The sequence below is a fragment of the Enterobacter sp. fkY84-1 genome, from assembly GCF_052974705.1.
Map to the genome: position 1 here is coordinate 3,368,819 of NZ_CP169393.1, position 56,922 is coordinate 3,425,740.

At 55.8% G+C, this 56,922-nt stretch carries 49 protein-coding genes, 6 tRNA genes and 1 pseudogene (1 of these 56 running past the window's edge); 27 read left to right on the forward strand and 29 right to left on the reverse strand.

The genetic code is table 11. The annotated features are described in order from the left end of the window. Window positions 1-396, reverse strand: partial view of a type VI secretion system contractile sheath small subunit gene (gene tssB, locus ACEPLT_RS16060; RefSeq protein ID WP_008501580.1) — the 5' portion only. The gene continues 102 nt to the left of window position 1, outside the view; the window shows 396 of its 498 coding nt (coding positions 1-396); its start codon is at window positions 394-396; its stop codon lies off the left edge, out of view. Window positions 397-1,035: 639 nt separating this feature from the next. Beyond that, window positions 1,036-1,173, reverse strand: coding sequence for a hypothetical protein (locus tag ACEPLT_RS16065; RefSeq protein ID WP_159427010.1), 138 nt, complete (start codon window positions 1,171-1,173; stop codon window positions 1,036-1,038). A gap of 12 nt (window positions 1,174-1,185) precedes the next feature. On the opposite strand from ACEPLT_RS16065, the gene lpxP reads away from it, so the two are divergent. Both lpxP and ypdK read left to right on the forward strand, forming a co-directional pair. Continuing rightward, window positions 1,186-2,106, forward strand: coding sequence for a kdo(2)-lipid IV(A) palmitoleoyltransferase (gene lpxP, locus ACEPLT_RS16070; RefSeq protein ID WP_232929105.1), 921 nt, complete (start codon window positions 1,186-1,188; stop codon window positions 2,104-2,106). 357 nt (window positions 2,107-2,463) lie between these two features. After that, the gene (gene ypdK, locus ACEPLT_RS16075; protein WP_099458937.1) at window positions 2,464-2,535 is read left to right on the forward strand and encodes a membrane protein YpdK; all 72 of its coding nucleotides are present in this window, start codon (window positions 2,464-2,466) and stop codon (window positions 2,533-2,535) included. A gap of 52 nt (window positions 2,536-2,587) precedes the next feature. Here the strand turns inward: ypdK and alaC are convergent, their stop codons facing one another. Beyond that, entirely contained in the window at window positions 2,588-3,826 is a 1,239-nt protein-coding gene (gene alaC / locus ACEPLT_RS16080; protein WP_126289195.1) for an alanine transaminase, read from the reverse strand. A gap of 386 nt (window positions 3,827-4,212) precedes the next feature. Here alaC and ACEPLT_RS16085 point away from each other — a divergent pair, with 386 nt between their 5' ends. After that, window positions 4,213-5,919 (forward strand): sensor histidine kinase, encoded by a 1,707-nt coding sequence (locus tag ACEPLT_RS16085; RefSeq protein WP_023325822.1) that lies wholly within the window; start codon window positions 4,213-4,215, stop codon window positions 5,917-5,919. A 3-nt stretch (window positions 5,920-5,922) separates the two neighbouring features. After that, window positions 5,923-6,654 (forward strand): LytR/AlgR family response regulator transcription factor, encoded by a 732-nt coding sequence (locus ACEPLT_RS16090; RefSeq protein WP_032652898.1) that lies wholly within the window; start codon window positions 5,923-5,925, stop codon window positions 6,652-6,654. 35 nt (window positions 6,655-6,689) lie between these two features. Here ACEPLT_RS16090 and glk read toward each other — a convergent pair whose 3' ends face one another. Then, window positions 6,690-7,655, reverse strand: coding sequence for a glucokinase (gene glk / locus ACEPLT_RS16095; protein WP_032652899.1), 966 nt, complete (start codon window positions 7,653-7,655; stop codon window positions 6,690-6,692). Between the two features lie 205 nt (window positions 7,656-7,860). Here glk and ACEPLT_RS16100 point away from each other — a divergent pair, with 205 nt between their 5' ends. Next, on the forward strand, window positions 7,861-9,096 hold the full coding sequence (locus ACEPLT_RS16100) for an ion channel protein (RefSeq protein ID WP_047721329.1): 1,236 nt from the start codon (window positions 7,861-7,863) through the stop codon (window positions 9,094-9,096). Here the strand turns inward: ACEPLT_RS16100 and ipdC are convergent, their stop codons facing one another. Then, window positions 9,097-10,755, reverse strand: a complete 1,659-nt coding sequence (ipdC, locus tag ACEPLT_RS16105; protein ID WP_232929051.1) for an indolepyruvate decarboxylase — start codon at window positions 10,753-10,755, stop codon at window positions 9,097-9,099. Window positions 10,756-10,940: 185 nt separating this feature from the next. Between ipdC and mgrA the strand changes: the two genes are divergently transcribed. Both mgrA and ACEPLT_RS16115 read left to right on the forward strand, forming a co-directional pair. Next, a complete protein-coding gene (gene mgrA / locus ACEPLT_RS16110; protein ID WP_227879005.1) occupies window positions 10,941-11,939 on the forward strand; it encodes an L-glyceraldehyde 3-phosphate reductase in 999 nt (332 codons plus the stop codon). 127 nt (window positions 11,940-12,066) lie between these two features. Further along, window positions 12,067-12,408 (forward strand): DUF2502 domain-containing protein, encoded by a 342-nt coding sequence (locus ACEPLT_RS16115; protein WP_008501589.1) that lies wholly within the window; start codon window positions 12,067-12,069, stop codon window positions 12,406-12,408. 32 nt (window positions 12,409-12,440) lie between these two features. On the opposite strand, the gene ACEPLT_RS16120 is transcribed toward ACEPLT_RS16115, so the two are convergent. Beyond that, window positions 12,441-13,679, reverse strand: coding sequence for an Nramp family divalent metal transporter (locus ACEPLT_RS16120; protein WP_008501590.1), 1,239 nt, complete (start codon window positions 13,677-13,679; stop codon window positions 12,441-12,443). A gap of 348 nt (window positions 13,680-14,027) precedes the next feature. Between ACEPLT_RS16120 and ACEPLT_RS16125 the strand changes: the two genes are divergently transcribed. After that, window positions 14,028-15,215, forward strand: coding sequence for a NupC/NupG family nucleoside CNT transporter (locus tag ACEPLT_RS16125; protein ID WP_008501591.1), 1,188 nt, complete (start codon window positions 14,028-14,030; stop codon window positions 15,213-15,215). Window positions 15,216-15,259: 44 nt separating this feature from the next. Here ACEPLT_RS16125 and ACEPLT_RS16130 read toward each other — a convergent pair whose 3' ends face one another. From ACEPLT_RS16130 to ACEPLT_RS16140, 3 genes are all read right to left on the reverse strand, one after another. Continuing rightward, the gene (locus tag ACEPLT_RS16130; RefSeq protein ID WP_032652906.1) at window positions 15,260-17,449 is read right to left on the reverse strand and encodes a sensor domain-containing phosphodiesterase; all 2,190 of its coding nucleotides are present in this window, start codon (window positions 17,447-17,449) and stop codon (window positions 15,260-15,262) included. Between the two features lie 215 nt (window positions 17,450-17,664). Further along, window positions 17,665-17,740: transfer RNA gene (locus ACEPLT_RS16135), tRNA-Ala, on the reverse strand. A 41-nt stretch (window positions 17,741-17,781) separates the two neighbouring features. Beyond that, window positions 17,782-17,857, reverse strand: a tRNA-Ala gene (locus ACEPLT_RS16140). Between the two features lie 217 nt (window positions 17,858-18,074). On the opposite strand from ACEPLT_RS16140, the gene ACEPLT_RS16145 reads away from it, so the two are divergent. Together ACEPLT_RS16145 and ACEPLT_RS16150 are read left to right on the forward strand one after the other, a co-directional pair. Next, window positions 18,075-18,437, forward strand: a complete 363-nt coding sequence (locus ACEPLT_RS16145) for a YfeC-like transcriptional regulator (protein WP_008501593.1) — start codon at window positions 18,075-18,077, stop codon at window positions 18,435-18,437. A 1-nt stretch (window position 18,438) separates the two neighbouring features. Next, window positions 18,439-18,831: a YfeC-like transcriptional regulator gene (locus ACEPLT_RS16150; protein WP_063616499.1), complete on the forward strand. Its 393-nt coding sequence runs from the start codon at window positions 18,439-18,441 to the stop codon at window positions 18,829-18,831. Window positions 18,832-18,875: 44 nt separating this feature from the next. Here the strand turns inward: ACEPLT_RS16150 and gltX are convergent, their stop codons facing one another. After that, window positions 18,876-20,291 (reverse strand): glutamate--tRNA ligase, encoded by a 1,416-nt coding sequence (gene gltX, locus ACEPLT_RS16155; protein ID WP_023294239.1) that lies wholly within the window; start codon window positions 20,289-20,291, stop codon window positions 18,876-18,878. 258 nt (window positions 20,292-20,549) lie between these two features. On the opposite strand from gltX, the gene ACEPLT_RS16160 reads away from it, so the two are divergent. The 5 genes from ACEPLT_RS16160 to ACEPLT_RS16180 all read left to right on the forward strand — a co-directional run bounded on the left by ACEPLT_RS16160 (window position 20,550) and on the right by ACEPLT_RS16180 (window position 21,395). Beyond that, a tRNA-Val gene (locus ACEPLT_RS16160) sits at window positions 20,550-20,625 on the forward strand. Window positions 20,626-20,666: 41 nt separating this feature from the next. Beyond that, window positions 20,667-20,742 (forward strand) — tRNA-Val (locus ACEPLT_RS16165). 29 nt (window positions 20,743-20,771) lie between these two features. Beyond that, window positions 20,772-20,847: transfer RNA gene (locus ACEPLT_RS16170), tRNA-Val, on the forward strand. A gap of 4 nt (window positions 20,848-20,851) precedes the next feature. Then, window positions 20,852-20,927, forward strand: a tRNA-Lys gene (locus ACEPLT_RS16175). Between the two features lie 126 nt (window positions 20,928-21,053). Further along, a complete protein-coding gene (locus ACEPLT_RS16180) occupies window positions 21,054-21,395 on the forward strand; it encodes a FlxA-like family protein (RefSeq protein WP_039024777.1) in 342 nt (113 codons plus the stop codon). On the opposite strand, the gene ACEPLT_RS16185 is transcribed toward ACEPLT_RS16180, so the two are convergent. Next, complete coding sequence (locus ACEPLT_RS16185) at window positions 21,392-22,327, reverse strand: LysR family transcriptional regulator (RefSeq protein ID WP_039024776.1); 936 nt, start codon at window positions 22,325-22,327, stop codon at window positions 21,392-21,394. The two genes, ACEPLT_RS16180 and ACEPLT_RS16185, sit on opposite strands and share 4 nt — an antisense overlap. Window positions 22,328-22,416: 89 nt before the next feature. Here ACEPLT_RS16185 and ACEPLT_RS16190 point away from each other — a divergent pair, with 89 nt between their 5' ends. Next, a complete protein-coding gene (locus ACEPLT_RS16190) occupies window positions 22,417-23,412 on the forward strand; it encodes a bile acid:sodium symporter family protein (protein WP_232929049.1) in 996 nt (331 codons plus the stop codon). Here the strand turns inward: ACEPLT_RS16190 and ACEPLT_RS16195 are convergent. The 3 genes from ACEPLT_RS16195 to zipA form a co-directional block, all read right to left on the reverse strand. Continuing rightward, a complete protein-coding gene (locus tag ACEPLT_RS16195; RefSeq protein WP_003861328.1) occupies window positions 23,409-23,624 on the reverse strand; it encodes a DUF3820 family protein in 216 nt (71 codons plus the stop codon). The two genes, ACEPLT_RS16190 and ACEPLT_RS16195, sit on opposite strands and share 4 nt — an antisense overlap. A 1-nt stretch (window position 23,625) precedes the next feature. Further along, window positions 23,626-25,641, reverse strand: coding sequence for an NAD-dependent DNA ligase LigA (gene ligA / locus ACEPLT_RS16200; RefSeq protein WP_063616501.1), 2,016 nt, complete (start codon window positions 25,639-25,641; stop codon window positions 23,626-23,628). 68 nt (window positions 25,642-25,709) lie between these two features. Then, a complete protein-coding gene (zipA, locus tag ACEPLT_RS16205; protein WP_021241791.1) occupies window positions 25,710-26,693 on the reverse strand; it encodes a cell division protein ZipA in 984 nt (327 codons plus the stop codon). A gap of 230 nt (window positions 26,694-26,923) precedes the next feature. On the opposite strand from zipA, the gene cysZ reads away from it, so the two are divergent. The 5 genes from cysZ to crr all read left to right on the forward strand — a co-directional run bounded on the left by cysZ (window position 26,924) and on the right by crr (window position 31,717). Then, the gene (cysZ, locus tag ACEPLT_RS16210; protein WP_063616503.1) at window positions 26,924-27,685 is read left to right on the forward strand and encodes a sulfate transporter CysZ; all 762 of its coding nucleotides are present in this window, start codon (window positions 26,924-26,926) and stop codon (window positions 27,683-27,685) included. Between the two features lie 163 nt (window positions 27,686-27,848). After that, window positions 27,849-28,820 (forward strand): cysteine synthase A, encoded by a 972-nt coding sequence (cysK, locus tag ACEPLT_RS16215; protein ID WP_008501603.1) that lies wholly within the window; start codon window positions 27,849-27,851, stop codon window positions 28,818-28,820. A gap of 317 nt (window positions 28,821-29,137) precedes the next feature. Then, the gene (ptsH, locus tag ACEPLT_RS16220) at window positions 29,138-29,395 is read left to right on the forward strand and encodes a phosphocarrier protein Hpr (protein ID WP_000487600.1); all 258 of its coding nucleotides are present in this window, start codon (window positions 29,138-29,140) and stop codon (window positions 29,393-29,395) included. Window positions 29,396-29,439: 44 nt separating this feature from the next. Next, window positions 29,440-31,167 (forward strand): phosphoenolpyruvate-protein phosphotransferase PtsI, encoded by a 1,728-nt coding sequence (ptsI, locus tag ACEPLT_RS16225; RefSeq protein ID WP_008501604.1) that lies wholly within the window; start codon window positions 29,440-29,442, stop codon window positions 31,165-31,167. A 40-nt stretch (window positions 31,168-31,207) separates the two neighbouring features. Next, the gene (gene crr / locus ACEPLT_RS16230; RefSeq protein WP_003861316.1) at window positions 31,208-31,717 is read left to right on the forward strand and encodes a PTS glucose transporter subunit IIA; all 510 of its coding nucleotides are present in this window, start codon (window positions 31,208-31,210) and stop codon (window positions 31,715-31,717) included. 44 nt (window positions 31,718-31,761) lie between these two features. On the opposite strand, the gene pdxK is transcribed toward crr, so the two are convergent. The 10 genes from pdxK to ACEPLT_RS16280 form a co-directional block, all read right to left on the reverse strand. Beyond that, window positions 31,762-32,598, reverse strand: a complete 837-nt coding sequence (gene pdxK, locus ACEPLT_RS16235; RefSeq protein ID WP_008501605.1) for a pyridoxine/pyridoxal/pyridoxamine kinase — start codon at window positions 32,596-32,598, stop codon at window positions 31,762-31,764. Between the two features lie 5 nt (window positions 32,599-32,603). Then, the gene (cysM, locus tag ACEPLT_RS16240; RefSeq protein ID WP_063616505.1) at window positions 32,604-33,515 is read right to left on the reverse strand and encodes a cysteine synthase CysM; all 912 of its coding nucleotides are present in this window, start codon (window positions 33,513-33,515) and stop codon (window positions 32,604-32,606) included. A 118-nt stretch (window positions 33,516-33,633) separates the two neighbouring features. Continuing rightward, complete coding sequence (cysA, locus tag ACEPLT_RS16245) at window positions 33,634-34,728, reverse strand: sulfate/thiosulfate ABC transporter ATP-binding protein CysA (protein ID WP_008501607.1); 1,095 nt, start codon at window positions 34,726-34,728, stop codon at window positions 33,634-33,636. Beyond that, window positions 34,718-35,593 carry a sulfate/thiosulfate ABC transporter permease CysW gene (gene cysW, locus ACEPLT_RS16250; protein ID WP_008501608.1) on the reverse strand — a complete coding sequence of 292 codons (876 nt, stop codon included), beginning with the start codon at window positions 35,591-35,593 and terminating at the stop codon, window positions 34,718-34,720. Before cysW ends, cysA begins: the two co-directional genes overlap by 11 nt. Further along, the gene (gene cysT / locus ACEPLT_RS16255) at window positions 35,593-36,426 is read right to left on the reverse strand and encodes a sulfate/thiosulfate ABC transporter permease CysT (RefSeq protein WP_008501609.1); all 834 of its coding nucleotides are present in this window, start codon (window positions 36,424-36,426) and stop codon (window positions 35,593-35,595) included. Before cysT ends, cysW begins: the two co-directional genes overlap by 1 nt. Then, window positions 36,426-37,439 (reverse strand): sulfate ABC transporter substrate-binding protein, encoded by a 1,014-nt coding sequence (locus ACEPLT_RS16260; protein ID WP_008501610.1) that lies wholly within the window; start codon window positions 37,437-37,439, stop codon window positions 36,426-36,428. Before ACEPLT_RS16260 ends, cysT begins: the two co-directional genes overlap by 1 nt. 176 nt (window positions 37,440-37,615) lie before the next feature. After that, window positions 37,616-38,515, reverse strand: coding sequence for a Dyp-type peroxidase (locus ACEPLT_RS16265; protein WP_232929047.1), 900 nt, complete (start codon window positions 38,513-38,515; stop codon window positions 37,616-37,618). A gap of 92 nt (window positions 38,516-38,607) precedes the next feature. Further along, a complete protein-coding gene (locus ACEPLT_RS16270) occupies window positions 38,608-39,183 on the reverse strand; it encodes an RpoE-regulated lipoprotein (RefSeq protein ID WP_232929045.1) in 576 nt (191 codons plus the stop codon). Window positions 39,184-39,246: 63 nt separating this feature from the next. Continuing rightward, window positions 39,247-39,696, reverse strand: coding sequence for a DUF2919 domain-containing protein (locus tag ACEPLT_RS16275; protein ID WP_032675294.1), 450 nt, complete (start codon window positions 39,694-39,696; stop codon window positions 39,247-39,249). Then, window positions 39,683-40,108 carry a GNAT family acetyltransferase gene (locus tag ACEPLT_RS16280; RefSeq protein WP_008501614.1) on the reverse strand — a complete coding sequence of 142 codons (426 nt, stop codon included), beginning with the start codon at window positions 40,106-40,108 and terminating at the stop codon, window positions 39,683-39,685. The genes ACEPLT_RS16275 and ACEPLT_RS16280 overlap by 14 nt, the downstream gene beginning before the upstream one ends. A 212-nt stretch (window positions 40,109-40,320) precedes the next feature. Here ACEPLT_RS16280 and amiA point away from each other — a divergent pair, with 212 nt between their 5' ends. Together amiA and hemF are read left to right on the forward strand one after the other, a co-directional pair. Further along, window positions 40,321-41,196: an N-acetylmuramoyl-L-alanine amidase AmiA gene (gene amiA / locus ACEPLT_RS16285; RefSeq protein ID WP_008501615.1), complete on the forward strand. Its 876-nt coding sequence runs from the start codon at window positions 40,321-40,323 to the stop codon at window positions 41,194-41,196. Beyond that, complete coding sequence (hemF, locus tag ACEPLT_RS16290; protein ID WP_023344644.1) at window positions 41,196-42,095, forward strand: oxygen-dependent coproporphyrinogen oxidase; 900 nt, start codon at window positions 41,196-41,198, stop codon at window positions 42,093-42,095. Before amiA ends, hemF begins: the two co-directional genes overlap by 1 nt. A gap of 79 nt (window positions 42,096-42,174) precedes the next feature. Here the strand turns inward: hemF and maeB are convergent, their stop codons facing one another. Continuing rightward, window positions 42,175-44,454, reverse strand: coding sequence for an NADP-dependent oxaloacetate-decarboxylating malate dehydrogenase (gene maeB, locus ACEPLT_RS16295; protein ID WP_008501617.1), 2,280 nt, complete (start codon window positions 44,452-44,454; stop codon window positions 42,175-42,177). A gap of 289 nt (window positions 44,455-44,743) precedes the next feature. On the opposite strand from maeB, the gene tal reads away from it, so the two are divergent. Both tal and tkt read left to right on the forward strand, forming a co-directional pair. After that, the gene (gene tal, locus ACEPLT_RS16300; RefSeq protein WP_025912780.1) at window positions 44,744-45,694 is read left to right on the forward strand and encodes a transaldolase; all 951 of its coding nucleotides are present in this window, start codon (window positions 44,744-44,746) and stop codon (window positions 45,692-45,694) included. 19 nt (window positions 45,695-45,713) lie between these two features. After that, window positions 45,714-47,702, forward strand: coding sequence for a transketolase (gene tkt, locus ACEPLT_RS16305; RefSeq protein ID WP_008501619.1), 1,989 nt, complete (start codon window positions 45,714-45,716; stop codon window positions 47,700-47,702). Between the two features lie 95 nt (window positions 47,703-47,797). Here tkt and ACEPLT_RS16310 read toward each other — a convergent pair whose 3' ends face one another. The 3 genes from ACEPLT_RS16310 to aegA all read right to left on the reverse strand — a co-directional run bounded on the left by ACEPLT_RS16310 (window position 47,798) and on the right by aegA (window position 51,582). Beyond that, entirely contained in the window at window positions 47,798-48,841 is a 1,044-nt protein-coding gene (locus ACEPLT_RS16310; protein WP_008501620.1) for a DUF1176 domain-containing protein, read from the reverse strand. A gap of 101 nt (window positions 48,842-48,942) precedes the next feature. Then, window positions 48,943-49,536, reverse strand: coding sequence for a GDP-mannose pyrophosphatase NudK (nudK, locus tag ACEPLT_RS16315; protein WP_025912781.1), 594 nt, complete (start codon window positions 49,534-49,536; stop codon window positions 48,943-48,945). Window positions 49,537-49,602: 66 nt separating this feature from the next. After that, on the reverse strand, window positions 49,603-51,582 hold the full coding sequence (aegA, locus tag ACEPLT_RS16320) for a formate-dependent uric acid utilization protein AegA (protein ID WP_032675296.1): 1,980 nt from the start codon (window positions 51,580-51,582) through the stop codon (window positions 49,603-49,605). Window positions 51,583-51,734: 152 nt separating this feature from the next. On the opposite strand from aegA, the pseudogene narQ reads away from it, so the two are divergent. Then, window positions 51,735-53,429, forward strand: a pseudogene (narQ, locus tag ACEPLT_RS16325) (nitrate/nitrite two-component system sensor histidine kinase NarQ). A 142-nt stretch (window positions 53,430-53,571) separates the two neighbouring features. Continuing rightward, window positions 53,572-56,685 carry a multidrug efflux RND transporter permease AcrD gene (gene acrD, locus ACEPLT_RS16330; RefSeq protein ID WP_032675297.1) on the forward strand — a complete coding sequence of 1,038 codons (3,114 nt, stop codon included), beginning with the start codon at window positions 53,572-53,574 and terminating at the stop codon, window positions 56,683-56,685. A gap of 109 nt (window positions 56,686-56,794) precedes the next feature. Here the strand turns inward: acrD and ypfM are convergent, their stop codons facing one another. Next, on the reverse strand, window positions 56,795-56,854 hold the full coding sequence (ypfM, locus tag ACEPLT_RS16335; protein ID WP_015572204.1) for a protein YpfM: 60 nt from the start codon (window positions 56,852-56,854) through the stop codon (window positions 56,795-56,797). Window positions 56,855-56,922 lie beyond the last annotated feature (68 nt).

Sequence of the window (56,922 nt, forward strand, 5' to 3'; positions counted from 1 at the left end):
ATCCAACAGGTTAGCTTTGAGATCGCGAAGCAAGTTGCGCATCGCCAGCATCGCCTTCAGCTGCGGAATTTGGGCAGCCACCTGCTCTGGCGTGAAATCTTTCATGCTCTGGAAAGTCAGCTGAATGTTGTCTTCACCACCATCGTCAGACAGTGTATTTTTTACGGCCAGGTTAACTTTTGGGGAATATTCGGAAAGAACGCTATCAAAATTATTTTTGGTGATGTTAATCTTTTCACGCTCAGATATTGTCGCAGATTCCTGCCCGTTGCTGAAATCACCCGTAACAAGCAATTTCAAGGGTAATTCCATTTTCTTGCTTGCTCCGCCAGTATGCAGGTCAAGCTTCAGGTTAATACGTGCCTTAGGCACCTCGTTCTGAAAACTGTCAGCCATCTAATCATCCCACTTTGTTTTGCTATGCCAACTTCACGGTATCGTTCTTGATGCGCAATAATAGAATAATGATCGGAACAAAATCAAATACACAGATCATTTATCCGATACAAGAATTTTCTTAAGAATTTTCCACTAATACATTATCGCAAATTGCTCAATCAACTCAGAAAAAGAAACTACTCTTTTCTCACAAATCGAATATTTGTATCGCCGAAGGGATTGCAGCCAGAGAGATATTAATAAAAACATCTTATTTTGATTTGCATCACGGCACTATGTCAAAAAACAAGAAAGAACTGCAATATTTTATTGCGGTACGATTAAAAGAAGAGAAAAGTGGGTGATAAAAGACGACTATTCCATTGAGGATATGAATAATAAATAAGATTTTTCACAAAGAAAATTCTTATTTATTAGGTAAGGAAGAAATAAACGAGAAATAATTAATTTGCCGTAACTCAACAATGCCATTCTTTTTCGTTACGTCTTCCATCCGATCGCCAGGGCTTCTGCTCTCCGCTCAGTCAGGAAAAACGCTTTCAATGCGACTTTCTATAAAATCTGTAAAATCAAGCACCTCCTTAACTGCCGCTTTTTTAATCAAAAACGAGTAATAGCACATATCGTATAACGGTGCTACATTACGCCGCCCGCCCAAATCAGCAGTGGCCAGGCAACGCCGTAAAGTTCGGTAAAGCCTGCAACCATCACCTTGAAGAACGGTCTTATCGGCACGTCGTATCGCAAACTCTGCGCTACCTTTACAGGCTTCACATAGGTTTTACTATTTTGTCTCAATCCAAATTTCAACGCGCGTTTTTACACCCGCGTTACTGGTTTACATGGTTTGGTCTTGGCGTTCTCTGGCTGCTGGTTCAACTTCCGTACCCTGTCCTGCGTTTGCTGGGGTCGAAACTGGGCAGCGCTTCCCGCTTCTTCCTGAAACGCCGCGAATCCATCGCGCGTAAAAATATTGAGCTTTGCTTTCCGCATTACAATGCCGAAGAGCGCGAGAAACTCATCGCTGAAAACTTCAAGTCTATCGGCATGGCGCTGCTTGAAACCGGCATGGCCTGGTTCTGGCCGGATGAGCGCGTCCGCAAGTGGTTTGACGTGGAAGGGCTGGATAACCTTAAACGCGCACAGATGCAAAAACGCGGCGTGGTGGTCGTCGGCGTTCACTTTATGTCGCTGGAACTGGGTGGCCGCGTGATGGGCCTATGCCAGCCAATGATGGCGACCTATCGACCACACAACAGTCCGCTGATGGAGTGGGTACAAACGCGTGGCCGCATGCGTTCGAATAAGGCGATGATCAGCCGTAATAACCTGCGCGGTATGGTCGGGGCTCTGAAGAAAGGTGAAGCCGTCTGGTTTGCCCCCGATCAGGATTATGGACGTAAAGGCAGCAGCTTTGCGCCTTTCTTTGCGGTTAAAGATGTTGCGACGACCAACGGCACCTTTGTCATTTCTCGTTTGTCGGGCGCTTCCATGCTGACCGTGACGATGGTGAGAAAAGCAGATAAATCAGGTTATCGTCTGCACATCTCTCCTGAGATGGCTAACTATCCTGAAAACGAGTGCGAAGCCGCGGCGTTTATCAATAAAGTCATCGAAACTGAAATCATGCGTGCGCCAGAGCAGTATCTGTGGATGCATCGTCGTTTCAAAACCCGCCCTATTGGCGAAGCCTCGCTCTATCTTTAAGCTCTTCAGAAAGGTTAGTTTCGCTAAGAAACTAACCTTTTCAATCACCTGTCATCCGTTAAGAAACCGTTTTTCATTGCGTCGCCCAAAGTGAATTTATTGCGATGCGAAATCAAACTGTCGCCGTTCCACGACACTCGTAAGTGACGGAAATTATTTAAAAAAATCCCTCTTGTCACCCCTCATTTTTAGGCGTACATTAGCGCCGTCTGGCAACAGGAAAGCACAGAATTCTGAGCTGGAGTCAGCGGCGAAACGGGAAAATTCTCATTTCCGCTTTGACCGGATTTCAGTTCTCTATAATCAGGTGGACTCTGTTTTTAAATGCGTACCACAAGATACGCGGAGCGATGAAACGTGAAATATTTCTTTATGGGCATTTCGGTGATTGTTTTAGTCTGGGCCGGAACCTTTGCCCTGATGATCTAGTGAAGAACATGCAGTCAAAAAAACAGGAGCCATTGGCTCCTGTTTTTTTATGTCATGATGACGCGGGATTTTCAGCCACGCTCTTCGAGGAGAGAAGCCCGTCGGCCCGGAACATACTCTTGATGCCCCTCACCGCCTGACGAATGCGGTCGCTGTTTTCAATCAGGGCAAATCGCACATGGGTGTCGCCATAATCACCAAAGCCAATGCCCGGTGATACGCACACCTTCGCATCCTGCAGCAGCTTTTTGGCAAACTCCAGCGATCCCATCGCCGCGTATGGTTCCGGAATTTTCGCCCAGACGTACATGGATGCCTTCGGCATTTCCACCATCCAGCCCGCTTCATGCAAGCCTTTTACCAGCACGTCGCGACGGCGCTTATACTGAGCGGCAATCTCGTGGACGCACTGCTGGTCGCCCTCAAGAGCAGCGATAGCCGCAACCTGCAGCGGCGTGAAGGTGCCGTAGTCGTGGTAACTCTTAATACGCGCCAGTGCGCTCACCAGCGTTTTGTTACCCACCATAAAGCCAATACGCCAGCCCGCCATGTTGTAGCTTTTCGACAGGGTGAAGAACTCTACCGCCACGTCACGCGCGCCCGGGACCTGCATAATAGATGGCGCTTTCCAGCCATCATACACGATGTCGGCATAGGCTAAATCGTGAACCACCAGCACGTCATAACGCTTCGCCAGCGCGACCACTTTCTCGAAGAATTCGAGCTCCACGCACTGGGCCGTTGGGTTCGACGGGAAACCGAGGATCATCATCTTCGGTTTCGGATAGCTTTCGCGAATCGCACGTTCCAGTTCGTTAAAGAAATCGACCCCTTCCACCAGCGGAACCGAACGGACCTGCGCTCCGGCAATTACCGCACCGTAGATGTGGATTGGGTAGCTGGGATTCGGTACCAGCACCGTATCGCCATGATCCAGCGTAGCCAGCATTAGGTGTGCCAGCCCCTCTTTCGAGCCGATGGTGACAATCGCTTCACTTTCCGGATCGATATCAACCTGATAGCGATCCTGATACCAGCGCGAGATCGCGCGACGTAATCTGGGAATACCGCGGGAGGTCGAGTAGCCGTGCGTATCCGGACGCTGGGCAACCGTGCAGAGTTTTTCAACGATATGCGGTGGCGTTGGGCCGTCAGGGTTACCCATGCTGAAATCAATAATATCTTCGCCGCGCCGACGCGCAGCCATCTTCAGTTCAGCGGTGATATTGAAAACATAAGGGGGGAGACGATCGATACGCGTAAAACGGCGTTCAGGACTGAATTCAGCCATAGATTCCTCAGATTAACGTTAGCGCCCGGACCGTCCGAGCGACGCTGCCACCGATGTGGCGTGCTTAGAAAATAACCTGAAAAAAATCACGCTGTCGAGAGGGAAGTGAAAAAAAAGCGATCGCCTGAAAACCGGAACCCGGCTGTGCCGAAAAGCGGAAGCCCCTGTTTCAGGGTTGGCTTTCTGATAGCTGTTATTTAACAGGATGATATCAAAACGGTTACCTGACGATACGCAGGCTATAAAAAATCAGGACGTGTCCGTTACCGACAGACAATCCCCTTTATAAATTATGGTTTTTCCTCTTTTGATAAACCTGACGGATAGCTGGTCAACACGCGTCAGGTTTTTTATCATGGTTCTTTCCCGTTTTCCCAGGTCTACTCGTGCACGAAATATTCACTATGCTGCTGGCGGTTTTTGACCGTGCGGCATTAATGCTGATTTGCCTGTTTTTCCTCATTCGCATTCGCCTGTTTCGCGAGCTATTGCACAAATCCGCACACTCGCCAAAAGAGCTGCTGGCCGTTACCGCCATCTTTTCGCTGTTCGCCCTGTTCAGCACCTGGTCTGGCGTGCCGGTAGAGGGTTCGCTGGTTAACGTGCGCATTATCGCCGTGATGTCCGGCGGAATTTTGTTTGGCCCGTGGGTGGGTGTCATCACCGGCGTGATTGCCGGAACCCATCGCTACCTGATTGACATCGGCGGCGTCACGGCGGTGCCCTGCTTTATCACCAGCATTATTGCCGGGGTGCTATCCGGCTGGATCAGCCGCAAAATCCCGAAAAAACAGCGCTGGCGCGCCGGGATCGTGGCGGGCATGGTGTGCGAAACGCTGACCATGATCCTGGTCGTCGTCTGGGCCCCGACCACCGAACTTGGGCTGGATATCGTCTCGAAAATCGGTATTCCGATGATCCTGGGCAGCGTGTGCATCGGCTTTATCGTGCTGCTGGTGCAAAGCGTTGAAGGGGAAAAAGAGGCCAGCGCCGCCCGTCAGGCCAAGCTGGCGCTTGATATCGCCAACAAAACGCTGCCGCTCTTCCGCCACGTTAACGCGGAGTCGTTGCGTCAGGTCTGCGAAATCATTCGCCATGACATCCACGCTGACGCTGTCGCCATCACCAATATTGACCACGTGCTGGCCTACGTTGGCGTCGGGGAGCACAACTATCGCGATAATGATGACACCATCAGCCCAACCACCCGACAGGCGATTAACTACGGTAAAATCATTATTAAAAACAATGATGAAGCCCACCGAACGCCGGAAATCCACTCCATGCTGGTGATTCCGCTGTGGGAGAAAGGCGTCGTGACGGGCACGCTGAAAATTTATTACTGCCACGCGCATCAGATCACCTCCACGCTGCAGGAGATGGCCATCGGCCTGTCGCAGATTATCTCCACCCAGCTTGAGGTTTCGCGGGCGGAACAGCTGCGTGAGATGGCAAATAAGGCAGAGCTGCGCGCGCTGCAGAGCAAAATCAATCCCCATTTCCTGTTTAACGCGCTGAACGCGATCTCCTCGTCCATTCGTCTTAATCCGGACACCGCGCGCCAGCTGATTTTTAACCTGTCGCGCTATCTGCGCTACAACATCGAGCTGAAAGATGACGAGCAGATCGACATCAAAAAAGAGCTGTATCAGATTAAAGACTACATCGCGATTGAGCAGGCGCGCTTTGGTGACAAGCTCACGGTCATTTACGATATTGATGAAGAGGTCAACTGCGTGATCCCAAGCCTGCTTATCCAGCCGCTGGTCGAAAACGCGATTGTTCACGGCATTCAGCCGTGTAAAGGCAAAGGCGTCGTCACCATCAGCGTCACCGAAAGCGGCAACCGCGTACGTATTGCCGTGCGCGATACCGGCCACGGAATTGATCCAAAAGTCATTGAGCGGGTGGAGTCTAACGAGATGCCTGGAAATAAAATCGGCCTGCTGAACGTGCACCACCGGGTCAAGCTGCTTTACGGCGACGGGCTGCATATTCAGCGTCTTGAACCGGGCACCGAAATTGCGTTTTACGTCCCGAACGAGCGCTCTCCCGTTCATTCGGCAACATCACTGTTGCCCCAGGTGGAGTAACCCATGAAAGTCATCATCGTAGAAGATGAAATTCTGGCTCAACAGGAGCTAACCTGGCTTATCAACACCCACAGCCAGATGGAAATTGTGGGTACCTTTGATGACGGTCTGGACGTGCTGAAGTTTCTGCAGCATAACCGGGTCGATGCCATCTTCCTGGACATCAATATTCCGTCGCTGGATGGCGTATTGCTGGCGCAAAACATCAATCAGTTTGCCCATAAGCCGTTTATTGTGTTCGTGACCGCATGGAAAGAGCACGCCGTAGAAGCCTTCGAGCTGGAGGCGTTTGACTATATCCTTAAGCCTTACCAGGAGTCGCGGATTGTCAGCATGCTGCAAAAGCTGGAGGCCGCATGGCAGCAGCAGACCGCCCCTGCAAGCACCAGCCCAACGGTACGAGAAAACGACACCATTAATTTGGTCAAAGATGAGCGCATCATCGTGACGCCGGTCAATGATATCTACTATGCCGAAGCCCATGAAAAGATGACGTTTGTCTATACGCGGCGGGAATCTTACGTGATGGCGATGAACATCACCGAGTTTTGCAGCAAGCTGCCTGCGTCGCACTTTTTCCGCTGCCACCGCTCGTTCTGCGTCAATTTAAACAAGATCCGCGAGATCGAACCCTGGTTTAACAACACCTACATTTTGCGTCTGAAGGATCTGGATTTTCAGGTGCCGGTGAGCCGCAGCAAGGTAAAAGAGTTCCGCCAGCTCATGCACCTGTAACAAAAAAGCCCTCTCCTGCGGGAGAGGGCTATGCGTCAGAGGATTTGACCGAGAACCTGACGCAGGTGGGCACCCGACCCCAGCAGGCCTGGGTTATCATGCACGATCAGATAAACCGGAATGTCCTGCACGTAGCTTCTGAAGCGCCCTTTATCCTCAAACCCGCCGCGGAAGCCGGAGGCTTTAAAGAACTCCAGGAAGCGCGGCACAATGCCGCCCGCGATATAAACGCCCCCGAAGGTACCCAGCGTCAGCGCCAGGTTGCCGCCGAAGCGCCCCATGATCACGCAGAACAGCGACAGGGCACGACGGCAGTCAATGCAGCTGTCCGCCAGCGCGCGTTCGGTGACGTCTTTCGGCTGCAGATTTTCCGGCAGACGACCGTCCGATTTCACAATCGCCCGGTACAGGTTCACCAGCCCCGGTCCTGACAGCACGCGCTCGGCGGAGACGTGGCCGATCTCCGCGCGTAATTCTTCGAGGATAATGCCCTCTTCTTCGCTGTTTGGCGCAAAATCCACGTGACCACCTTCACCCGGCAGGCTCACCCAGCGCTGAGCGACATGCACCAGATGTGAAACGCCCAGCCCGGTACCGGCCCCGTAAACCGCAATCGGCTTACCTTCGACCGGTTCAGCGCCGCCAAACTGGATCAGATGCTCAGGCTTCAGCATCGGGATCGCCATGGACACCGCGGTAAAGTCATTGATGATTTCAAGATGCGTAAAGCCGAGGTTTTTTTTCATCTCGGCGATGGAGAATGCCCAAGTATGGTTGGTCATGGCGACCCAGTCGCCGGTTATCGGGCAGGCAATGGCGATGCAGCCATCTTCGACGCTTATCTGATGCTCCTCCAGATAGACGCGGACAACGGCCTCAAGGCTTGGATAATCGAGACCGGAATAGGTTTTCGCCCGGGAAATTTCACCGCTATTTACATCGCATAATGCAAGGCGCGCATTCGTGCCGCCCACATCGCCTACCAAAGCATACTTTGTCATTCTTCTACTGCTCCGCTAAAGTCAGAATAAATCTTTGGGACACTGTAAATTCAAGGCGTGATAACAACAACGACCGGAAGGTGAATGCCCATGGATTATCGATCTTCGTCACAGAATAACTTTACCGTTTCAGCACCTTTTGCACTATTGCCATAAGGCTTAATGTGCAAAGTAACGTAATACCGTTTTGTACAAGGAAATCATCATGCTTCACCCGCGAGCCAGAACCATGCTGTTGCTGGCAATTCCGGCGCTCATCATTGGCGTGGTTTCAAGTCTGGTCCTTATTGTCGTGATGAAAGTCGCGTCGGTGCTGCAAACACTATTATGGAACGCGCTTCCTGCAGGGCTGGGCGTCACCGCTGACTCTCCTGCGTGGATCGTTGGGATGCTGACGTTAACCGGTATTGCGGTGGGCCTGGTGATCCGTTTTAGTCCCGGCCATGCTGGCCCCGATCCGGCACTGGAACCGTTAATTGGTGCCCCGGTGGCCCCCTCGGCGTTGCCAGGGCTAATCATTGCGCTGATTATCGGTCTGGCTGGAGGCGTTAGTCTGGGACCTGAGCATCCGATTATGGCCGTGAACATTGGCCTGGCGGTTTTTCTTGGTTCACGCATTTTGCCCCGCGTTGGCGCGCTGGACTGGACTATTCTCGCCTCCGCAGGCACCATCGGGGCGCTCTTCGGCACGCCCGTTGCGGCGGCACTGATCTTTTCTCAGACGCTCAGCAGTAACAACGATGTCCCACTCTGGGACAAGCTCTTTGCCCCACTGATGGCCGCAGCCGCCGGAGCGTTGACGACCAGCCTGTTTTTCCATCCCCATTTTTCACTCTCTCTCCCCCACTACGGCCAGATGCAAATCGTCGATATTTTCAGCGGTGCCATCGTCGCCGCCATCGCCATTGCGCTGGGCATGGTGGCAGTATGGTGTCTTCCACGCCTGCACCGGCTGATGCACAGACTCAAACACCCGGTGCTGATTCTGGGGGCTGGCGGTTTGATTCTGGGTATTTTAGGTACGATCGGCGGGCCGGTGACGCTGTTTAAAGGACTGGACGAGATGCAGCAGCTGGCCTTCAGCCAGGTGTTTAGCGTCTCCGACTATCTGCTGTTTGCCGTGATCAAGCTGGCAGCGCTGGTGGTGGCGGCCGCCTGCGGTTTCCGTGGTGGACGCATCTTCCCGGCGGTCTTTGTCGGCGTCGCGCTGGGGCTGATGCTGCACGAGCATGTCGATGCCGTTCCGGCTGCGATTACCGTTTCCTGCTCGATTCTGGGGCTGGTGCTGGTGGTCACGCGCGATGCCTGGCTGAGCCTCTTCATGGCCGCCGTGGTGGTACCGGATACCACCCTCATCCCGTTACTTTGCATCGTGATGTTGCCCGCCTGGCTCCTGCTGGCGGGCAAACCGATGATGATGGCCTGGCGAAACGACAAATAATCAGGCGCTGTTGCGCGCTTCCAGCGCTTTGGTGATCGCCCCCAGCAGCGGAGGGATATCGGCTTTCGGCAGCATCACCTCAATCAGCGAGAGCCGCTCGTGGTGTGCCACTTTCTCAAGGACGTCCGCCAGCTGCTCCGCTTCACTGACCCGCCAGCACTGGGCCTGAGGATCAAGGCTCAGGGCCTGCGGGATTTGCGTCCAGTTCCACAGCGCAATGTCGTTGTAACGCTGCTCAGGCCCGTGGATCGCTCTTTCCACCGTGTACCCTTCGTTGTTCAGGACCAGAATGATGGGGTGTTGTTTATCCCGCAGCATCGAGCCAAGCTCCTGGATAGTAAGTTGCGCCGCGCCATCCCCCGTCAGGACAATCACGCGCCGGTTCGGGCAGGCCGTTTGCGCGCCAAATGCTGCCGCCAGCGTATAGCCAATCGATCCCCACAGCGGCTGGACGATAAAATTCACGTCAGCCGGCAGACGAAGGTCGATCGCGCCGAAGGCCGAGGTGCCCTGATCCGCAAGAATGATGTCTCCCGGACGAATAAATGTCTGCAACGTTTGCCAGAAATTCGCCTGCGTCAGCGAGCCATCCGGCTGCGGGTAGGCCATCGCGCTTTGAGAAGACTGCGCGGGCGTCTCGTGCACGTGCTGTTTGCACAGTTCCACCAGCGTTTCGATTGCCTGAAGCATAGGGATGCCGGTAAACCAGAGATCACCAACGCGTGAGGCATGAGGCTGAACTTCTATCGTTTGTGCCGGGGTAAGCTGATGCGTGAAGCCGGCGGTCAGGGTATCGGTAAATCGCGTGCCGATGCACAGTACGGTATCCGCCCCTTCAATCGCCTCTTTTACCGCACCGGCGCTCGCCGAACCGCTGTAGGTGCCATAAAATCCGGCGTGACGTTCGTCAAAGATACCTTTGCCCATCAGCATGGTGGCGTGTGCCATCGGCACGTCTTTGACCCATTTTTGTAGCGCATGCTTCAGGCCGTGGCGCAGGACAAGGAAATCGGCCAGCAGCGCAGTACGCTTGCTCCTGGCAAGCTTGTTTTCTGCGGCGTCCCGGAATGCTTTCAGGCCGGCACTATCGGCATGTGGATGCCTGAGCGTGAGAGCGTTTACAGGGGGAGTGGCGGCCTTTTTTGCCACGTCGGCAGGCAACATCAGATAGCCGGGGCGACGCTCCCGGAGCATTGTCGTTAACACCCGGTCGATTTCATAACAGGCGTTTTGTTCGGTCAGGATCGCCTGTGCAGCAGTGATCGGCTCGCTCATATGATAAAAATGACGAAACTCACCGTCGCCAAGCGTGTGGTGCAGCAGCTCCCCTCTTTGCTGTGATGCCGTACCCGGTGCCCCTACAATATGCAGGACCGGAACGTGCTCGGCGAAGCTGCCCGCAATGCCGTTCATGGCGCTTAACTCTCCTACGCCAAATGTCGTCAGCAGCGCGGCAAAGTCCTTACATCGGGCGTATCCGTCAGCGGCATAAGAAGCGTTTAACTCGTTGGCACAGCCCACCCAGCAGATATCCGGGCTGTCTATCACATGGTCGAGAAACTGCAGGTTATAGTCGCCCGGCACGCCAAACAGATGATCGGCTCCACAATCAGTAAGACGGTCCAGCAGGTAATCGGCGACGCAGTATGGGGTACGCATGAACAGGTATCCTTCTAATGTTGACCTCACCTTGAGTATTAAATAAGCGTGATGGCTGTCCAGAATTGGTGATAAGAAGGGCATGGAAAGAATGCTTTACAAAAAAGGCTGCGCTATGCTGCTTTTTTTCACGAAAATGTAAACGCATACACTGATTTTTCACTTCAGCGCCAGAGGTCACGAAAATGGGTTATCAGCCGGACAAAAATCGTTACAGGACAATGGAGTATCGCCGCTGCGGGCGAAGCGGACTCAGGTTGCCTGCCATCTCGCTTGGGCTGTGGCATAACTTTGGTGACACCACCCTTATCGAAAACAGCCGTCAACTTTTACAGCGTGCGTTCGATCTGGGCATTACGCATTTCGACCTTGCCAACAACTATGGCCCGCCCCCCGGATCGGCCGAACGTAATTTCGGACGTATTTTGCAGGAGGATTTCCTTCCCTGGCGCGACGAGCTAATCATCTCCACCAAAGCGGGTTATACAATGTGGGAGGGGCCTTACGGCGACTGGGGGTCACGTAAATATCTGCTGGCAAGCCTCGATCAAAGCCTGAAGCGCACGGGGCTGGAGTATGTGGATATCTTCTATCATCACCGGCCAGATCCGGAAACGCCGCTGCAGGAAACCATGAAAGCGCTTGACCATGTGGTGCGTCAGGGGAAGGCTTTGTATGTCGGATTATCCAACTACCCGGCTGTTCTGGCTCGCCAGGCGATTGATATCCTTAATGACCTCGGGACGCCCTGCCTGATCCACCAGCCGAAATACTCCCTCTTTGAACGTGCGCCGGAAGCGGGACTGCTGGACGTGTTGCAGGAAAAGGGAGTCGGCTGTATTCCCTTCTCGCCGCTGGCCGGCGGGCAACTGACCAATCGCTATCTGAACGGCATCCCCGCAGACTCACGCGCGGCAAGCGGCAGTCAGTTTCTTAAACCCGATCAGCTCACCGAAGAGAAGCTGGAGAAAATCAGGAAGCTGAATGCCCTGGCAGAAAGCCGCGGCCAGAAGCTGTCCCAGATGGCGCTGGCCTGGGTATTACGCCATGAGGAAGTGACGTCGGTGCTGATTGGGGCAAGTAAAGCGGCTCAGATTGATGACGCCGTGGGGATGCTGGCAAACCGCCATTTCTCTGCGGAAGAGTTGGCCCGTATAGACGCGATCCTGAGCAGCTCTATATAACATCACTTTTAGCAAAAAGTGCTCTCACCCAGGAATTCGGAGTTGAGGCGATGATACGACGCTTTACCAACTCGTAAAATTGCGTTAACAGGCCCAACAAAGGCCCCGATCGTGAAGGAGAAAGAGTATGTTCAGGTCACTGATTCTTGCAGCGGTATTACTGGCTTCGGCGCCGCTGATCGCCACTGCGGGCGAAATCACCCTGTTGCCATCAGTAAAATTACAAATTGGCGATCGTGACGACTACGGCAGATACTGGGACGGCGGCTACTGGCGCGACCGTGATTACTGGCATCGTCACTATGAGTGGCGCGGCGATCGCTGGTGGAAACATGATAACGGCAGACACCGCGGCTGGTATAAAGACAGCGCCTATGAGCGCGGTTACCGTGAAGGCTGGAACGATCGTGACGACCGTCGCGGCGGCTGGGGTCGCGGCAAAGGTCATGGACACGGCCACCATCACTAATCAAAAAGGAGCCTCCACGGCTCCTTTTTTTGTTAAAGACCCAGCGCAGTTCCCACTAACAACCACAGGTTCAGCGCCACGACCACCACCACGATGGCCCACCCGGTTCGTTTCACCAGCGTTGAGTTGACCAGCTCGCCCATCAGAGTTTTGTTGCTGGTAAAGATCAGCAGCGGCACCAGCGCCAGCGCAATACCAAAACTCAGCAGCACCTGGCTCATGACCAGAATTCGCGTTGGGTCGAGTCCCATCAGAATCACCACAAATGACGGCAGCATGGTGACGGAACGACGAACCCACAGCGGAATATGGAACCGGACAAACCCCTGCATCACCACCTGGCCTGCCAGCGTGCCCACCACCGTAGAAGAGAGACCAGCAGCCACCAGGCTAAGGCCAAATATCGTGGCGGCAGCATGGCTCAGCAACGGCTCCAGCGTGAGATACGCCTGGTCGAGATCGGCAATACCGGTATGACCGTTAAAGTGGAAAGCTGCGGCTGCAGTAGCCATCATCGCCAGATTGACAAACCCCGCGATGGTCATGGCGATCGCCACGTCCCACTTGGTGGCGGAGTAACGTTCTTTACGCGTCCCACCGTGGAGATGCTGAGTCAGCGAGGAGTGGAGATAGATCACATGCGGCATGATGGTCGCCCCCAGCACCCCGGCGGCCAGGAACACCGCTTCCGAGGTCGGCAGGCTTGGGATCGCCATTCCTTTACCGAGCTGCGCCAGATTCGGCTGTGAGAAGATTAGCTCAACGATATAGGCCGCCGCGACAAACAGCAGCAGACCGCCAATGACCTTCTCCAGCGGCTTTTGACCCCGACGCTGCAGCATCAGGATCAGGAACGTGGCAATCCCGGTGAGGACCGCCCCCTGCAACAGCGACACACCCAGAATCAGCTTAAAGCCGATCGCTGCGCCGATAAATTCAGCAAGGTCAGTGGCCATGGCGATGATTTCAGCCTGAACCCAGTAGAGCCAGACCGCGGGACGCGGATAATGGTCGCGAATTTGCTCCGCCAGGTTTTTGCCCGTCGCAATCCCCAGCTTTGCGGAGAGCATCTGAATCAGCATTGCCATCAGGTTTGCCCAGACGACCACCCAGAGCAGCTTATAACCGAAGCTGGCCCCGGCCTGAATATTGGTCGCAAAGTTACCTGGATCGATATAACCAATGGCAGCGATGAACGCAGGTCCCATTAATGCGAACCGCAACTTGCGCGCTGCTCTGCCACTGCTACCCTCTACGCGACTGTTTGTCATTTCTGCCTCTGAAATATAGCCTTTGCTATGTTTAATGCTATCAAAATGAGAATGATTATCAAGATCATTTATGAAGTTTGCAGTGATTTCTCTGATAGCTTTGAACGATAGACGGGCGGGTAAGTGGGGCGATCTAACTGAAACTGAAATCGCGCATGCTTTTGTGAAGACTAGCACACAAACTTAACTTTTCACTCATTTACCTAACATAACAAAAATGTATTGTGGATCACTATTTTTGAGACTCGTCACAGGATGTAACTATAGTGTGCCCTCGATCTCGTTTTCTTTTCGCTTGTTACATAGAATGTGCACGAAAATTAAACCTGCCTCATATTTGGAGCAAATATGGACCGCGTCCTTCATTTTGTCCTGGCACTTGTTGTCGTTACTGCACTCGCATTGCTGGTCAGCACAGACCGCAAAAAAATTCGTATTCGTTATGTTGTCCAACTGCTGGTCATTGAAGTTTTACTTGCGTGGTTCTTCCTGAACTCCAACGTAGGCCTCGGCTTCGTGAAAGGCTTCTCCGAAATGTTCGAAAAACTGCTCGGATTCGCCAATGAAGGGACCAACTTTGTCTTCGGTAAAATGAACGACGAAGGTCTGGCGTTCTTCTTCCTGAAGGTTCTCTGCCCTATCGTCTTCATCTCCGCGCTGATCGGTATTCTGCAGCACATCCGCGTTCTGCCGTTCGTGATTCGTGGAATTGGTTTCCTGTTATCCAAAGTGAACGGCATGGGTAAGCTGGAATCCTTTAACGCCGTCAGTTCCCTGATCCTCGGTCAGTCTGAGAACTTCATCGCGTATAAAGATATCCTCGGCAAGATGTCCCGCAACCGCATGTACACCATGGCGGCAACCGCAATGTCTACCGTTTCCATGTCTATCGTGGGCGCGTATATGACCATGCTTGAACCAAAATACGTGGTGGCTGCGCTGGTACTGAACATGTTCAGCACCTTTATCGTTCTGTCGCTGATCAACCCGTACCGCGTTGACGCCAGCGAAGAGAACATCCAGATGTCTAACCTGCACGAAGGCCAGAGCTTCTTCGAAATGCTGGGTGAATACATCCTGGCCGGTTTCAAAGTCGCGATTATCGTTGCCGCCATGCTGATCGGCTTCATTGCGCTGATTTCTGCACTGAATGCCCTGTTCGCCGCGGTGCTGGGTATCTCCTTCCAGGGCATTCTGGGCTACATCTTCTACCCTGTTGCATGGGTGATGGGTGTTCCGGCTCACGAAGCGCTGCAGGTGGGCAGTATCATGGCAACCAAACTGGTTTCTAACGAATTCGTTGCGATGATGGATCTGCAGAAAATTGCCAGCACGCTTTCTCCGCGCGCGGAAGGGATTCTCTCCGTGTTCCTGGTCTCCTTCGCGAATTTCTCGTCTATCGGTATCATCGCCGGTGCGATTAAGGGTCTGAACGAAGAGCAGGGTAACGTGGTTTCTCGCTTTGGCCTGAAGCTGGTTTACGGCTCTACGCTGGTGAGCGTCCTGTCCGCATCTATCGCGGCACTGGTTCTGTAACGTTTACCGTTAAACAAAAACCGGGAGCCTGGCTCCCGGTTTTTTTATGCCCGCAATTCTTCCAGCGGTTTGGGTTTGCCTATCAGGTATCCCTGCAGGTAATCCACACCAAAGCGAAGCAGCATCTCCCGCTGGGCCGGCGTTTCGACGTATTCCGCGACGACGCACAGCGATTTCGCCTTCGCCAGATTACACATCGACTGGACGATCATTGCATCCATGTCGTCTGTACAAATGTCTTTCACAAAGCAGCCGTCAATTTTAATGATGTCCGCCTGCAGGCGTCTGAGGCGCTCGTAGTTGGCGTAGCCAGTACCAAAATCATCTATGGCGATTCGGAAACCGTAATCCCGCAGCTGCTGAATATTGTTGATACTTGTGCCTGAATTTGAAAAAGCCTGCTCCTCGGTGATCTCAATCACGACGGCCTGAGGTGCCACGCCGTACCGTTCAAACAGCGCGCAAATCTCGGTCGCCACCTCTTTTTGCATCAGCGTGAGCGGCATCAGATTGACGGAGAAACGGGCACCAGCCTGTGTTGCAGGGTGATCGCGCAGCCACAGCAGTAATTTCTCCATAATGCACATATCAAACCGATGGCTGAGGTTGAACTGGGCAATCAGCGGAATAAAGCGGTCAGGGGTGAAGATCTCGCCCTCGCTCTCCATACGCGCCAGGATTTCGTAATACCCGCTCCCGTCCGCCTTCTGGATCGGTTGCGCGTATAAATGGAACTGCCCTGCCTCAAGGGCATGCTTAATCCGCGCCAGCATCAGGACACGCTCTGTCGTTTGTCCTGATGCCGCCTCAAGGCTATTCGTGAGCGCGAGAACATTTTGCTCTCCGCAGGCCTGCTCTGCCAGCCAGCTCAGCTGTCCCAGCGTGTGATGAAGCTTTTCGCCGTTTTCGACCATTCCCCAGGATGCGCCAAATTCAATATCCAGCCCGGTGTTGTTCCAGAAAATCTTACGGCTGTTCAGCCGATCGACCATATGCTGGAGACGCTCGGCGGTTCCCGGCCCCAGTAATACCAGCACCAGTTCGCTTCCCGGAAGCTGGAAGAGCGTCTCATCTTTCTGCAAAAGTGGCTGTAGCGACGTGGCGATCGTACGTTTGCAGTGGACCCGCATGATAATCCCGTAGTGTCGGCTCAAAAACTCCAGGTTATCCATGCGCAGAATGCACACTTTGGCATCCGGGTGAATCTCAAGATAATCTTCCAGCGCACGAATATTGGGCAAACCGGTAAGGGGATCGGTAAGCGCCCTGCCCTGCCAGCCCCGCTTCAGCCACTCGCTGCGCTGGTAAATGCGCGACATGTAAAGCAAGCAGATAGCGAAAGAAATCAGCACGGAGAGGATAAAGGAGAGTGAATGGCCCGACTCGACCCCGTTCAGGAAGTTGTAGTTGTAGGTCAACAGCAGGAGCGCTGAGGTGGCCCACAGCAGAGAAATCAACGCATAGGTCAGGCGGCTTATTGCCAGGGTAAAAAGAATAAAAATCAGCGGCATCAAATAGCCTGCAATGACCGGTGATTCAAAAGGACCACATAAAATGATGAGAATGGCGCCTAAAAGCATCAGCCAGACAAAAATATATAATGGATTCTTGTGATAAAACACGGGCTTCACGCTTCGCCGCCAGAAGGTGACGGCATAACGAGGATTAATTATCATTCTTAATGGGTAATAGAACATCATGGTAAAAATCAACCCCGCGCATATCAGGCTTTGAATATCCACAACATTATAAATTACCGTCCCTTCGCCGAAATAGGTTGATATAGTCACCGGAAAATCAAACAAATAGCCTGCCATATACATCGACAGCTTAATACCAAATGGCACAATAAAACCGAGCCAGAATATACGTAACCCGATGTGCTTGTTAGGGATGGAGTGGCGCCAGCGCTTGCCCAGCATGAGGCGTAGCAGGCCGCAGGCCGCGAACAACGCAAAGGTCTGACAGAACAGCAAAACTGAATATTGTAGCGGTGCTAAATTAATATAGAATAAATTAGTGACAGTAAAACCTAACAAAATGGGAAGAATAGCCCTGCGCCCAAACAGCAGAATTACCGCCAGCATCACGCTGAGCGGCAGCCATGCTAAATAAACGTCATGACCATTAACAATTGCGCGTGGAGAGAGATAACGGGAGACAGGTACCGCAATCAGACAAAGTGTCAGGGCAATTATAAATATCTTTACATTATTGTACGTTTTTCTATTCATTAAGCTGATGAGTATATTATCCGTCTGAATCATTGACCGGATGGATAATAGGTTTATTAATTGCACGAATCAAGTTCAAGTCTATTTATAGACACGTTTATTGATTTCGATTGAGGTGAGGTATGGGAATACCTTCTTTTTGATAACAAAAACCAGTGGCGGGCGTTACAAACAGATAAAAAAAACCCTCGTCATTTGACGAGGGTTTACAATTTTGGTGGAGCTAAGCGGGATCGAACCGCTGACCTCTTGCATGCCATGCAAGCGCTCTCCCAGCTGAGCTATAGCCCCACATGTGACTTTACTGACCGCACTCTGTTGGGTTCAGAGTTTGGTGGAGCTAAGCGGGATCGAACCGCTGACCTCTTGCATGCCATGCAAGCGCTCTCCCAGCTGAGCTATAGCCCCATCGTAAAGCTGTCATGTTGACGGGCGGCATAATATGAATTCCGCTGCGGAGTGTCAACGGCAAAATCAATGACCGCCGTTCGATCGCCGAAAAATCATGCAAATGAATCACTTTGCGAGCGTGCTCGTAATCAGGAGTTAAGCCTGTCACGTTTTCATGTAAAACGGTGCTATAAAATGAGCCGTTAATTAACCCCACTGATATTCAGGAAATTGCATGATCAAGGAACGAATGACGCCAGAAGAGTTAGCCCTGCTCACTGGCTATAGCCGACAGACCATCAATAAATGGGTACGCAAAGAGGGTTGGATTACGTCACCAAAACCTGGCGTTCAGGGCGGGAAAGCGCGACTGGTACATGTGAACGAAAAAGTCCGTGACTTTATCCGCAGCGCACGTCGGGCAAGCGAAACGTCCGATATGGCAGAAGGTACCAGCCATAACAGTTCGCTTCACACCCTACTCCTGACGCTGGCTGATGAAATGACGCCGGAAGAGCAGAAACAGATGACATCGCTGTTACTGCGGGAAGGGATCACCGGATTGTTGCAACGTTTAGGGATTCGCGATCGGGACTGATATGAAAAAATTACGGAGCAAAATGACCACGGAAGAGCTGGCGGAGAGTTTGGGCGTTGCCAGGCAAACGGTTAATCGCTGGATTCGCCAGCAGGGCTGGAAAACAGAAGGACTCAACGGCGTGAAAGGCGGCCGCGCGCGGCTCATTCATGTCGATGCGCGCGTGAAGGAACACATTATAAGTCTCCCGGCGATTCGCAACCGTCAGGCGGTTTACCATCTCGCGGAGGCCACTTCCGCCTACAATGCCCCCTCTGCAAACCTGTTTCCGGGCATAATTGAGACGCTGGAGAATATGACTGCAGCAGAGCAGAAGCGTCTGGACACCTTCCTGAAGCGCGAAGGCATTCACGGCTTTCTTAAGCGTCTGGGTATTACAGAAGAAGAAGCATAAAAAAACGGCAGGTTCCCCTGCCGTTTGTTTTCTCTGAGACGTTATTACTGCTGATTTTCTCGTTCAGCGATAAAGTCCAGAGCCTTGTTAATGCGCGCTACGCTGCGTGATTTGCCGATAGCATGAACCGTTACGTCCAGCGCCGGAGACTGACCCGCACCGGTCACCGCAACGCGCAGTGGCATACCGACTTTACCCATGCCGACTTCCAGCTCGTCCGCCGTCGCCTGAATGGCGTGATGCACATTCTCTGCGGTCCACTCGGTAATGGCAGCCAGCTTGTCACGCACCACTTCCAGCGGCTGACGCGCAACCGGGCGAAGGTGTTTCTTCGCGGCGTCCGCATCAAACGCATCAAACTCTTCATAGAAGTAGCGGCAGCTTTCAGCAATCTCTTTCAGCGTTTTGCAGCGCTCGCCGAGCAGTTTCACCAGATCCGCCAGCTCAGGGCCTGTGCGGGTATCAATATTTGCCTGCTCAATGTGCCACTGCAGATACGTCGCCACATATTCTGGCGGCATGGTATTGATGTAGTGATGGTTCAGCCACAGGAGCTTGTCGGTGTTGAACGCGCTGGCGGATTTGCTGACAGAGCTCAGAGAGAACAGTTCGATCATCTCTTCGCGGCTGAAGATCTCCTGGTCACCGTGAGCCCAGCCCAGACGCACCAGATAGTTCAGCAGCGCTTCTGGCAGATAGCCGTCGTCGCGATACTGCATCACGCTCACCGCACCGTGACGTTTAGACAGCTTTTTCCCGTCGTCGCCGTTGATCATGGAGACGTGGGCATAGACAGGCACAGGGGCGTTCAGCGCCTTCAGGATGTTGATCTGACGTGGCGTGTTGTTGATATGGTCTTCACCGCGCACAACGTGGGTAATTTCCATATCCCAGTCGTCAACCACGACGCAGAAGTTGTAGGTTGGAGAACCATCGGTACGACGGATGATCAGATCGTCGAGCTCCTGGTTGCTGAATTCGATCGGGCCACGGATCTGATCGTCAAAGATCACAGACCCCTCTTGCGGGTTAGCAAAACGCACAACGCAAGGCTCATCTGCAGCATGCTCGCTGTGGTCGTGGCGGCAGCGGCCGTCATAACGCGGCTTTTCACCGTTCGCCATCTGCTCTTCACGCAGCGCATCCAGACGCTCTTTGGAGCAGTAGCACTTATACGCCGTGCCCGCGACCAGCATCTCATCAATGACGGCGTTATAGCGGTCAAAGCGTTTGGTCTGGAAGTAGGGACCTTCATCCCATTCCAGGTTCAGCCAGTTCATCCCATCCATAATGGCTTCAATTGCTTCTGGCGTGGAGCGCTCAAGATCGGTGTCTTCAATACGCAGCACGAACTCACCTTTGTTGTGGCGTGCGAAAAGCCAGGAATAGAGAGCGGTACGTGCACCACCGACGTGCAGATAGCCTGTCGGGCTCGGCGCGAAGCGAGTTTTGATTTTCATGAAATGGCCTTACGTTATAAAGATGCCGGCAATCGGCAAATCCTGGGGAAAAAACAATGGGCAATATTCTATCACTGTGCGGCGATTCCTCAATGTTGTTCCCTGAATCGGGCCCGAGTTTGCGATTTTTGTTTAGAAATCATGCGCCACTGCCCGTTTCGCGATCGTTTTGCTTAATTTTACGACGAACGAATAAAAACTTTAGAAAATGCGTTGACTCATTTTCAACTCTCCCTATAATGCGACTCCACACAGCGGGGGTGATTAGCTCAGTTGGTAGAGCATCTCCTTTACACGGAGGGGGTCGGCGGTTCGAGCCCGTCATCACCCACCATCTACTTCGGTAGACTCGCAGTGTAGATAAGGATTGAGATTGGGCGATTAGCTCAGTTGGTAGAGCATCTCCTTTACACGGAGGGGGTCGGCGGTTCGAGCCCGTCATCGCCCACCATTCTCACCTTATCGCAGCAGTTCCGAAATGGGCGATTAGCTCAGTTGGTAGAGCATCTCCTTTACACGGAGGGGGTCGGCGGTTCGAGCCCGTCATCGCCCACCATTTCGGGTCGTTAGCTCAGTTGGTAGAGCAGTTGACTTTTAATCAATTGGTCGCAGGTTCGAATCCTGCACGACCCACCAATGTAAAAAAGCGCCCTAAAGGCGCTTTTTTGCTATCTGCGATATAAAAAATGTGAACCTGCCCCATTTTCCTCAAGCTAATCCCGCCGGTGCCGATACCTCTGTTTTATAACGCGAGGAAAAAATATGACGACCATTCAGGCATCAACCCAACCTATTCAAACCAGCAGTGGCGGGAATGGGGCTTCTGGCGGTAACGATATCTCTGCGCAAATCACCCGCATTCTCGACAAAATCCAAAAGCTGACTCAGCAGTTAAACGAGCTGGCGAACAGTCCCGGCAGCACGGAAGAGAAGAAAAAGCAGCAGGAACTGATTCAGACCCAGATCAAAGTGCTGCAGGCGCAGCTCGCCGCACTGCAGCGCCAGCAGGCCGAAGAGGCCCAGAAAAAGCAGGATCAAAAATTGGGCAAAGTGGAAGGTGTGAATAGCCCAACAGACAATAATCAGATTGATATCTACATCTAATCTTCTGAAGCGTTAAACAGTGGATCGCGTATGCGGGCCTCGGTCAATCGCTGTGCCTGGATACGCACCACTTCCCAGATAGCCTGCGCCGCCCCCGAGAGTGAACGATTTTTTCGCCGCACCAGCATTAGCTTTCGTTCGACAACGGGCGTCAACCGCTTCACGGCCAGTCGACTTCCCTGAGGCAGGGGAAGCGCCAGGGCGGGCAACACGCTGATGCCGATCCCGGCTTCCACCATGGGAAACAGCGTTGCCGGGTGACCAATCTCCTGCACGATCGCTGCCTTTACCCCCTGATTCATCAGTGCGGAATCAATCAGCGGGCGGCTGCCCGAGGCATAATCTTGTAAAACCAGGTTTGCGCCCTGCAGTGACTGCCACCTGACGTCAGGCAACGCGGCCAGCGGATCATCGTCACGGCAGAGCAGCAAAAAGGGCTCCGAAAGTACGCTTTCGCACTCCAGATCGCTCACCTGGCCGGGATCGATAACAATACCAAAATCGACATCCCCCTGGCGGATGCTCTCCAGTACCCACTGCTGTGGCCGGTCATGCAGCACAAAGTCAATGTCCGGGTAGCGATGGTTCCCCTCGGCAATACACTGCGGGATAAGGTGTGCAGATATCGTCTGGCTAGCCGCGACCCGCACGGTACCCGAAAGCTGCTGCCCCAGCCTACCCACGTCTCTGAGCGTGCTGTTCAGCTCATCCAGCAGCCGTTCAAGGCGCAGAGCAAGCTGCTGCCCGGCTTCGGTCAATACCACTTCGCGCGTGGTGCGGTCAAGCAACCGGACGCCGGTCTGATTTTCCAGTTCTTTCACGCTGTGGCTGACCGCCGACTGGCTCAGGCCAATCATCTCCCCTGCCCGGCTAAAGCTGCGGGCATTGGCGACGGTAACGAAAATGCGGAGCTGGCGTAAGGAAAAATTCATCTGTTTAATTCATGAATGGATGCAATAAATCAATTTTATTTCTCAAATGGAAAAAAGCACAATAGCGACATCTGTTTTCAGGAGTCATTATGAAACTATTTCGTATTGTTGATCCGTTTACGCTCACCCTGGTCGTTACCGTTTTACTGGCCTCGTTCTTTCCCGCTCGCGGCGGGTTCGTTCCGTTCTTTGAAGGGCTGACGACGGCCGCCATTGCACTGCTGTTTTTTATGCACGGCGCGAAGCTGTCCCGTGAAGCGATTATCGCAGGGGGGGGCCACTGGCGGCTGCATCTCTGGGTGATGTGCAGCACGTTCATTCTCTTCCCGATCCTCGGCGTGCTGTTTGCCTGGTGGGCACCGGTTAACGTCGACCCGGCGCTTTATACCGGTTTTCTGTATCTCTGTATTCTGCCGGCTACCGTGCAATCCGCCATTGCCTTTACCTCTCTGGCGGGAGGGAACGTTGCGGCCGCCGTCTGCTCGGCATCGGCATCCAGCCTGCTGGGGATTTTCGTCTCCCCGCTGCTGGTGGGCCTGCTGATGAACATGCACGGCGCGGAAGGTAACCTTGAGCAAGTCGGCAAAATCTGTTTGCAGCTGCTGCTGCCGTTTGTGCTGGGGCATCTCTCGCGTCCGTGGACGGGCGCATTTGTGGCAAAGCACAAGAAATGGATTTCAAAAACCGACCAGTCGTCGATCCTGCTGGTGGTCTATTCCGCCTTCAGCGAAGCGGTCGTGAACGGGATCTGGCATAAGGTGGGCGCTGGTTCGCTGCTCTTTATCGTGGTGTTCAGCCTCATCCTGCTGGCAATTGTCATTGCAGTAAACGTCTTTGTGGCACGCAAGTGCGGCTTCAACAAAGCGGATGAAATTACGATTGTGTTCTGCGGTTCGAAGAAGAGCCTGGCAAACGGTATCCCGATGGCCAACATTCTGTTCCCGACCTCGGTGATTGGAATGATGGTACTGCCGCTAATGATTTTCCATCAGATCCAGCTGATGGTCTGCGCGGTGCTGGCGCGTCGCTACAAGCGCCAGACGGAAAAACTGACGCAGGAAGGGACCCGCGCCGCGAAGGCTTAAGGACGTTTCAGGGGCTGCACCAGCTGGGTCAGCCCCTCGGTTTTGATCAGTAACGTGATAGCCATCAGCTCGCCCAGTCGCCCTGCCGGGAATTCATCCTTACGGGCAAACCACAGCAGATACTCCTCCGGCAAATCAATCAGCCTGCGGCCCTTGTATTTACCGAACGGCATCTCCGTATTGGCGATCTCAACGAGCTGCTCTTTCTCCACGTTACTCTCCTAACAGACGCATCATTTCCGCTTCGTCGATAACCTCAATGCCGAGCTCCTGGGCTTTCGCCAGCTTCGAACCGGCGGCCTCCCCGGCGATCACCAGGTCGGTTTTCTTCGACACGCTGCCCGCCACTTTGGCTCCCAGCGCCACCAGACGTGCCTTTGCATCATCACGGGATAGCTGGCTCAGGCTGCCGGTCAGCACTACCGTTTTACCGGCGAACGGGCTGTCGATCTCTTCGGCGTTGACGACGACCGGCGCAGGCCATTTGATGCCCTCTGCCAGCAGTTGGCCGATGACCTCGCGGTTGCTCTCTTCAGCAAAGAAGTTAAAGACGTGCGTGGCAACGACGATGCCGACATCCGGGACTTTCTGCAGTTCGTCGATGCTCGCGTTTTCCAGCGCCTCCAGCGTACCAAAGTACGCCGCCAGCCCTGCTGCCGTCGCTTCACCCACTTCACGAATGCCGAGCGCATAAAGGAAACGGGCGAAGGTGGTCTCTTTAGCCGCTTCCAGGGCGTTAACCACGTTCTGGGCTGACTTTGGCCCCATGCGATCCAGACCGGTTAGTTTACCTGCGGTCAGCCTGAAGAGATCCGCTGGCGTGTGGACGTACTCTTTCTCAACCAGCTGATCGATAATCTTGTCGCCCATGCCGTCAACGTCCATTGCGCGACGGGAGACGAAGTGCTTTAGCGACTCTTTACGCTGCGCGCCACAGATTAAGCCGCCCGTACAGCGCGCCACCGCTTCACCTTCTACGCGCTCAACGTCCGAGCCGCACACCGGACAATGGGTCGGGAAGACAACTTCGCGCGTATCGTCAGGACGCTCTGACTCAACGACGTTAACCACCTGCGGGATCACGTCTCCCGCGCGGCGAATTACCACTTTGTCACCGATACGCAGACCAAGGCGTTCGATCTCATCGGCATTATGCAGCGTGGCATTACTCACCAGCACACCCGCCACCTGCACGGGCTCCAGACGGGCGACCGGCGTAATCGCCCCCGTACGACCTACCTGGAACTCCACGTCACGCACAAAGGTCATCTGTTCCTGGGCCGGAAACTTAAACGCCACCGCCCAGCGCGGCGCGCGCGCCACAAAGCCCAGCTGCTCCTGCAGCGCCAGCGAGTTCACCTTGATGACCACGCCATCAATATCAAAGCCGAGCGTCGGACGGTCCGCTTCCACCTTGTGGTAGAACGCCAGCACCGCTTCCGGCGAGTTGCAGAGCTGAACGCGGTTGCTCACCGGCAGGCCCCACGCCTTAAACTGCAGCAGACGCCCGAGATGGGTATCCGGCAGCTCGCCGCCCTCCAGAATACCGACGCCGTAGCAGAAGAACGTAAGCGGTCGCTTCGCGGTGATGCGCGGATCAAGCTGGCGCAGCGAGCCCGCCGCCGCGTTACGCGGGTTAGCAAACACCTTACCGCCGGTGCGACGTGCCTCTTCGTTAATTTTCTCGAAGCCCGCCTGGGGCAGAAACACCTCGCCGCGCACTTCCAGACGTGCAGGAATATTGTCACCCTGCAGCTTCAGCGGGATCGCGCGGATGGTACGCACGTTGGTAGTGATGTCTTCGCCCGTCGTACCGTCGCCACGCGTCGCGGCACGCACCAGCACGCCGTTTTCATAGAGAAGACTGACCGCCAGGCCATCCAGCTTCAGTTCGCAGCACCAGGTGAGAGCGTCGCTGCTTTTCAGGCGATCCTGCACGCGCTTGTTAAACGCGAGAAAGCTCTCTTCATCGAAGACGTTATCCAGCGAAAGCATCGGTACTTCATGACGCACCTGGCTGAAAGCGCCCAGCGGCTCAGCGCCGACGCGCTGGGTGGGGGAATCCGGTGTAATGAGTTCAGGATGCTGCGCCTCTAATTCGCGCAGCTCGCGCATCAGACGGTCATACTCCGCATCCGGGACTTCCGGCGCGTCCATAACATGATAGAGATATTCATGATGGCGAAGCGTGGTTCGCAGTTCAGTGAGTTGTTGTTCGATTGAGTCCATATCACACCATCAATGAGAAAAACCCCCGACATGCGGGGGTTGAGGAGGAGTTGAAGATAACGCGTCGGTTACGCGTTGGCTTCCTTAACTTCGCGGATGCGGTCCTGATACTCACGCAGCTTCTGCGGGGTCATCATGCGACGCTGATCGTCGAGCACCACACCACCCACTTCGTCAGCGATGTGCTGAGCGGATTGCAGCATCAGCTTAAAGTTTTGCAGTTCGTCGCCGTAGGACGGCACCTGCATAAAGATAGTGACACCCGGCGTCACGAAATCGCCCGTCATTTCTGGGTCGAATGTGCCAGGGTTAACCATATTGGCCAGGCTAAATAGCGCCGGGCCGCTACCGTCCGGGCTCAGGTGACGATGGAAGATATTCATATCACCAAACTTGAAGCCGGCCTGTTGAATACTGTTCAGCAGTACGTCACCGTTCAGATGGCTGCCGTGATGGGCGGCCACGTTCATGATGATCACCGCTTCTTTACGCTGCGGTTTTTCAACAACCGGCTCTGGCTCTACAACGGGCTCAGGCTCAACGTGCGGGGCCGGAGCGGGCTGCGGCGCAGGTTGAACATGAACAGGCTGCTGCGGTTGATGTACCGGTTGCGCAGGCTGCTGTTGCACAGGCTGCTGCACGGGTTGCTGTTGAACCGGCTGTGGCGCAGCAGGCTGCTGATACACAGGCTGTTGCGGCGGCTGGCGCACCGGTTCTTCCACAGGCTGCGGCGCTGGCTGGCGCGGCTGTGCAGAAGCATACGGCGGTTGATACTGGTGCTGCGAAGGACGAGGTGCTTCATGCTCCCCATGGCCTACGCCGGGCGCAGTATTGACCCGATGAACACGAACTTCACCCACGCCGTCATCGTCGCTTCCATCGATGTCATCTTCACTGTCATCGTCGTCACGACTGGACTTCATGCGCTTCAGTGGGCGATCGCGAAACATCGAGGAACGCTCTTTACGGCTGGTCCAGAAACCATGTACCAGTAAAGCGATTATGGCGATCGCGCCAACAATGATTAATATCAGACGCAAATCCTGCATCATTATATTCTCTGTTGTTCTAACACCTTGCCACCACGGCAAACATTTACTCACTAAGAGTATTTGCCGTTTACGTCAAGTGCAAGTGTGTGCAGAGCATTCACAGCATAAAGATGAAGGAAATCGTGCTTTTTGCTGGTTTTTCGAACATTTCCGAACTGGTCATTGGTCCGTAAGTGGATAATATAGGCGGGCAATTCCACTGGTTGTGTAAAAAGGAGTACAGCCTGGCTATGGTTTCAACATCTTCTTCTCCCCCGCGCAGCGGCGTCTGGTATTTTTCTCAGGGCTGGAAACTGGTCTCTCTGCCGGGTATTCGACGCTTCGTCATTCTGCCGCTGTTGATCAACATTATTCTGATGGGCGGCGCGTTCTGGTGGCTGTTCACAAAACTGGAAAGCTGGATCCCATCGCTGATGAGCTACGTGCCGGACTGGCTGCAATGGCTTAACTACCTGCTCTGGCCGGTGGCGGTGATCTCCGTTTTGCTGGTATTTGGCTACTTCTTCTCGACGATTGCCAACTGGATAGCCGCGCCGTTTAACGGTTTGCTGGCGGAACAGCTGGAAGCGCGCCTTACCGGCGCAACACCGCCGGACACGGGCATCCTGGGGATCATGAAAGACCTCCCTCGCATTATGAAGCGTGAATGGCAGAAGTTTGCCTGGTACCTGCCCCGCGCGGTTGTGCTGCTTATCCTCTATTTTGTGCCCGGCATTGGCCAGACGGTGGCACCGGTGCTGTGGTTCCTGTTCAGCGCCTGGATGCTGGCCATCCAGTACTGCGACTATCCGTTCGATAACCACAAGGTGCCGTTTAAAGAGATGCGCACCGCCCTGCGCAGCCAGAAGATCGCCAATATGCAGTTTGGCGCGCTGATCAGCCTGTTCACTATGATTCCGTTCCTGAATCTGTTCATCATGCCGGTTGCCGTTTGCGGCGCGACCGCCATGTGGGTCGACTGCTACCGTGCTAAGCACGCGTTATGGAAATAATGCAAAAATGTGTAAAGCAGGGGTGGCTTATGCCGCCCCTTATTCCATACTGATCCCCATTATTTCCTTGCAGTATATAGATATGCGAATTCCTTACTTCCCCCTACCTGCTTAGCAGGTATGCTGGGTCGGTATCCCAATTTCATACAGTTAAGGACAGGCCATGAGTAAGATTTATGAAGACAACTCGCTGACTATCGGTCATACGCCCCTGGTTCGACTGAACCGTATCGGTAATGGACGCATCCTGGCGAAGGTCGAATCACGTAACCCGAGCTTCAGCGTAAAATGCCGTATCGGTGCAAACATGATTTGGGATGCTGAAAAACGTGGCGTACTGAAGCCGGGCGTTGAGCTGGTGGAACCGACCAGCGGCAATACCGGGATCGCTCTGGCCTATGTTGCTGCCGCGCGCGGCTACAAGCTGACGCTGACCATGCCTGAAACCATGAGCATCGAGCGTCGTAAGCTGCTTAAAGCGCTGGGCGCGAACCTGGTGCTGACCGAAGGCGCGAAGGGCATGAAGGGTGCCATTCAGAAAGCCGAAGAGATTGTGGCCAGCGATCCGGCGAAATACCTGCTGCTGCAGCAGTTCAGCAACCCGGCTAACCCGGAAATTCACGAGAAGACCACCGGCCCGGAAATCTGGGAAGATACCGACGGCCAGGTTGACGTCTTTATCTCCGGCGTAGGTACCGGCGGCACGCTGACCGGCGTGTCACGCTATATTAAAGGCACCAAAGGTAAAAAAGAGCTGATCACCGTTGCCGTTGAGCCGACTGATTCACCGGTTATCACCCAGGCCCTGGCGGGGGAAGAGCTCAAACCCGGCCCGCACAAAATTCAGGGGATTGGCGCAGGCTTCATTCCGGGCAACCTGGATCTGAAGCTGATTGATAAAGTGGTCACTATCACGAACGAAGAAGCCATCTCTACCGCGCGTCGCCTGATGGATGAAGAAGGCATTCTGGCAGGTATCTCTTCCGGTGCGGCCGTTGCGGCAGCGCTTAAACTTCAGGAAGATGAGGCCTTTACCAATAAGAATATTGTGGTTATCCTTCCTTCCTCGGGTGAGCGTTACTTGAGCACCGCACTGTTTGCCGATCTGTTCACTGAAAAAGAGCTGCAACAGTAGTGCCACTATGTTAATAACGCGTAAAAAAGCACCTTTTCAGGTGCTTTTTTGTGGCCTGCTTCAAACTTTTGCCCCTCCTGGCATTGCTTCACCCCGTTGGGTCTGGTATTTAAACCAGCAATTATTTTGATGCGTGAAATTAATCAGCGAACGAAATAGCCTTGCTGAATCGATTTTATGATTTGGTTCAAGTCTTGCTTTCGCTGCATAATGTTTAATGACGATCGAAACGTCAGCGCTAACAATACAGGCTAAAGTTCAGTCGCCAGGCTAGACTTTAGTTCCACAACACTAAACCTATAAGTTGGGGAAATACAATGTTCCAGCAAGAAGTTACCATTACCGCTCCGAACGGTCTGCACACCCGCCCTGCTGCTCAGTTTGTTAAAGAAGCGAAAGGCTTCACTTCTGAAATCACTGTGACTTCCAACGGCAAAAGCGCCAGCGCAAAAAGCCTGTTCAAACTGCAGACTCTGGGCCTGACTCAGGGCACCGTAGTCACCATCTCTGCGGAAGGTGAAGACGAGCAGAAAGCAGTTGAGCATCTGGTAAAACTGATGGCTGAGCTCGAGTAAGTTTCCGGGTTCTTTTAAATATCAGTCACAAGTAAGGTAGGGTTATGATTTCAGGCATTTTAGCATCCCCGGGTATCGCTTTCGGCAAAGCACTGCTGCTGAAAGAAGACGAGATCGTCATCGACCGGAAAAAAATTTCTGCCGACAAGGTTGATCAGGAAGTTGAACGTTTTCTGAGCGGTCGTGCCAAGGCATCTGCGCAACTGGAAGCAATCAAAACTAAAGCTGGCGAAACTTTCGGTGAAGAAAAAGAAGCCATCTTCGAAGGGCACATCATGCTGCTCGAAGATGAGGAGCTGGAGCAGGAAATCATAGCCCTGATTAAAGATAAAGGCATGACGGCCGACGCGGCTGCGCATGAAGTTATCGAAGGTCAGGCAACTGCCCTGGAAGAACTGGATGATGAATACCTGAAAGAGCGTGCGGCTGACGTACGTGACATCGGTAAGCGCCTGCTGCGCAACATCCTGGGTCTGGCCATTATCGACCTGAGCGCGATTCAGGATGAAGTGATCCTGGTTGCCGCTGACCTCACCCCATCTGAAACCGCACAGCTGAACCTGAAAAAGGTCCTCGGTTTCATCACCGATGCGGGCGGCCGTACCTCCCACACCTCTATCATGGCGCGTTCTCTGGAACTGCCTGCCATCGTGGGTACCGGAAGCGTCACCTCTCAGGTGAAAAACGGCGATTATCTGATTCTGGATGCCGTAAACAATCTGGTTTACGTCAACCCAACTAACGAAGAGATCGAAAAACTGCGCGCGGTTCAGGAGCAGGTTGCGACTGAAAAAGCGGAACTCGCTAAGCTGAAAGACCTGCCAGCCATCACTCTGGACGGCCATCAGGTAGAAGTGTGCGCAAACATCGGTACCGTCCGCGACGTTGATGGCGCTGAGCGCAACGGTGCGGAAGGTGTTGGTCTCTATCGTACAGAATTCCTGTTCATGGACCGCGACGCGCTGCCAACGGAAGAAGAGCAGTTTGCTGCGTATAAAGCCGTTGCTGAAGCCTGTGGCTCTCAGGCGGTTATCGTCCGTACCATGGACATCGGTGGCGACAAAGAGCTGCCGTACATGAACTTCCCGAAAGAAGAGAACCCGTTCCTGGGCTGGCGTGCCGTGCGTATTGCGATGGATCGTAAAGAGATCCTGCGTGACCAGGTTCGCGCAATCCTGCGTGCCTCCGCGTTCGGTAAGCTGCGCATCATGTTCCCAATGATCATCTCTGTTGAAGAAGTGCGTGCACTGAAGAAAGAGATCGAAATCTACAAGCAGGAACTGCGCGACGAAGGTAAAGCATTTGACGAGTCAATCGAGATCGGCGTGATGGTGGAAACACCTGCGGCGGCGACCATTGCGCGTCATTTAGCCAAAGAAGTTGATTTCTTTAGTATCGGCACCAATGATTTAACGCAGTACACCCTGGCAGTTGACCGTGGTAATGATATGATTTCACATCTCTACCAGCCAATGTCACCGTCCGTACTGAACTTGATCAAGCAAGTTATTGATGCTTCTCATGCAGAAGGTAAATGGACTGGCATGTGTGGTGAGCTTGCAGGCGACGAACGTGCTACACTTCTGTTGCTGGGTATGGGTCTGGACGAATTCTCTATGAGCGCCATTTCCATCCCGCGCATTAAGAAGATTATCCGTAACACGAACTTCGAAGATGCGAAGGTGTTAGCAGAGCAGGCTCTTGCTCAACCGACAACGGACGAGTTAATGACGCTGGTTAACAAGTTCATTGAAGAAAAAACAATCTGCTAATCCACGAGATGCGGCCCAAATTACTGCTTAGGAGAAGATCATGGGTTTGTTCGATAAACTGAAATCTCTGGTTTCTGATGATAAGAAAGACTCCGGAACTATTGAGATTGTTGCTCCGCTCTCCGGCGAGATCGTCAACATCGAAGACGTGCCGGATGTAGTGTTTGCTGAGAAAATCGTTGGTGATGGCATTGCTATCAAACCAACTGGCAACAAAATGGTTGCTCCAGTTGACGGCACCATCGGTAAAATTTTTGAAACCAACCATGCGTTCTCTATCGAATCTGATAGCGGTATCGAACTGTTCGTTCACTTCGGTATCGACACCGTTGAACTGAAAGGCGAAGGCTTCAAACGTATCGCGGAAGAAGGCCAGCGTGTGAAAGTTGGCGACCCGGTGATTGAATTCGATCTGCCACTGCTGGAAGAAAAAGCCAAGTCTACCCTGACACCGGTTGTTATCTCCAACATGGACGAAATCAAAGAACTGATCAAACTGTCTGGCAGCGTCACCGTGGGTGAAACCCCGGTTATCCGCATCAAGAAGTAATTCTTGCCGCACAGAAAAATGGCGCCTTCGGGCGCCATTTTTGTTTATGCCGGGAGGATAAGCTCGTCGTAGCCTTTCGACTGGGTATACAGCATGACGTCAGTCACCCGATCGCCGGCCATGCGAATGGCATCGGCAACGGTTTTCCCCTCAACAATGCCGCTCACCAGCTCTGAACAGAACAGGTCGCCCGTCCCTTTCAGATCGGTCTCTACGCGCGGATGCGCGCTGACGGTGACGCCCTCGCGTGAGACCAGCACCACGTGGATGTTTTGCGGATCGTCGGCAACCGGCGCACTGGTGATCGCCACCCATTTCAGGCTGTCTGAGAGCAGTCCCTGTGCCGCCGCGATGGCGCTTTCCGGCGTGCGGCACGGCTTGCCGCTTAACACTTCCAGCTCGTAGACATTGGGCGTGATCCCCTGCGCCAGCGGCAGCAGGTGCTCCCGATACGCTTCGGGGATCTCAGGCTTCACGTACATCCCGCTGTCGATATCGCCGATAACCGGATCGACCAGTACCAGCAGGTCAGGATGCTGCGCTTTGACCGCCTTCAGCCACTGCGCCAGCAGGACGATCTGGCTGGCGCTGCCCATATAGCCGGTGGTGACCGCCTTAAGCTCGCGCAGGATCTCTCGCTCTTCCAGCGCCTTAAGGTAGCCGCTGAACCACTCATCGGGGATCACGCCGCCGTAGAAGGTGTCATAGTGTGGCGTGTTGCTGAACAGTACCGTCGGTACGGCGGTGACGTTCAGCCTGTGGGTACGAATATTCGGTACCGCAATGCTGTTCCCCACGCTGCCGTACACCACCTGCGACTGCACCGCGACAATATCGGTTTGCTGCGCCCGGGTATTATCCCGGAATAGAATCATCTCCATGACGCTTAAATCCCCGCCCCCTGCGAATAACTCTCTTCTCCAAAGACGCCGGTAGAGAGATAGCGATCGCCGCGATCGCAAATAATCGCCACCACTACTGCACCCGGGTTTGCCTGCGCCACCCGAATCGCACCCGCTACCGCGCCGCCCGAGCTGACGCCACAGAAGATACCTTCGCGCACGGCCAGCTCACGCATGGTATTTTCCGCCTCGCGCTGGTGAAGATCCAGCACCTGGTCCACAAGCTGTGCATTAAAAATGCCCGGCATATACTCCGCAGGCCAGCGGCGAATGCCCGGAATGCTGCTCCCCTCTTCCGGCTGCAGGCCAACGACGGTGACGGTTTTCGCCTGCTCGCGCAGAAAACGGGATACGCCGGTAATGGTTCCCGTGGTGCCCATGCTGGAGACAAAATGGGTAATGCGCCCGTCGGTTTGCTGCCAGATTTCCGGGCCGGTGGTGGTGTAGTGCGCGTAAGGGTTGTCCGGGTTGTTAAACTGATCGAGCAGTTTACCTTCGCCGCGCTCGGCCATTTCTAACGCCAGGTCGCGCGCGCCTTCCATCCCCTGCTCTTTGGTCACCAGAATCAGCTCGGCTCCGTAGGCACGCATCGCGGCGCGACGCTCTTGACTCATATTGTCCGGCATCAGCAGCTTCATGCGATAGCCTTTCAGCGCCGCAATCATCGCCAGGGCGATACCGGTGTTGCCGCTGGTGGCTTCAATCAGCACGTCGCCCGGCTTAATCTCGCCGCGCTTTTCAGCCTGGACGATCATCGACAGTGCGGCCCGATCTTTCACCGACCCCGCCGGGTTATTGCCTTCGAGTTTGACCCAGATTTCGCTGCCGTTATCCGGCCCCATGCGCTGAAGTTTGACCAGAGGGGTATTGCCGATGGTATGTTCGAGTGTTTTCACGATTTTTACTCAATAAAAAAGCCGGGTTGCGCGCAGCGATCCCGGCCTACAAGACGCAGTTTTAGCTGTAGGCCCGGTCAGCGCAGCGCCACCGGGCGATAAACATCCTAATAACCTATCAGGCTGACTCCGCCAGAGCAATATCCTCGCGCGTCTCGATGCGTTCCTTGCCGTGATAAATACGGGCATGCTGAAGACCGACAAACAGGCGCTCTCCCCGATGCGGCGGGACGTCGTCGCGCATGACCACGGTCAGCGGCTCGGTATACCAGCCCAGCGGCTGAACCACCAGTTGGGTGTAGTGCCCTTTAGGGCTCGCTTCCAGCACCTGTACCGGCAGCGGTGAGTCCAGACTGGTTCGACGGCTCACGTCCACTTCCCACGGACGCAGGAACAGATCGACCGGGCCCTGGTGCGCGGAGGTATAGCCCAGCGGCCAGCGGTGCGCGCCAACGTGGAACTGACCGCCGCGAATGGTGCCCTGCAGGCGGTTCACCTCGCCCATAAACTCCAGCACGAAGCGGGTCGCCGGTTCACGCCAGAGCTGCTCCGGCTCGTCAACCTGCTCAATGTTGCCCTGACTCATGACCACCACGCGATCCGCGACTTCCATCGCCTCTTCCTGGTCGTGGGTCACGAAGACGCTGGTGAATTTCAGCTCTTCATGAAGCTGACGCAGCCAGCGGCGCAGCTCTTTACGCACCTGCGCATCCAGCGCGCCGAAGGGTTCGTCCAGCAGCAGAATTTGCGGCTCAACGGCCAGCGCGCGCGCCAGCGCCACGCGCTGTTTCTGCCCGCCGGACAGCTGGGCCGGGAAACGGTCCGCCAGATGCGCCAGCTGCACCATCTCCAGCAGTTTGGTCACTTTCGCCTTTATGGTTGCCGCATCCGGGCGCTCACGACGCGGCAGCACGGTCAGGCCAAACGCAATGTTGTCGAACACGGTCATGTGGCGGAACAGCGCGTAATGCTGAAACACAAAGCCCACCTTACGATCGCGGGCGTGCAGGCGGCTCACGTCGGTGCCGTGGAAGCGGATGTGCCCGCTGGTCTGGTGCTCAAGCCCGGCGATAATGCGCAACAGCGTGGTTTTGCCCGAGCCAGACGGCCCCAGCAGCGCCACCATTTGTCCGGAAGGGATATCCAGCGAGATATCATTCAGCACCTGGGTGCGACCAAAAGACTTCTTAATATTGGCAATCTCAATGCTCATGATTTCCCTCCTGATGCTGACGTTTTTCCTGATTTTCTAAACGCCACTGCACCACACTCTTCAAAAACAGGGTCAAAATCGCCATCAGCGTCAGCAACGCTGCGGCAGTAAAGGCGCCGATGGTGTTGTAGTCCTGCTGCAGGAGTTCAATCTGCAGCGGCAGCGACAGGGTTTCACCCCGAATGGAGCCAGAGACGACGGAAACGGCACCGAATTCACCAATCGCGCGGGCATTGGTCAGCACCACGCCATAAAGCAGCGCCCAGCGGATGTTCGGCAGGGTCACGCGGCGGAACATCTGCCAACCGGAAGCCCCCAGCAGCACCGCCGCTTCGTCTTCGTTGCTCCCCTGGCTTAACATCACCGGCACCAGCTCGCGCACCACAAACGGACAGGTCACGAAGATGGTGACCAGCACCATGCCCGGCCAGGCGAACATGATCTGCAGGTTATGCGCATCCAGCCAGCCGCCCAGCGGGCCGTTGGAGCCATAAAAGAGCAGGTATACCAGGCCCGCCACCACCGGCGACACGGCAAACGGAATATCCAGCAGGGTTAGCAGCAGCTGACGTCCCGGGAAATTAAAGCGCGTCACCAGCCACGCCAGCAGGGTACCGAACACCAGGTTCACCGGAACGGTGATCAGGGCAATCAGCACGGTCAGCCAGATGGCGTGCAGCATATCCGGGTTCGCCAGGTTTTCCAGCGCGGGCATCAGGCCCTTGCTGAACGCCTGAACGAAGATATAAATCGTCGGCACGACGAGAATGAGGGCGGAAACCAGCACGCCCGCCCCAATCAGAAACCATTTACCCCAGTTGATGCGGGGCGCATCGTATCGCTTCAATTGCGTAACTTCCGCCATCAGTGACCTACCACACGTCGACCAAAGCGACTTTGCAGAGTGTTAATCGAGTACAGCAGCAGCAGCGATGCCGCGAGGATCACCGAAGCGATCGCGCTCGCCGCCGGATAATCAAACTCCTGCAGGCGAATGAAAATCATCAGCGAGGTCACTTCAGTTTTCCAGGCGATGTTCCCGGCGATAAATATCACCGCACCGAACTCGCCGAGGCTGCGGGTAAACGACAGCGCGACGCCCGCCATCAGCGCCGGAGACAGCTCCGGCAGCACCACTTTGCGGAAGCTCTGCCAGCGCGTGGCGCCCAGCGTTTCCGCCGCTTCTTCGTATTCCGGACCTAACTCTTCCAGCACCGGCTGCACGGTACGCACCACAAACGGGATGCTGGTAAAGGCCATCGCCACCGCGATACCAAGCCAGGTGTAGGTCACCTTGATGTCAAATTTCGCCAGCCACTCGCCGTACAGCCCGTTCACGGAGAAGAGCGACGCGAGGGTTAAGCCCGCGACCGCCGTCGGCAGCGCAAACGGCAGATCCATCAGGGCGTCAAGCAGCGTGCGGCCCGGGAAGCGATAGCGGGTCAAAATCCACGCCATCAGCAGGCCAAACACGCCGTTAAAAATGGAGGCGACAAACGCCGACAGCAGCGTCACCTTATAGGCCGCCACCACCTGCGGGTTGGTGATCACGTCCCAGTACTGCGCCCAGCTCATCTGCGCAAGCTGCATCACCAGCGCGCTGAGCGGCAACAGCAGAATCAGGCAGACGAACAGCAGGCTGGTTCCGAGGCTTAGGGTAAAGCCCGGCAGCACGCGTTTGGTCGAGACTGCAAACATTACTTATGCCCCGCCGCCAGCAGTTTGTCTAACTCACCGCCGCTGGCAAAATGCGTTTTCATCACATCTGGCCAGGAGCCGAAATGGTCTTCCACGCGGAACAGCGCGGTCTGCGGGAACTTATCTTTCAGCTTGTTCATCACGTCCGGATTGTTTACGCGGTAGTAGTAATCGGTAATGATGGCCTGCGCCTGAGGGCTGTACAGGTAGTTGAGATAGGCTTTTGCCGCTTTCTCGGTACCGTTCGCCTGCACGTTTTTATCCACCCATGCGACCGGGAATTCGGCCAGAATGTTGGTTTTCGGGATAACCACCTCAAAGCCCTGCGCTTCATACTGCTTGCGGATGTTGTTCACTTCCGACTCAAAGCTGATCAGCACATCGCCCAGGCCGCGCTCTGCGAAGGTCGTGGTCGCTCCGCGGCCGCCGGTATCAAACACTTCGACGTTTTTCAGGAACTGGGTCATGAACTGCTCGGTTTTGGCTTTATCGTTACCGTCAGCCTTGTCCGCCGCGCCCCACGCCGCTAAATAGGTGTAACGCGCGTTACCGGAGGTTTTTGGGTTCGGGAAAATCAGCTTCACGTCGGAACGCACCAGATCGCTCCAGTCGTGGATATTCTTCGGATTGCCCTTGCGCACCAGGAAACCCATGGTGGAGTAGAACGGCGAGCTATTGTTCGGCAGACGGCTCTGCCAGTCCGCCGGGATGAGCTTGCCTTTGTCGTGCAGGATCTGCACGTCAGTCACCTGGTTGTAGGTCACGACGTCCGCTTTCAGTCCCTGAAGAATGGCCAGCGCCTGCTTGGACGACCCGGCGTGGGACTGCTTGATGGTCAGCTTATCGCCGTTATTGTCTTTCGCCCACTGCTGTTCGAACGGGGGATTAAGGGCGGCAAACAGCTCGCGGGAGACGTCATACGAACTGTTCAACAGTTCAGTCGCCTGCGCCTGTGCCACCAGCAGTAAACCTGCCAGCGCCAGAGTTCCTTTTTTCAGTACAGTAACGGCCATTGCGCACCCTTATAAATGTGATGACTATCTTATAGTCATAATATTTATAACGGTGATGAAAGGAGTAACGGTTTTATATACCGTTTGGTGATTTAGAAGCAGAAAAGGGAATAAGAGGCGCGGGGAAAATTGCCGGGTGGCGCTAACGCTTACCCGGCCTACGTATGGAAAGCGGTTTACAGCGCCAGCAGACGCTCGACGGACGGCGCGAAGTAGTAGCCGCCGGTCACCGGTTTGGTGAAGCGCAGCATGGCGTCGCGCTTGCCGTCGGTATCGCCGAACATGCTCAGCAGCTGCTGTTCAATGTTATGCAGGCGCGCGCAGTAGGCGCAGAAGTAGAGGCCGTGCGTGCCGCTTGCGGTACCGTACGGCAGGCTCTGGCGGACAATCTTCAGCCCTTTGCCGTCTTCTTTGAGGTCAACGCGGCTCAGGTGCGAGGTGACCGGACGGTCATCGCCGTCGATCTCTTCGTTAGCTTCTTTGGTGCGGCCAATCATCATCTCCTGGTCATGCACGCTCATGCGGTTAAGCTGCTTGAGGTTATGCTCCCAGCGCTGCACGAACACGTAGCTTCCGCCCGCGTCCACGCCGTCTTTGATTACCGCGACTTCACGACGCGTCTCTTCACCCGCCGGGTTTTCGGTTCCGTCGACGAAGCCGCTCAGATCGCGCTCTTCTACCCAGCGGAAACCGTGAACTTCTTCCTGCACCTCGATGCTGTCGCCAAAGGCCGCCACCGCCGCCTGGGCAACGGAGAAGTTCACGTCGTGACGCAGAGAAAGGATGTGGATCAGCACGTCGTACTGGGTCGCAGGTGCAAGGCCTTTGCCGTAAGGAATGAAGTCCTTCAGCTCTTCTGCCCCTTCACCGCCGCTCAGATGACGCCAGACGTTATTGCCAAACGCAACAACGGCGCCGAGGTGGGCTTCCGGGAATTTGGCCTGGAAGGTCGCCAGTTTATCAATAAACGCTTTGCTGGCCGCACGCAGGGCATCCACGTCCCCTTTGACATTGGCTTCAATCCAAATCGCCGCGCGGCAATGTTCTGGCAAAATGCCACTCTGAACCTGAGACATCGCTCCTCCTGAAATAAAGATGCCACGTCAGCGTGGCATTGATGGCGGGTATTATACCCGGATTTCAGCGAGGCGGTTTGTTCAGACGCAAATTACTGCTTCCAGAGTATTTTGGTCACCTTCCAGCTCTTCAGGGTGTCGTCAGACGGCATCAACCCTTCCGGGCCGCTCCAGGTGCCGGTAAAAACATAGCTGATGTGCTGGCTGCCTTCCGCCTTACACTCCACCGCCACTTCATCGTCGGATGGCACGCTGGTGCAGTTGCCAAAGGCCTGCTTATAAAGATCGCTAAACGGCGTTCCGACCTTCACGCCGCTGGCGGTCGGAATATCTTCATCCATCACCGCGATCCGGTTTACCGTGCCTTTGTCACCGTTGATCACCAGCGCCAGCTTGTCGCCCTTCAGCGCCTCGTAATAGCGAACAATATTGCCATTCTCTGTTTTCATGCCGCTGCGCAGGCGGTAGTCACTGCTGAGCGCATCCTGAATAGCATTCTGATCCAGCGCCGTCGCGGCGGTAATTTTACCCACGCCCTGCTCGGTCACTTCCGTTGATGAGCCAAACCAGTTCCACGGATACGCGGCAGACCAGTTAATGGAGGAGAGCGTCGAACAGCCGGTCAATGCCAGCGGAAGAGCGCATAAGAGTAAACGCAGCGATTTCATTGAAACGTCCTTACGTGTTAAATCAACGCTTGTTGGAGTGCGACATCGGCAAAAAGTGCCGGATTAATCATCCTGAGGCACAAAACAGGCGCGAAGGCGCGGGTTGGTCACTAGCCACATCAGCGCCACGATATCGGCAACCACCAGCGCAACGCCGATGCCCGTCAGCGGTTCACCGTACCACCAGAGTACCGGCTGCCAGAAGAGCAGCGCAATTTGGGCAAGGATCAGCAGCCCGCGAAGCGCGCGCCACAAGCGCGGGATTACGTCCCGCCGACCGCTGCACAAGAAAGCCACCACCGCCGGTATGCCCGGCAGCAAGCCGAGCCAGAAGGCATCGTGATCGGGATAAAAGAGATTTAGCAGCGTGTCGCCCTGCCCGCGCGATGCGGCGGCCATTACAAACAGCACCCAGGTGCGGGCCTGAAGCAGCAGAACGCACCAGAATAAAAAGGGCAGCCTGACGCGCCCCTGAGCGTCATAGTCTGCCGGATGGATCTCAGTACTCTTCATCTTCGATGAGACGCTTTCCTAAATTCAGCACGTCAGCGTGTACATAGCCCAGGCGTTCATACATGCCCAGCACCACGTCGTTATCTTCCCGCACCATGATCTGGATTTTCGGACAGCCGCGGGCGATCAGCTTCTTCTCGAGCCGGTTGAGCAGCGCATTGGCAATACCGCGACCACGGTATTCCGGATGGACGCCCAGATAATAGGCCGAGCCGCGATGGCCGTCATAACCGCCCATCACCGTCCCCACAACCTCGCCATTGACTTCCGCAACCAGAAACAGACTGACGTCGTGATTCACCTTACGTTCGATATCCATTTCCGGATCGTTCCACGGACGCAGCAGATCGCAGCGCTCCCAAAGGGTGATCACCTCTTCGAAATCTTCCTGGCGAAAAACGCGTATCTCCATGGTATTAACCGCCTTTTCGGGTTTAAAAACAGTGATTATGGCGCGAACCACGCCTTTAGCCAATAACCGGGGAAAATCTCGCCAAAATTTGGCATAATGTCACTTTGTCACGTATTGAAATGAAAAGTAAAACAATTCTCAATAAGGACTGTCGTAACGCTAAACGCGATACGATATAACACCAGGACCCCTTTTTTTAGTATTCAGGCCGCATGAGCACATTCAAACCATTAAAAGCACTCACATCGCGTCGTCAGGTTCTCAAAGCGGGGCTGGCGGCCTTAACGTTAACGGGCATCGCAAAGCAGGCTCAGGCAAAAGACGAGAGCACGCTTAAAACCAGTAACGGACACAGCAAACCGAAAACCAAAAAGCCGGGCGCAAAGCGCCTGGTGATGCTCGACCCGGGCCACGGCGGTATTGATACCGGCGCCATCGGCAAAAACGGGTCGAAAGAAAAACACGTCGTGCTGGCGATTGCAAAAAATGTGCGGGCGATTCTACGCAGCAACGGCATTGACGCGCGTCTGACGCGCTCTGGCGACACCTTTATTCCGCTGTACGATCGCGTAGAGATCGCCCACCAGCACGGGGCGGATCTGTTTATGTCGATTCACGCGGACGGCTTTACCAACCCGTCTGCCGCCGGTGCCTCGGTGTTTGCGCTGTCCAACCGCGGCGCCAGTAGCGCCATGGCAAAATACCTCTCCGACCGCGAAAACCGGGCGGATGAAGTCGCCGGGAAAAAAGCCACCGACAAAGACCACCTGCTACAGCAGGTGCTGTTCGACCTCGTGCAGACGGATACGATCAAAAACAGCCTGACGCTCGGCTCGCACATCCTGAAGAAGATTAAGCCAGTGCATCGCCTGCACAGCAGGAGCACCGAACAGGCGGCGTTTGTGGTGTTGAAATCACCGTCTATCCCGTCCGTGCTGGTGGAAACCTCGTTCATTACCAACCCGGAAGAGGAGCGACTCCTCGGCACTACGGCGTTTCGTCAGAAGATCGCCAACGCCATCGCCTCCGGCATTATCAGTTACTTCAACTGGTTTGATAACCAAAAAGCGCACTCCAGGAAACGCTGATGAAACCCAATGCTCAACTGGTCAAAACCTTCCTGCTGCAGTTACAGGATGAGATTTGCCAGAAACTGGCCGCCGCTGACGGCGGAGAATTTCAGGAAGACAACTGGCAGCGCGAAGCCGGCGGCGGCGGGCGTAGCCGGGTGCTGCGTAACGGCGGCATCTTCGAACAGGCGGGCGTGAATTTTTCCCACGTTCATGGCGACGCGATGCCCGCGTCTGCGACGGCACATCGTCCCGAGCTTGCGGGCCGCAGCTTCGAAGCGATGGGCGTTTCGCTGGTGGTGCATCCGCACAATCCGTTTGTGCCGACCAGCCATGCCAACGTGCGCTTTTTCATTGCGGAAAAAGCGGGGGCCGATCCGGTCTGGTGGTTTGGCGGCGGTTTCGACATGACGCCCTACTACGGCTTCGAAGAGGATGCCGTGCACTGGCACACCACCGCGCGGGATCTTTGCCTGCCGTTTGGCGAAGACATTTACCCGAAATTTAAAAAGTGGTGCGATGACTACTTTTACCTGAAGCACCGCGACGAGCAGCGCGGCATCGGCGGGCTGTTCTTTGACGATCTCAACACGCCTGATTTTGATACCGCATTCAGCTTTATGCGCGCGGTGGGCGAAGGCTATACCGACGCGTACCTGCCCATCGTCGAACGCCGTAAAGACACCAGCTATGGCGTGCGCGAGCGCGAGTTCCAGCTCTACCGTCGCGGGCGCTACGTGGAGTTCAACCTGGTATGGGATCGCGGGACGCTGTTTGGCCTGCAGACCGGCGGGCGCACGGAGTCGATTCTGATGTCGATGCCGCCGCTGGTGCGCTGGGAGTACTGCTACGAGCCAAAAGAAGGCAGCCCGGAGGCTGCCTTGAGTGAGTTCCTTAAAGTACGCGACTGGGTTTAACTGCCGGATGGCGCTGCGCTTATCCGGCCTGCTCAACCCGTAGGTCGGGTAAGCGAACGCGCTACCCGACTCACAAGGCTTACAGCGGCTGCGTCTGCGCCTCAACCACCGCCAGCGCCACCATATTCACGATACGGCGCACGGAGGCAATCGGCGTTAACACATGCACCGGTTTCGCCACGCCCATCAGCACCGGTCCTACGGTCACCCCTTCAGAGCTGGAGACGCGCAGCAGGTTATAGCTGATACGCGCCGCTTCCACATTCGGCATAATCAGGATGTTTGCCGATCCCTTCAGCGGGCTGTCCGGCATACGTTCGTTACGGATGCTCTCCACCAGCGCCGCATCGCCGTGCATTTCCCCGTCAATCATCAGCTCCGGCGCGCGCTCGCGCACCAGCGCCAGCGTCTCACGCATTTTGCAGGCCGCCGCTGATTTGGACGAACCGAAGTTAGAGTGCGACAGCAGCGCCACCTTCGGCTCGATACCGAAGCGGCGCACGGTCTCGGCGGCCATCACGGTGATCTCCGCCAGCTCGTCCGGGCTCGGATCGTCGTTAACATAGGTATCAGCGATAAAGGTGTTCCCGCTCGGCAGCAGCAGGGCGTTCATCGCCCCGGCGGTATGGACGCCGTCGCGATAGCCGAAGATCTCCTGCACCACGCTAAAGTGCTCGTGGTAGTCGCCGATGGTGCCGCAGATCAGCGCATCCGCCTCGCCGCGATGGACCATGATCGCGCCGATCACCGTCGTGTTGCTGATGACGGCTTTCTGCGCCTGCTCCTGGGTGATCCCCCGGCGCTTCATGATCGCGTAGTATTCGCTCCAGTACTCTTTGAAGCGCGGATCGGATTCGTTGTTGACGATCTCGAAGTCGACGCCCGGCTTAATCTGCAGGCCCAGCTTCTGGATACGCATTTCAATCACGCTCGGACGACCAATCAGGATTGGTTTCGCCAGGCCTAAGGTGATCAGCTCCTGGGTGGCGTGCAGCACGCGCGCCTCTTCCCCTTCCGCCAGCACCACGCGCTTCGCGTCGGCGCGCGCCTGAGAGAAGATCGGCTTCATGAACAGGTTGGTTTTATAGACAAACTCGGTGAGCTTATCGACGTAAGCGTCGAAGTCTTCAATCGGACGCGTCGCCACGCCGGAATCCATCGCCGCTTTTGCCACCGCAGGGGCAATTTTGACAATCAGACGCGGGTCGAACGGTTTTGGAATGATGTAGTCCGGACCAAAGCTCAGATCCTGATCGCCATAGGCTGAGGCAACCACTTCACTCTGCTCGGCGTGGGCCAGCTCCGCAATGGCGTGCACCGCGGCCAGCTTCATCTCTTCGTTGATCGCCGTCGCGCCGACGTCCAGCGCGCCGCGGAAGATGAACGGGAAGCAGAGCACGTTGTTCACCTGGTTCGGGTAGTCGGAACGCCCGGTGCAGATAATGGCGTCTTCACGCACCGCTTTCGCCAGCGGCGGCAGAATTTCCGGCTCAGGGTTCGCCAGGGCCAGGATCATCGGCGCGCGCGCCATCTTCTTCACCATCTCCTGGGTCAGCACTTTCGGACCCGAGCAGCCGAGGAAGATATCCGCGCCGTCAATCACGTCCTCAAGCGTGCGCTTGCCGTCGTCTTCTACCGCATACGCCGCTTTGGTTTCCGCCATGTTCGGCTCGCGATCTTTGTAAATCACGCCCTTGGAGTCGCAGACCACAATGTTGTGTTTCTGCATCCCCAGCGCCACCAGAAGGTTCATACAGGCAATCGCCGCCGCACCTGCGCCGGACACCACCATGCGAACGTCGGAGAGATTTTTCTCTACCACGCGCAGGCCGTTGAGAATGGCGGCGGTGCTGATAATGGCCGTTCCGTGCTGGTCGTCATGGAACACGGGAATGTTCATACGCTCGCGCAGCTTCTGCTCGATATAGAAACATTCCGGCGCTTTGATGTCTTCCAGGTTGATCCCGCCGAAGGTCGGCTCCAGCGCGGCCACCACGTTGATGAATTTGTCAGGATCGAGCTCGTCCACCTCGATATCAAACACGTCGATACCGGCGAATTTCTTGAACAGCACCCCCTTTCCTTCCATCACCGGCTTACCGGCCAGAGCGCCGATGTTACCGAGCCCCAGTACCGCCGTGCCGTTAGAGATCACGGCAACAAGGTTGCCGCGCGCGGTGTATTTATAGGCCGCCAGCGGATCTTTTTCGATCTCCAGACACGGGGCCGCCACGCCCGGCGAGTAGGCCAGCGCCAGATCGCGCTGTGTCGCCAGCGGCTTGGTTGGGGAGACCTGAATTTTGCCCGGGACAGGGAACTCGTGAAAATCGAGGGCACTCTGTTTCAACTGCTCATCCATCTTATTTTTCCTTTCACGTATCGGTCAAAAGGGTGACGAAAACGATCCGGTTGCACACCCTGGTGTGCCGCCTAGTATCGCCTCAGGCCGCCTCCTAAACTTTGAAGGCTGCCAAACTCTCACCATCACACATTAAAAATTGTTATCAATTTATAACAGCCATGTTACCCGTCTCAAAAGCAATGCCTCCCCCGTCTGCTATGCTTTTTTGTTAAGTCCATCATGATTTTCTCAGAAGTGTGAACTAACGCACTCAGCTAACGCTTTTATTTCCAAGGAGTAATCATTTATGAACCAGCTAGACGGCATCAAACAATTCACCACGGTGGTCGCAGACAGCGGCGATATCGAGTCGATTCGCCACTATCAGCCGGAGGATGCGACCACCAACCCTTCGCTACTGCTCAAGGCAGCCGGGCTTACCCATTTTAGTCATCTGATTGATGACGCCATTGCCTACGGAAAACAGCGCGGGAAGACGCAGGAGCAGCAGGTCGCCGAAGCCAGCGACAAGCTGGCAGTTAATTTTGGTGCGGAAATTCTTAAAAGCATTCCGGGGCGCGTCTCGACTGAAGTTGACGCCCGCCTCTCGTTCGATAAAGAAAAGAGCATCAACAAGGCTCGCCGCCTGGTGGAACTCTACCAGGAGCAGGGGATCGATAAATCACGCATTCTGATCAAGCTGGCGTCGACCTGGGAAGGCATCCGCGCCGCAGAGGTACTGGAAAAAGAGGGAATTCACTGCAACCTGACGCTGCTGTTCTCCTTTGCCCAGGCGCGCGCCTGTGCCGAAGCGGGCGTGTTCCTGGTGTCACCGTTTGTTGGCCGCATCTACGACTGGTACCAGGCGAAACAGCCGATGGATCCGTACGTGGTGGATGAGGACCCGGGCGTGAAATCGGTGCGCAATATCTACGACTACTACAAACAGCATCGGTACGAAACCATCGTGATGGGGGCCAGCTTCCGCCGTACCGAGCAGATCCTCGCCCTGGCGGGCTGCGACCGCCTGACCATCTCCCCTAACCTGCTCCAGGAGCTACAGGACAAAGAAGAGACGGTCATCCGCAAGCTGATCCCCACCTCTACCGTTCTGCCAAAACCGAAAACCATGACCGAAGCCGAATTCCGCTGGGAGCACAATCAGGACGCCATGGCCGTGGAAAAACTGGCGGAAGGTATCCGCCTGTTCGCCGTCGACCAGCGCAAACTCGAAGATCTTCTCGCTGCCAAACTTTAACCTTGCCACGGAGTGAACTATGTCCCGTAAAGAGCTCGCCAATGCCATCCGCGCCCTCAGCATGGATGCCGTGCAGAAAGCCAATTCTGGCCATCCCGGCGCACCGATGGGCATGGCCGATATTGCCGAAGTGCTGTGGAACGACTTCCTGAAGCACAACCCTAACGATCCCACCTGGTACGACCGTGACCGCTTTATTCTCTCCAACGGCCACGCCTCGATGCTGCTCTACAGCCTGCTGCACCTGTCCGGTTACGATCTGCCGCTTGAGGAGCTGAAAAACTTCCGCCAGCTGCACTCTAAAACCCCGGGGCACCCGGAGATCGGCTATACGCCGGGCGTGGAGACCACCACCGGGCCGCTCGGTCAGGGGCTGGCCAATGCGGTCGGGCTGGCGATTGCCGAGCGTACGCTGGCGGCACAGTTCAACCAGCCGGACCACGAGATTGTCGATCACTACACCTACGTGTTTATGGGTGACGGCTGCCTGATGGAGGGGATTTCCCATGAGGTCTGCTCCCTGGCGGGCACCCTGGGGCTCGGCAAGCTGATTGGCTTCTACGATCACAACGGCATCTCCATCGACGGGGAAACCGAGGGCTGGTTCACCGACGACACGGCAAAACGCTTCGAGGCCTATCACTGGCACGTGGTGCACGAGATCGACGGCCACGATCCTGAGGCGGTGAAAAAAGCGATTCAGGAAGCGCAGAGCGTGAAGGACAAACCGTCCCTGATTATCTGCCGCACGGTTATCGGCTTCGGCTCGCCGAACAAGGCGGGCAAAGAAGAGGCGCACGGCGCGGCGCTGGGTGACGAAGAAGTGGCGCTGACCCGGCAGAAGCTGGGCTGGAAATACCCGCCGTTTGAAATCCCGAAAGAGATCTACCGGGCGTGGGATGCCCGTGAAGACGGTGAGAAAGCCCAGCAGGCCTGGAACGAGAAATTCGCCGCCTACAAAAAAGCGTACCCGGAACTGGCCGCCGAGTTTTCCCGGCGCATGAGCGGCGGTCTGCCGGAGGACTGGGACGATAAAACCCAGGCGCTGATTGAAAACCTGCAGTCCAACCCGGCAAAAATCGCCACCCGTAAGGCGTCGCAAAACACCCTGAATGCGATTGGCCCTCTCCTTCCTGAGCTGCTGGGCGGCTCAGCGGACCTGGCACCGAGTAACCTGACCATCTGGTCGGGCTCGAAATCGCTGAAGGAGGATATTGCCGGGAACTATATCCACTACGGCGTGCGCGAGTTCGGGATGACCGCGATCGCCAACGGCATCGCCCACCACGGCGGCTTCGTGCCCTACACCGCCACCTTCCTGATGTTCGTCGAGTACGCCCGTAACGCGGCACGCATGGCAGCGCTGATGAAGGCGCGGCAGATTATGGTCTATACCCACGACTCCATCGGTCTGGGAGAAGACGGCCCCACCCACCAGGCGGTTGAACAGCTGGCGAGCCTGCGTTTAACACCCAACTTCAGCACCTGGCGTCCCTGCGATCAGGTCGAAGCGGCGGTGGGCTGGAAGCTGGCGGTAGAACGCCATAACGGCCCGACGGCGCTGATCCTGTCACGCCAGAACCTGACGCAGATTGAGCGCACGCCGGAGCAGGTGAAAAACATTGCCCGCGGCGGCTATATCCTGAAAGACAGCGGCGGCAAGCCGGACGTGATCCTGATTGCGACCGGTTCCGAGGTGGAAATCACGGTAAAAGCGGCGGAAAAACTGACCGCCGAAGGCCACGCGGTGCGGGTCGTCTCCCTGCCTTCCACGGATATCTTTGACGCCCAGGACGAGGCGTACCGGGAATCGGTGCTGCCCTCTAACGTCGCGGCGCGCGTGGCGGTGGAGGCCGGTATTGCCGACTACTGGTACAAGTATGTCGGGCTCAAAGGAGCGATTGTTGGGATGCGGGGCTACGGTGAGTCCGCCCCTGCCGACAAGCTGTTCCCGTACTTTGGCTTTACCGTTGAGAACGTGGTAGAGAAGGCGCTGAGCGTGATTTAGTGCGGTCTGCGTTGCCGGGTGGCGCTGTCGCTTACCCGGCCTACAAAACCACCAAACCGTAGGCCGGGTAAGCGACAGCGCCACCCGGCAAAAAACTACCGCGTGATCCACAGCGTGGGCCAGGCGTCTGGCCCATTCCAGTTATCACAGCTGGGTTCCTCGGCATAGCGCACCAGGCGGAAACGCTGGCCGTCAAACCGCCAGCGCGTCTGGATCCCACAATCCCCCATACCGCGCCCCAGCGAGAGCGTGGTCAGCTCGCGCGTCTTTTCATCAAAGCTGGCGTTCATCAACTCGATTTCGCTGCTGTCGCTTGACGGCGTAAACGGCAGACGCAGCCTCACGCTGCGGGCAGAGAACGGTTTTTTACGTGACACCAGCCACGCCAGATCGACCGTGTTATAGGCCCCCGCCTCGCAGCTGACGATCAGCAGCGCTTTGTCATCGGTTAACGCGGTGACGCGCACTTCGCGACGGTTAGGATCCAGCGAACACTGGCTGCTGTTCATCCTGCCGGTACCATAATCCAGCAGATCGTTCAGTTCGGCATGGGAAAGCGGTGTTGGGGTAGGATTAACGATCGCCACCTTTTTCAGGGCAGGTGCGGGCGGCACGCTTAACGGCGGATCGTCACCTTTCTTGATCCACGCGGTTTCGCTGCCAACGCGCTTTTGCTGGGCATCAATGAACAGCAGCGCGGCTTTCAGACCGGCCAGTGAAATCACCTGCTTACCGCCTCGCAGAGTCAGGGCTTTTCCTTCCTGGATGTTTTTCAGAAAGGCGGTGATGGTGGCCGCATCGTCCGTTTTCAGATGCCAGGGGGTGAGCTGCCAGCGCTGTTTGTCGAGCTTCAGGGGAACATTATCCAGCAGCAGCCGCGGGGCAATATCCGGCTCTTTCACGGAAGGCGTATCAAGACCGCCGAGATCGATACGCAGCGTGGCATCCGTTTTCGCCCCGGCGCTCCGGGTGAGCGTCATGACCAGACCGCGGTGTTCGCCCGTGTTGCGGGCAAGGCAAAAGTTCTGGTTATTGCAGGTCACCTGCCAGTCAGAGAAGGCTTGCTGCGCGGGTGCAGCCCGCACCTGCGGCGCGAGGAGCACACAAAACAGGGAAAATAAAAAGACGCTGTAGCGCATGAATGACACAATCCCGGAACGAAAACGCATAACAGGGCAGTATCTTCGTGTTCCCGCCGGGGTTGCTCAATCGGATTTATCAGATATACCTGAAAAACAGGCTATATCCGTTCGAAAGGGGTGTTCATCAGCCCGGTTGTCTGTAAATACTGCAGCAATATCACCGCTTTACCATCCCTGATTTCGCCTGAACGCACCATCTCCAGCGCTCGGGCAAAAGGAAGCTCCAGCACGTCGATATCTTCATCCTCTACGCCACCGCCCCGGTGCGTGCGCTGTGCGTCGCTGTATTCAGCAATGAAGAAATGGACAATTTCCGTCACGCCGCCCGGGGACATGTACAGCTCGAAGACCTTTTTGACCTCGCCCACTTCAAAGCCGGTCTCTTCGACGGCCTCTTTGCGGATGCAGACTTCCGGCTCATCGTCATCGAGCAGGCCCGCGCAGGTTTCAATCAGACGTCCGTCAGGATTGCCATTGACCCATGTTGCCACCCTGAACTGACGGATCAGCACCACGCTCTGCTTTTCACGGTTATAGAGCAGGATGGTTGCTCCGTTACCACGGTCATAGACCTCGCGCTTGTGGCGGATCACTTCACCGTTGTTACGTGTAAGATCATAGGTGATGTTACGCAGGACAAAGTAGTTTTCAGAGAGAATTTTGTCTTTGATAACGTCAATTTTCAGGGTCATACGGGCTCCACGGCACAATGAGTCGTCCTATACTACGCCGTGAATCCCGCTTTGTCGTCCGCCGGATTAATGATGTTGTGGTACATCCACTCCCAGCCAGTCGAGTATCCCCTGCGCGGCATGACGCCCTTCCGCCATCGCGGTGACGACCAGATCCGCGCCGCGTACCGCATCGCCCCCGGCGAAGATCTGCGGGTTGGTTGTCTGATAACGGTAGCGGCTCTCGACCGAGGCCACGATCCGCCCCCAGTCGTCCGTTTCAACCCCCTGCGCCTGCAGCCACGGCATCGCGTGCGGATTAAAGCCAAACGCCATGATGACTGCATCCGCGGCCATCACAAACTCGCTGCCCGCCACCGGAACGGGCCGACGACGCCCCTGCGCATCCGGCTCACCGAGCGCGGTACGCAGCATCCGGATACCGTTGACCTTACCGTTCGGATCCAGCGTCAGCTCAACCGGCTGGACGTTAAACTCAAATGACGCCCCCTCTTCTCTGGCGTTCTGCACCTCTTTCTTCGAGCCCGGCATGTTGGCCTCATCCCGACGATAGGCGCAGGTGACCGTCGCCGCGCCGTGACGTAACGCCGTGCGGACGCAGTCCATCGCGGTATCGCCTCCACCCAGCACCACCACGTTCAGGCCACGGGTGTCGATGAACGACTCGCTGGCCGTCGCCTCCAGCCCCATAACATGCCGCGTGTTGCCCACCAGGAAAGGCAGCGCGTCGTAGACCCCTGGCGCATCCTCGTTCGGGATACCCGCTTTCATCGAACGATAGGTACCCACGCCAATAAACAGGGCGTCGTAATCGCTCTTGAGCTGCGACATCGACACGTCCTGGCCCACCTCGCAGTTCAGCTCGAAGCGGATCCCCATCGCGGTAAAGATCTCTCTGCGCCGGGCGAGCAGCGATTTATCGAGCTTAAATGCCGGGATGCCAAAGGTCAGCAAACCGCCGATCTCCGGATGCAGGTCATAGACCGTCACGCTCACGCCGCGGCGCGCCAGCACGTCGGCGCACGCCAGCCCGGCGGGCCCCGCGCCGACAATCGCGACACGTTTACCTGACGGCGTGACGGCGGACATATCCGGCCGCCAGCCCATCGCCAGCGCCCGATCGGAGATGTAGCGCTCGATGTTGCCGATCGTCACGGCCCCCGCCGCGTCACGAAGCGTGCAGGCTCCCTCGCATAGCCGGTCCTGCGGGCAGACGCGACCGGTAATTTCAGGTAAACAGTTGGTCTGATGAGAAAGCTCGACCGCGCCGGTGATATCCCCCGCGTTGAGGCGCTCAATCCACTGCGGGATGTGGTTGTGCAGCGGGCAGGTCCATTCGCAAATGCTGTGCTCTCCGCACTTCAGGCAGCGCGACACCTCGCGGGCGGCCTGTTCGGCCCGGAACGGCAGGTAAATTTCGTTAAAATGGCCCACGCGCTCTGCGCCAGCCAGCTTGTCGGGCTCGCCGCGGGGCGGGGTCGTTTGCATCTGCTGCAGTTTGGTACGCGGCGCGTCCACGCTGACGGCCTCGGCACCATGCCAGGGCTGCGCCTCCAGGCAGGCCGTGCGCTGTCGGCGCGATTTCGCCAGGTTTTCCAGCGCGGCAGGCGTCGCCAGGGAGAGGACATCCGCCGGGCAATTTTCGATACAGGCCGGGCCGTGTGGACGCGTCAGACAGAGATCGCATTTATTCGCCGAGGCCTTCACGCTGCCATTGTCGAGCGGAGTGACGATAATCTCCATCGTGCCAAACGGGCAGGCCACCGCGCAGGCCTTACAGCCGATGCATTTTTGTTGATTCACCTGTACGCTGTCATCGCATTTGCTGATGGCGCCGTTCGGGCAGCTTTGCGCGCAGGGTGCATTTTCGCAATGATGACAGGTCACGGGGTGGCTCTTCTCGCCGGATCTCAGGACCGTGATACGGGGATGAAAATGGCGCTCGCTCAGGGCATGCTGCTCACCGTTGTGCGCCATCACGCAGGCGACTTCGCAGGCGCGACACCCAATGCACTGCTGGCTGTTAGCCATAATAAAACGATTCATAACCACACCTGTTTTTGGTTCAATAACCTTTCTCTTTATAAGAGTATGGTATTTACGCATCACGGTGCGTTCGGGCAATGTTCAAATGCCTGAAGCGCCCAATTATTTCCAATGAACCTGTGGCAGATCAATTTTATTCAGAGAGCCGTTCTGTGACCGTTAAACGACCCGTTTCCGGAAGCCTTGCCTGGGCTTTCTTTTCGATCATTGCCCTATCCGTACTCAGCAGCACCGTCGCGTTGCTGACGCTGGCCAGCAGCCAGCGCGATGCCGAAGCCATCAACATCGCTGGCTCACTGCGCATGCAGAGCTATCGTCTGGGCTACGAGATGCAGCGAAACAGCCCTTCCCTTGCGGCACATCGCGAGAGCTGGCAACAGACGCTCGGCGCGCCTGCCCTGCAGAAGCTGGATCGCTGGTACGTCCCGGACAATGTGAAAGCACGCTATCAGCAGCTGCATGTGGCCTGGCAGGAGATGGATGCGCATATCGCCCGCGGCGACAGCGCGTGGTATCAACGCAATATTGAGGATTTTGTGGGCCGCATTGATGCCTTTGTGCTCGCCCTCCAGCACTACACCGAACATAAAATTCAAACGGTCACCCTGCTCTCGCTGGCTGGCGCACTCGGGATCCTGCTGCTGACGCTGTTTACCCTGCGACGCATCCGTCGTCAGGTGGTGCTGCCGCTGAATAACCTGGTGGCGGCCAGCGAACGCATTGAGTGCGGCGAATTTGCCACTCCTGCGCCGGATAGCGCCCTGCCGAACGAGCTGGGCCAGCTTTCGCGCGCCTTTAACCACATGTCGGCCGAGCTCGATACGCTCTACCGTTCGCTCGAGGCCTCGGTTGCGGAAAAGACGCGGCACCTGCACGAAGCCCACCAGCAGCTCGACATGCTGTTCAAGTGCTCGCAGGCGCTCAATACCGGCCAGATAGACAGCCACTGTTTCCGGCATATCCTGCAGATTGTCCATGACTATACGCAGATGAATTATCTGGAACTGCGCACCAGCGACGACTGGCGGCTATGCGAAGGGACGGAGGCTGAGGGTATCCCTCTGCAAAACCTGCCGGTACTGATGCAGGACACGCTCTATGGCGAGCTGCGCTGGCAAAGCGAGGCGGACAGCGTCCCCCTTCCGCTGATGAGAAGCGTGGCGACCATGCTCGGGCGCGGGCTGTACTTTAACCAGGCGCAAAAGCATTACCAGCAGCTGCTGCTGATGGAAGAGCGCGCCACCATTGCCCGCGAGCTGCACGATTAGCTGGCGCAGGTGCTGTCGTATCTGCGCATTCAGCTTGCGCTGCTCAAACGCGCCGTGCCGGAAGAAAATACCCAAGCGCAGGCCATTATCACCGACTTCTCCCGCGAGCTGAACAACGCCTGGCAGCAGCTTCGCGAGCTGCTGACTACCTTCCGCCTGACGTTGAACCACGCGAATTTACCCGCGGCGCTGCAGGAGTCACTCGATGCCCTGCAGAGCCAGACGCAGGCGAAACTGCATCTCGACTGCCGCCTCTCCTCGCTGGCGCTCGACGCGCAAAAGCAGGTGCACCTGTTACAGATCGTGCGTGAGGCGGTGTTGAACGCCATTAAGCACGCGCAGGCCAGCGAGATCACCGTGAGCTGCGTGACCGCAGCGGACGGTACGCACAGCGTCAGCATTCGCGACAACGGCATCGGGATTGGCGAGGCCAGCGAGCCGCCGGGACATTACGGTCTGAACATTATGCGCGAACGCGCGCAGCGGCTTGGAGGAGTGCTGCACTTCTCGCAGCCGCGAAACGGCGGCACGCTGGTCAGCGTGACGTTTCCGGCGCCCACGCCGTTAACGGGTAAATAACGGTAAAGAGGGAAGCGCAGGGAAAAGCGCATGATAATTTACACTATCTCCTTTATTTCTCCACGTTTGACCTGGGCCTTACCGCTAAAGTTATGCGGGCAATAAACAATAATGACGTGCAGCAAAACGAGGTCACACTTTCATGGCGAATTTTTTCATCGATCGCCCCATTTTTGCCTGGGTGCTTGCCATCCTGTTGTGTCTGACAGGTGTCCTGGCGATTACGTCACTTCCCGTTGAGCAATACCCCGACCTGGCACCGCCGAACGTGCGCGTCACCGCAAACTACCCCGGCGCGTCCGCACAGACGCTGGAAAATACCGTGACGCAGGTTATCGAGCAGAACATGACGGGTCTGGATAACCTGATGTACATGTCCTCACAAAGCAGCGCCACGGGACAGGCGACGGTGACCCTGAGCTTTAAGGCGGGCACCGACCCGGACGAAGCGGTGCAGCAGGTCCAAAACCAGCTGCAGTCGGCCATGCGCAAGCTGCCCCAGGCGGTGCAGAACCAGGGCGTGACCGTGCGCAAAACCGGCGATACCAACATATTGACCATCGCGTTTGTCTCGACAGATGGCTCGATGGATAAACAGGACATCGCGGACTACGTCGCCAGCAATATTCAGGATCCCATCAGCCGGATCAACGGCGTCGGGGATATCGACGCCTATGGCTCACAGTACTCCATGCGTATCTGGCTCGATCCCAACAAGCTGAACAGCTACCAGATGACGGCGACCGACGTGACGGATGCTATCAAAGCCCAGAACGCCCAGATTGCCGTGGGGCAACTGGGGGGAACGCCTTCCGTTGATAAGCAAGCCCTGAACGCCACCATTAATTCACAATCCCTGCTGCAGACGCCGGACCAGTTCCGCAATATCACCCTGCGCGTGAATCAGGACGGGTCGGAAGTTCGTCTGGGCGATGTCGCCACGGTGGAAATGGGGGCGGAGAAATACGACTACCTGAGCCGCTTTAACGGCAAGCAGGCCTCCGGTCTGGGGATTAAGCTGGCCTCCGGCGCGAACGAAATGGCGACGGCAAAACTGGTGTTAGACCGTCTGGACGAGCTGTCGCAGTATTTCCCGCACGGGCTGGAGTACAAAGTCGCCTATGAAACCACCTCCTTCGTAAAAGCCTCCATTGAGGACGTGGTGAAGACTCTGCTCGAAGCCATCGCGCTGGTGTTCCTGGTCATGTACCTGTTCCTGCAAAACTTCCGCGCGACGCTGATCCCCACCATTGCCGTCCCCGTCGTGCTGCTGGGGACCTTTGCGGTGCTCTACGCCTTCGGGTACAGCATTAATACCCTGACGATGTTTGCGATGGTGCTGGCGATCGGCCTTCTGGTGGATGATGCCATCGTGGTGGTTGAAAACGTCGAGCGCATCATGAGCGAAGAAGGGCTCTCTCCGCGCCAGGCGACGCGCAAGTCCATGGGGCAAATTCAGGGGGCGCTGGTCGGGATTGCGATGGTGCTGTCGGCCGTCTTTATCCCGATGGCCTTCTTTGGCGGCACCACCGGGGCGATTTATCGCCAGTTCTCGATCACCATCGTCTCGGCGATGGTGCTCTCCGTGCTGGTCGCGCTGATCCTCACCCCCGCGCTGTGCGCCACCATTCTGAAACCGCTGCACAAAGGGGAGCATCACGGGCAGAAAGGGTTCTTCGGCTGGTTTAACCGGATGTTCAACCGCAACGCCGCGCGCTATGAATCTGCCGTGGGTCGCGTACTGCACCGCAGCCTGCGCTGGATGATGATTTACGTTGTGCTGCTGGGCGGCATGGTCTGGCTGTTCCTGCACCTGCCCACCTCGTTCCTGCCGATGGAAGACCGCGGGATGTTCACCACCTCGGTGCAGCTTCCGAGCGGCGCAACGCAGCAGCAGACGCTAAAAGTGGTGCAGAAAGTGGAGCAGTACTTCTTCACCAAAGAGAAAGATAACGTTGTCTCGGTCTTCTCCACCGTCGGCTCCGGCCCGGGCGGAAACGGGCAGAACGTTGCCCGCATGTTTGTCCGCCTGAAGGACTGGGACGAACGCGATACCCGGACGGGCACCTCGTTTGCCATCATTGAACGTGCGACAAAAGCCTTTGCGCACATCAAAGAGGCGCGCGTCTTTGCCAGCAGCCCGCCGGCGATAAGCGGCCTGGGCAGTTCAGCCGGGTTCGATATGGAGCTGCAGGATCACGCCGGGGCGGGCCACACGGCGCTGATGGCCGCACGCGATAAGCTGTTAGCGCTGGCAGGCAACGATCCCGGCCTGACCCGCGTTCGCCATAACGGCCTCGACGACAGCCCGCAGCTTCAGGTGGATATCGATCAGCGTAAGGCGCAGGCGCTGGGTGTGTCGATCAACGATATCAACGACACCCTGCAAACGGCGTGGGGGTCGAGCTATGTGAATGACTTTATGGATCGCGGCCGCGTGAAAAAAGTGTATGTCCAGTCCGCCGCGCCGTTCCGCATGCTGCCGGATGATATTAACCGCTGGTTTGTCAGAAATAATGCTGGCGGCATGGTGCCGTTCTCCGCCTTTGCCAGTTCGCACTGGGAGAGCGGATCGCCACGCCTGGAACGCTATAACGGCTATTCTGCGGTTGAAATCGTCGGGGAAGCCGCGCCGGGCGTCAGCACCGGTACCGCCATGGACACCATGGAAAAACTGGTGCAACAGCTGCCCGCCGGTTTTGGTCTCGAGTGGACGGCCATGTCTTACCAGGAGCGTCTCTCAGGGGCGCAGGCCCCCGCCCTTTACGCGCTCTCGCTGCTGGTGGTCTTCCTCTGCCTTGCCGCCCTGTATGAGAGCTGGTCGGTCCCGTTCTCGGTCATGCTGGTCGTGCCCCTTGGGGTTATCGGTGCGCTGCTCGCAACGTGGATGCGCGGCCTGGAGAACGATGTCTACTTCCAGGTGGGCCTGCTCACCGTCATTGGGCTGTCGGCGAAAAACGCCATTCTGATCGTTGAGTTTGCTAACGAGATGAATGCCAAAGGCCACGAGCTGATGGCCGCCACGCTGCACGCCTGCCGTCAGCGCCTGCGTCCGATCCTGATGACCTCGCTGGCGTTTATTTTTGGTGTACTGCCGATGGCGACCAGCACCGGTGCAGGTTCCAGCAGCCAGCATGCCGTCGGCACGGGGGTGATGGGCGGCATGATTTCGGCCACCATCCTGGCCATTTACTTCGTTCCGCTGTTCTTTGTGCTGGTGCGTCGCCGCTTCCCGCTAAAGGAACGTCCTGAGTAAGTGGTTGAAATAAAAAAAGGCGGCTTTATCGGCCGCCTTTTTACTGTGTGATTAATTCACACTATGGTTATTTTACTTATTTTAGTGCTCTTGCAATTCTTACTGAATGTCATTTACGAAGCATGCCTTCGATAAAATCTTTCCAGTTCCCCAGTTCACGTTCAATCATAACAACCTCTCTTATTATTATGCGCATTCTACAAAAACGTACCATCATTGTGAAGACTATTTAACCAA

What these genes read in the sequence shown, in the direction of transcription:
- aegA (WP_032675296.1), bottom strand. Translation starts at nt 51,582, where the DNA reads ATGAATCGTTTTATTATGGCTAACAGCCAGCAGTGCATTGGGTGTCGC.
- cysW (WP_008501608.1), bottom strand. Translation starts at nt 35,593, where the DNA reads ATGGCGGAAGTTACGCAATTGAAGCGATACGATGCGCCCCGCATCAAC.
- mgrA (WP_227879005.1), top strand. Translation starts at nt 10,941, where the DNA reads ATGGGTTATCAGCCGGACAAAAATCGTTACAGGACAATGGAGTATCGC.
- ACEPLT_RS16190 (WP_232929049.1), top strand. Translation starts at nt 22,417, where the DNA reads ATGAAACTATTTCGTATTGTTGATCCGTTTACGCTCACCCTGGTCGTT.
- ACEPLT_RS16270 (WP_232929045.1), bottom strand. Translation starts at nt 39,183, where the DNA reads ATGAAATCGCTGCGTTTACTCTTATGCGCTCTTCCGCTGGCATTGACC.
- ACEPLT_RS16310 (WP_008501620.1), bottom strand. Translation starts at nt 48,841, where the DNA reads ATGCGCTACAGCGTCTTTTTATTTTCCCTGTTTTGTGTGCTCCTCGCG.
- alaC (WP_126289195.1), bottom strand. Translation starts at nt 3,826, where the DNA reads ATGGCTGAATTCAGTCCTGAACGCCGTTTTACGCGTATCGATCGTCTC.
- pdxK (WP_008501605.1), bottom strand. Translation starts at nt 32,598, where the DNA reads ATGGAGATGATTCTATTCCGGGATAATACCCGGGCGCAGCAAACCGAT.
- nudK (WP_025912781.1), bottom strand. Translation starts at nt 49,536, where the DNA reads ATGACCCTGAAAATTGACGTTATCAAAGACAAAATTCTCTCTGAAAAC.
- ACEPLT_RS16185 (WP_039024776.1), bottom strand. Translation starts at nt 22,327, where the DNA reads ATGAATTTTTCCTTACGCCAGCTCCGCATTTTCGTTACCGTCGCCAAT.
- ACEPLT_RS16280 (WP_008501614.1), bottom strand. Translation starts at nt 40,108, where the DNA reads ATGGAGATACGCGTTTTTCGCCAGGAAGATTTCGAAGAGGTGATCACC.
- cysK (WP_008501603.1), top strand. Translation starts at nt 27,849, where the DNA reads ATGAGTAAGATTTATGAAGACAACTCGCTGACTATCGGTCATACGCCC.
- gltX (WP_023294239.1), bottom strand. Translation starts at nt 20,291, where the DNA reads ATGAAAATCAAAACTCGCTTCGCGCCGAGCCCGACAGGCTATCTGCAC.
- ACEPLT_RS16265 (WP_232929047.1), bottom strand. Translation starts at nt 38,515, where the DNA reads ATGTCTCAGGTTCAGAGTGGCATTTTGCCAGAACATTGCCGCGCGGCG.
- ACEPLT_RS16125 (WP_008501591.1), top strand. Translation starts at nt 14,028, where the DNA reads ATGGACCGCGTCCTTCATTTTGTCCTGGCACTTGTTGTCGTTACTGCA.
- amiA (WP_008501615.1), top strand. Translation starts at nt 40,321, where the DNA reads ATGAGCACATTCAAACCATTAAAAGCACTCACATCGCGTCGTCAGGTT.
- hemF (WP_023344644.1), top strand. Translation starts at nt 41,196, where the DNA reads ATGAAACCCAATGCTCAACTGGTCAAAACCTTCCTGCTGCAGTTACAG.
- ACEPLT_RS16120 (WP_008501590.1), bottom strand. Translation starts at nt 13,679, where the DNA reads ATGACAAACAGTCGCGTAGAGGGTAGCAGTGGCAGAGCAGCGCGCAAG.
- ACEPLT_RS16145 (WP_008501593.1), top strand. Translation starts at nt 18,075, where the DNA reads ATGATCAAGGAACGAATGACGCCAGAAGAGTTAGCCCTGCTCACTGGC.
- cysZ (WP_063616503.1), top strand. Translation starts at nt 26,924, where the DNA reads ATGGTTTCAACATCTTCTTCTCCCCCGCGCAGCGGCGTCTGGTATTTT.
- maeB (WP_008501617.1), bottom strand. Translation starts at nt 44,454, where the DNA reads ATGGATGAGCAGTTGAAACAGAGTGCCCTCGATTTTCACGAGTTCCCT.
- cysT (WP_008501609.1), bottom strand. Translation starts at nt 36,426, where the DNA reads ATGTTTGCAGTCTCGACCAAACGCGTGCTGCCGGGCTTTACCCTAAGC.
- ACEPLT_RS16130 (WP_032652906.1), bottom strand. Translation starts at nt 17,449, where the DNA reads ATGAATAGAAAAACGTACAATAATGTAAAGATATTTATAATTGCCCTG.
- glk (WP_032652899.1), bottom strand. Translation starts at nt 7,655, where the DNA reads ATGACAAAGTATGCTTTGGTAGGCGATGTGGGCGGCACGAATGCGCGC.
- acrD (WP_032675297.1), top strand. Translation starts at nt 53,572, where the DNA reads ATGGCGAATTTTTTCATCGATCGCCCCATTTTTGCCTGGGTGCTTGCC.
- tal (WP_025912780.1), top strand. Translation starts at nt 44,744, where the DNA reads ATGAACCAGCTAGACGGCATCAAACAATTCACCACGGTGGTCGCAGAC.
- cysA (WP_008501607.1), bottom strand. Translation starts at nt 34,728, where the DNA reads ATGAGCATTGAGATTGCCAATATTAAGAAGTCTTTTGGTCGCACCCAG.
- tkt (WP_008501619.1), top strand. Translation starts at nt 45,714, where the DNA reads ATGTCCCGTAAAGAGCTCGCCAATGCCATCCGCGCCCTCAGCATGGAT.
- ptsI (WP_008501604.1), top strand. Translation starts at nt 29,440, where the DNA reads ATGATTTCAGGCATTTTAGCATCCCCGGGTATCGCTTTCGGCAAAGCA.
- ipdC (WP_232929051.1), bottom strand. Translation starts at nt 10,755, where the DNA reads ATGCGTACCCCATACTGCGTCGCCGATTACCTGCTGGACCGTCTTACT.
- ACEPLT_RS16260 (WP_008501610.1), bottom strand. Translation starts at nt 37,439, where the DNA reads ATGGCCGTTACTGTACTGAAAAAAGGAACTCTGGCGCTGGCAGGTTTA.
- ACEPLT_RS16275 (WP_032675294.1), bottom strand. Translation starts at nt 39,696, where the DNA reads ATGAAGAGTACTGAGATCCATCCGGCAGACTATGACGCTCAGGGGCGC.
- crr (WP_003861316.1), top strand. Translation starts at nt 31,208, where the DNA reads ATGGGTTTGTTCGATAAACTGAAATCTCTGGTTTCTGATGATAAGAAA.
- ACEPLT_RS16115 (WP_008501589.1), top strand. Translation starts at nt 12,067, where the DNA reads ATGTTCAGGTCACTGATTCTTGCAGCGGTATTACTGGCTTCGGCGCCG.
- ACEPLT_RS16100 (WP_047721329.1), top strand. Translation starts at nt 7,861, where the DNA reads ATGCTTCACCCGCGAGCCAGAACCATGCTGTTGCTGGCAATTCCGGCG.
- ligA (WP_063616501.1), bottom strand. Translation starts at nt 25,641, where the DNA reads ATGGACTCAATCGAACAACAACTCACTGAACTGCGAACCACGCTTCGC.
- ACEPLT_RS16150 (WP_063616499.1), top strand. Translation starts at nt 18,439, where the DNA reads ATGAAAAAATTACGGAGCAAAATGACCACGGAAGAGCTGGCGGAGAGT.
- ACEPLT_RS16090 (WP_032652898.1), top strand. Translation starts at nt 5,923, where the DNA reads ATGAAAGTCATCATCGTAGAAGATGAAATTCTGGCTCAACAGGAGCTA.
- ptsH (WP_000487600.1), top strand. Translation starts at nt 29,138, where the DNA reads ATGTTCCAGCAAGAAGTTACCATTACCGCTCCGAACGGTCTGCACACC.
- ACEPLT_RS16180 (WP_039024777.1), top strand. Translation starts at nt 21,054, where the DNA reads ATGACGACCATTCAGGCATCAACCCAACCTATTCAAACCAGCAGTGGC.
- zipA (WP_021241791.1), bottom strand. Translation starts at nt 26,693, where the DNA reads ATGATGCAGGATTTGCGTCTGATATTAATCATTGTTGGCGCGATCGCC.